Origin of the sequence: Parafilimonas terrae (genome assembly GCF_900115755.1) — a bacterium.
Taxonomy (GTDB): Bacteria; Bacteroidota; Bacteroidia; order Chitinophagales; family Chitinophagaceae; genus Parafilimonas; species Parafilimonas terrae.
Genome location: NZ_FOXQ01000010.1, coordinates 1 through 57,671, shown reverse-complemented (window position 1 = coordinate 57,671; position 57,671 = coordinate 1). Strand labels below are relative to the sequence as shown.

The 57,671-nt window shown below is 39.2% G+C and carries 56 protein-coding genes (1 of these 56 running past the window's edge); 24 read left to right on the top strand and 32 right to left on the bottom strand.

The genetic code is table 11. The annotated features are described in order from the left end of the window. Nucleotides 1-521: the 3' portion of a glycosyltransferase family 117 protein gene (locus tag BM015_RS21880; RefSeq protein WP_245751452.1), read on the top strand. 2,908 nt of this gene lie to the left of the window's left edge; only the last 521 of its 3,429 coding nucleotides appear in the window; its start codon lies off the left edge, out of view; it ends in the stop codon at nt 519-521. Between the two features lie 159 nt (nt 522-680). Next, complete coding sequence (locus tag BM015_RS21420) at nt 681-848, top strand: hypothetical protein (protein ID WP_218148511.1); 168 nt, start codon at nt 681-683, stop codon at nt 846-848. 537 nt (nt 849-1,385) lie between these two features. Here the strand turns inward: BM015_RS21420 and BM015_RS15455 are convergent. Continuing rightward, entirely contained in the window at nt 1,386-2,702 is a 1,317-nt protein-coding gene (locus tag BM015_RS15455) for a MutS-related protein (protein ID WP_090660461.1), read from the bottom strand. Nucleotides 2,703-2,775: 73 nt separating this feature from the next. Beyond that, nucleotides 2,776-4,173: a dihydroorotase gene (locus BM015_RS15450; RefSeq protein WP_090660459.1), complete on the bottom strand. Its 1,398-nt coding sequence runs from the start codon at nt 4,171-4,173 to the stop codon at nt 2,776-2,778. A 112-nt stretch (nt 4,174-4,285) separates the two neighbouring features. Here BM015_RS15450 and BM015_RS15445 point away from each other — a divergent pair, with 112 nt between their 5' ends. Next, on the top strand, nt 4,286-4,822 hold the full coding sequence (locus BM015_RS15445; protein WP_090660456.1) for an LOG family protein: 537 nt from the start codon (nt 4,286-4,288) through the stop codon (nt 4,820-4,822). On the opposite strand, the gene BM015_RS15440 is transcribed toward BM015_RS15445, so the two are convergent. Next, nucleotides 4,779-5,399, bottom strand: coding sequence for a hypothetical protein (locus tag BM015_RS15440; RefSeq protein ID WP_090660454.1), 621 nt, complete (start codon nt 5,397-5,399; stop codon nt 4,779-4,781). The genes BM015_RS15445 and BM015_RS15440 overlap by 44 nt on opposite strands. A 154-nt stretch (nt 5,400-5,553) precedes the next feature. On the opposite strand from BM015_RS15440, the gene BM015_RS15435 reads away from it, so the two are divergent. Further along, nucleotides 5,554-5,835, top strand: a complete 282-nt coding sequence (locus tag BM015_RS15435; protein ID WP_090660451.1) for an acylphosphatase — start codon at nt 5,554-5,556, stop codon at nt 5,833-5,835. Here the strand turns inward: BM015_RS15435 and mnmA are convergent. Beyond that, entirely contained in the window at nt 5,832-6,962 is a 1,131-nt protein-coding gene (gene mnmA / locus BM015_RS15430) for a tRNA 2-thiouridine(34) synthase MnmA (protein ID WP_090660447.1), read from the bottom strand. The genes BM015_RS15435 and mnmA overlap by 4 nt on opposite strands. Before the next feature lie 262 nt (nt 6,963-7,224). Between mnmA and BM015_RS15425 the strand changes: the two genes are divergently transcribed. From BM015_RS15425 to BM015_RS15390, 8 genes are all read left to right on the top strand, one after another. Beyond that, nucleotides 7,225-7,455, top strand: coding sequence for a hypothetical protein (locus BM015_RS15425; RefSeq protein ID WP_177191927.1), 231 nt, complete (start codon nt 7,225-7,227; stop codon nt 7,453-7,455). Next, nucleotides 7,445-7,687, top strand: coding sequence for a hypothetical protein (locus BM015_RS15420; protein WP_090660441.1), 243 nt, complete (start codon nt 7,445-7,447; stop codon nt 7,685-7,687). The genes BM015_RS15425 and BM015_RS15420 overlap by 11 nt, the downstream gene beginning before the upstream one ends. An 84-nt stretch (nt 7,688-7,771) precedes the next feature. After that, nucleotides 7,772-9,214: a TlpA family protein disulfide reductase gene (locus BM015_RS15415; protein WP_090660438.1), complete on the top strand. Its 1,443-nt coding sequence runs from the start codon at nt 7,772-7,774 to the stop codon at nt 9,212-9,214. A 5-nt stretch (nt 9,215-9,219) separates the two neighbouring features. Further along, entirely contained in the window at nt 9,220-11,142 is a 1,923-nt protein-coding gene (locus tag BM015_RS15410; RefSeq protein WP_090660435.1) for a peptidylprolyl isomerase, read from the top strand. Between the two features lie 150 nt (nt 11,143-11,292). Continuing rightward, entirely contained in the window at nt 11,293-12,438 is a 1,146-nt protein-coding gene (locus tag BM015_RS15405; RefSeq protein WP_090660431.1) for an MraY family glycosyltransferase, read from the top strand. A gap of 43 nt (nt 12,439-12,481) precedes the next feature. Next, nucleotides 12,482-13,048, top strand: coding sequence for a ribosome recycling factor (gene frr / locus BM015_RS15400; protein WP_090660428.1), 567 nt, complete (start codon nt 12,482-12,484; stop codon nt 13,046-13,048). Between the two features lie 343 nt (nt 13,049-13,391). Continuing rightward, the gene (gene gnd / locus BM015_RS15395) at nt 13,392-14,846 is read left to right on the top strand and encodes a decarboxylating NADP(+)-dependent phosphogluconate dehydrogenase (RefSeq protein ID WP_090660425.1); all 1,455 of its coding nucleotides are present in this window, start codon (nt 13,392-13,394) and stop codon (nt 14,844-14,846) included. 305 nt (nt 14,847-15,151) lie between these two features. Further along, nucleotides 15,152-15,598, top strand: a complete 447-nt coding sequence (locus BM015_RS15390; RefSeq protein WP_143075886.1) for a TPR end-of-group domain-containing protein — start codon at nt 15,152-15,154, stop codon at nt 15,596-15,598. Here the strand turns inward: BM015_RS15390 and BM015_RS15385 are convergent. Beyond that, on the bottom strand, nt 15,585-15,923 hold the full coding sequence (locus BM015_RS15385; protein WP_090660419.1) for a winged helix-turn-helix transcriptional regulator: 339 nt from the start codon (nt 15,921-15,923) through the stop codon (nt 15,585-15,587). The genes BM015_RS15390 and BM015_RS15385 overlap by 14 nt on opposite strands. An 81-nt stretch (nt 15,924-16,004) precedes the next feature. Here BM015_RS15385 and BM015_RS15380 point away from each other — a divergent pair, with 81 nt between their 5' ends. Together BM015_RS15380 and BM015_RS15375 are read left to right on the top strand one after the other, a co-directional pair. Then, nucleotides 16,005-16,742, top strand: a complete 738-nt coding sequence (locus BM015_RS15380; RefSeq protein ID WP_090660768.1) for an SDR family NAD(P)-dependent oxidoreductase — start codon at nt 16,005-16,007, stop codon at nt 16,740-16,742. 690 nt (nt 16,743-17,432) lie between these two features. Continuing rightward, nucleotides 17,433-17,855, top strand: a complete 423-nt coding sequence (locus BM015_RS15375) for a hypothetical protein (RefSeq protein ID WP_143075885.1) — start codon at nt 17,433-17,435, stop codon at nt 17,853-17,855. Nucleotides 17,856-18,149: 294 nt separating this feature from the next. On the opposite strand, the gene BM015_RS15370 is transcribed toward BM015_RS15375, so the two are convergent. The 4 genes from BM015_RS15370 to BM015_RS15355 form a co-directional block, all read right to left on the bottom strand. Next, nucleotides 18,150-19,079 carry a class I SAM-dependent methyltransferase gene (locus tag BM015_RS15370; protein ID WP_090660765.1) on the bottom strand — a complete coding sequence of 310 codons (930 nt, stop codon included), beginning with the start codon at nt 19,077-19,079 and terminating at the stop codon, nt 18,150-18,152. Between the two features lie 10 nt (nt 19,080-19,089). Continuing rightward, nucleotides 19,090-19,497 (bottom strand): hypothetical protein, encoded by a 408-nt coding sequence (locus tag BM015_RS15365; RefSeq protein ID WP_143075884.1) that lies wholly within the window; start codon nt 19,495-19,497, stop codon nt 19,090-19,092. 202 nt (nt 19,498-19,699) lie between these two features. Continuing rightward, nucleotides 19,700-20,890 carry a pyridoxal phosphate-dependent aminotransferase gene (locus tag BM015_RS15360; RefSeq protein WP_090660409.1) on the bottom strand — a complete coding sequence of 397 codons (1,191 nt, stop codon included), beginning with the start codon at nt 20,888-20,890 and terminating at the stop codon, nt 19,700-19,702. 134 nt (nt 20,891-21,024) lie between these two features. Continuing rightward, nucleotides 21,025-21,678: an ABC transporter ATP-binding protein gene (locus tag BM015_RS15355; protein ID WP_090660406.1), complete on the bottom strand. Its 654-nt coding sequence runs from the start codon at nt 21,676-21,678 to the stop codon at nt 21,025-21,027. 423 nt (nt 21,679-22,101) lie between these two features. Between BM015_RS15355 and BM015_RS15350 the strand changes: the two genes are divergently transcribed. Beyond that, nucleotides 22,102-22,323, top strand: coding sequence for a DUF2795 domain-containing protein (locus BM015_RS15350; protein ID WP_090660403.1), 222 nt, complete (start codon nt 22,102-22,104; stop codon nt 22,321-22,323). Nucleotides 22,324-22,403: 80 nt separating this feature from the next. Here BM015_RS15350 and BM015_RS15345 read toward each other — a convergent pair whose 3' ends face one another. The 7 genes from BM015_RS15345 to pheS form a co-directional block, all read right to left on the bottom strand. After that, nucleotides 22,404-26,057: a MopE-related protein gene (locus BM015_RS15345; protein WP_090660400.1), complete on the bottom strand. Its 3,654-nt coding sequence runs from the start codon at nt 26,055-26,057 to the stop codon at nt 22,404-22,406. 181 nt (nt 26,058-26,238) lie between these two features. After that, the gene (locus BM015_RS15340) at nt 26,239-26,862 is read right to left on the bottom strand and encodes a response regulator (RefSeq protein ID WP_090660397.1); all 624 of its coding nucleotides are present in this window, start codon (nt 26,860-26,862) and stop codon (nt 26,239-26,241) included. Nucleotides 26,863-26,891: 29 nt separating this feature from the next. Further along, nucleotides 26,892-28,277: a sensor histidine kinase gene (locus BM015_RS15335; RefSeq protein WP_090660394.1), complete on the bottom strand. Its 1,386-nt coding sequence runs from the start codon at nt 28,275-28,277 to the stop codon at nt 26,892-26,894. A 48-nt stretch (nt 28,278-28,325) separates the two neighbouring features. After that, the gene (locus BM015_RS15330) at nt 28,326-31,415 is read right to left on the bottom strand and encodes a ligand-binding sensor domain-containing protein (protein ID WP_090660391.1); all 3,090 of its coding nucleotides are present in this window, start codon (nt 31,413-31,415) and stop codon (nt 28,326-28,328) included. A 133-nt stretch (nt 31,416-31,548) separates the two neighbouring features. After that, on the bottom strand, nt 31,549-33,684 hold the full coding sequence (locus tag BM015_RS15325) for an elongation factor G (RefSeq protein ID WP_090660762.1): 2,136 nt from the start codon (nt 33,682-33,684) through the stop codon (nt 31,549-31,551). A 108-nt stretch (nt 33,685-33,792) separates the two neighbouring features. Further along, a complete protein-coding gene (locus tag BM015_RS15320; protein ID WP_090660387.1) occupies nt 33,793-34,170 on the bottom strand; it encodes a hypothetical protein in 378 nt (125 codons plus the stop codon). A gap of 244 nt (nt 34,171-34,414) precedes the next feature. After that, a complete protein-coding gene (pheS, locus tag BM015_RS15315) occupies nt 34,415-35,443 on the bottom strand; it encodes a phenylalanine--tRNA ligase subunit alpha (RefSeq protein ID WP_090660384.1) in 1,029 nt (342 codons plus the stop codon). Nucleotides 35,444-35,678: 235 nt separating this feature from the next. On the opposite strand from pheS, the gene BM015_RS15310 reads away from it, so the two are divergent. Then, complete coding sequence (locus BM015_RS15310) at nt 35,679-38,501, top strand: M16 family metallopeptidase (protein ID WP_090660382.1); 2,823 nt, start codon at nt 35,679-35,681, stop codon at nt 38,499-38,501. Nucleotides 38,502-38,693: 192 nt separating this feature from the next. Here the strand turns inward: BM015_RS15310 and BM015_RS15305 are convergent, their stop codons facing one another. From BM015_RS15305 to BM015_RS15260, 10 genes are all read right to left on the bottom strand, one after another. After that, nucleotides 38,694-38,957 (bottom strand): phosphopantetheine-binding protein, encoded by a 264-nt coding sequence (locus BM015_RS15305; RefSeq protein ID WP_090660379.1) that lies wholly within the window; start codon nt 38,955-38,957, stop codon nt 38,694-38,696. Next, a complete protein-coding gene (locus BM015_RS15300; RefSeq protein ID WP_090660376.1) occupies nt 38,958-40,235 on the bottom strand; it encodes an ABC transporter permease in 1,278 nt (425 codons plus the stop codon). It lies immediately after the preceding gene. Nucleotides 40,236-40,320: 85 nt separating this feature from the next. Next, the gene (locus tag BM015_RS15295) at nt 40,321-41,061 is read right to left on the bottom strand and encodes an ABC transporter ATP-binding protein (RefSeq protein ID WP_090660373.1); all 741 of its coding nucleotides are present in this window, start codon (nt 41,059-41,061) and stop codon (nt 40,321-40,323) included. Continuing rightward, nucleotides 41,058-42,077, bottom strand: a complete 1,020-nt coding sequence (locus BM015_RS15290; RefSeq protein WP_090660370.1) for a BtrH-related acyltransferase DarH — start codon at nt 42,075-42,077, stop codon at nt 41,058-41,060. Before BM015_RS15290 ends, BM015_RS15295 begins: the two co-directional genes overlap by 4 nt. Continuing rightward, the gene (locus tag BM015_RS15285; protein WP_090660367.1) at nt 42,067-42,474 is read right to left on the bottom strand and encodes a flexirubin biosynthesis protein DarG; all 408 of its coding nucleotides are present in this window, start codon (nt 42,472-42,474) and stop codon (nt 42,067-42,069) included. Before BM015_RS15285 ends, BM015_RS15290 begins: the two co-directional genes overlap by 11 nt. Nucleotides 42,475-42,506: 32 nt before the next feature. Beyond that, entirely contained in the window at nt 42,507-42,725 is a 219-nt protein-coding gene (locus BM015_RS15280; RefSeq protein WP_090660364.1) for a type II toxin-antitoxin system HicA family toxin, read from the bottom strand. Continuing rightward, nucleotides 42,722-42,967: a type II toxin-antitoxin system HicB family antitoxin gene (locus BM015_RS15275; protein WP_090660361.1), complete on the bottom strand. Its 246-nt coding sequence runs from the start codon at nt 42,965-42,967 to the stop codon at nt 42,722-42,724. Before BM015_RS15275 ends, BM015_RS15280 begins: the two co-directional genes overlap by 4 nt. Before the next feature lie 39 nt (nt 42,968-43,006). Then, on the bottom strand, nt 43,007-44,155 hold the full coding sequence (locus BM015_RS15270) for a dialkylresorcinol biosynthesis protein DarB (protein ID WP_177191926.1): 1,149 nt from the start codon (nt 44,153-44,155) through the stop codon (nt 43,007-43,009). A 5-nt stretch (nt 44,156-44,160) separates the two neighbouring features. After that, nucleotides 44,161-45,060, bottom strand: a complete 900-nt coding sequence (locus BM015_RS15265; RefSeq protein WP_090660358.1) for a hypothetical protein — start codon at nt 45,058-45,060, stop codon at nt 44,161-44,163. After that, the gene (locus BM015_RS15260) at nt 45,060-45,542 is read right to left on the bottom strand and encodes a hypothetical protein (RefSeq protein ID WP_090660355.1); all 483 of its coding nucleotides are present in this window, start codon (nt 45,540-45,542) and stop codon (nt 45,060-45,062) included. Before BM015_RS15260 ends, BM015_RS15265 begins: the two co-directional genes overlap by 1 nt. A 227-nt stretch (nt 45,543-45,769) precedes the next feature. On the opposite strand from BM015_RS15260, the gene BM015_RS15255 reads away from it, so the two are divergent. The 8 genes from BM015_RS15255 to BM015_RS15220 all read left to right on the top strand — a co-directional run bounded on the left by BM015_RS15255 (nt 45,770) and on the right by BM015_RS15220 (nt 52,456). Next, nucleotides 45,770-46,573 (top strand): SDR family oxidoreductase, encoded by an 804-nt coding sequence (locus tag BM015_RS15255; RefSeq protein WP_177191925.1) that lies wholly within the window; start codon nt 45,770-45,772, stop codon nt 46,571-46,573. 10 nt (nt 46,574-46,583) lie between these two features. Beyond that, entirely contained in the window at nt 46,584-47,039 is a 456-nt protein-coding gene (locus BM015_RS15250; protein ID WP_090660351.1) for a 3-hydroxyacyl-ACP dehydratase FabZ family protein, read from the top strand. Beyond that, nucleotides 47,036-48,307: a beta-ketoacyl-[acyl-carrier-protein] synthase family protein gene (locus BM015_RS15245; RefSeq protein WP_090660348.1), complete on the top strand. Its 1,272-nt coding sequence runs from the start codon at nt 47,036-47,038 to the stop codon at nt 48,305-48,307. The genes BM015_RS15250 and BM015_RS15245 overlap by 4 nt, the downstream gene beginning before the upstream one ends. Beyond that, nucleotides 48,307-48,564 (top strand): acyl carrier protein, encoded by a 258-nt coding sequence (locus BM015_RS15240; RefSeq protein ID WP_090660346.1) that lies wholly within the window; start codon nt 48,307-48,309, stop codon nt 48,562-48,564. Before BM015_RS15245 ends, BM015_RS15240 begins: the two co-directional genes overlap by 1 nt. Further along, nucleotides 48,551-49,225: a 4'-phosphopantetheinyl transferase family protein gene (locus BM015_RS15235; RefSeq protein WP_090660344.1), complete on the top strand. Its 675-nt coding sequence runs from the start codon at nt 48,551-48,553 to the stop codon at nt 49,223-49,225. Before BM015_RS15240 ends, BM015_RS15235 begins: the two co-directional genes overlap by 14 nt. A gap of 31 nt (nt 49,226-49,256) precedes the next feature. Then, on the top strand, nt 49,257-50,357 hold the full coding sequence (locus tag BM015_RS15230; RefSeq protein ID WP_090660342.1) for a sialidase family protein: 1,101 nt from the start codon (nt 49,257-49,259) through the stop codon (nt 50,355-50,357). 89 nt (nt 50,358-50,446) lie between these two features. Next, nucleotides 50,447-51,208: a ThuA domain-containing protein gene (locus BM015_RS15225; RefSeq protein WP_090660756.1), complete on the top strand. Its 762-nt coding sequence runs from the start codon at nt 50,447-50,449 to the stop codon at nt 51,206-51,208. Nucleotides 51,209-51,274: 66 nt separating this feature from the next. After that, the gene (locus BM015_RS15220; protein WP_090660339.1) at nt 51,275-52,456 is read left to right on the top strand and encodes an AGE family epimerase/isomerase; all 1,182 of its coding nucleotides are present in this window, start codon (nt 51,275-51,277) and stop codon (nt 52,454-52,456) included. Nucleotides 52,457-52,477: 21 nt separating this feature from the next. Here BM015_RS15220 and BM015_RS15215 read toward each other — a convergent pair whose 3' ends face one another. From BM015_RS15215 to BM015_RS21740, 6 genes are all read right to left on the bottom strand, one after another. After that, entirely contained in the window at nt 52,478-52,696 is a 219-nt protein-coding gene (locus tag BM015_RS15215) for a hypervirulence associated TUDOR domain-containing protein (protein WP_090660336.1), read from the bottom strand. 128 nt (nt 52,697-52,824) lie between these two features. Continuing rightward, nucleotides 52,825-53,631, bottom strand: coding sequence for a family 1 encapsulin nanocompartment shell protein (locus BM015_RS15210; protein ID WP_090660333.1), 807 nt, complete (start codon nt 53,629-53,631; stop codon nt 52,825-52,827). 6 nt (nt 53,632-53,637) lie between these two features. Continuing rightward, entirely contained in the window at nt 53,638-54,657 is a 1,020-nt protein-coding gene (locus BM015_RS15205) for a Dyp-type peroxidase (RefSeq protein WP_090660330.1), read from the bottom strand. Nucleotides 54,658-55,017: 360 nt separating this feature from the next. Next, the gene (locus tag BM015_RS15200; protein WP_090660327.1) at nt 55,018-55,467 is read right to left on the bottom strand and encodes an RES family NAD+ phosphorylase; all 450 of its coding nucleotides are present in this window, start codon (nt 55,465-55,467) and stop codon (nt 55,018-55,020) included. Beyond that, nucleotides 55,464-55,895 carry a type II RES/Xre toxin-antitoxin system antitoxin gene (parS, locus tag BM015_RS15195; protein ID WP_090660324.1) on the bottom strand — a complete coding sequence of 144 codons (432 nt, stop codon included), beginning with the start codon at nt 55,893-55,895 and terminating at the stop codon, nt 55,464-55,466. Before parS ends, BM015_RS15200 begins: the two co-directional genes overlap by 4 nt. Before the next feature lie 1,461 nt (nt 55,896-57,356). Beyond that, nucleotides 57,357-57,671, bottom strand: a 315-nt coding sequence (locus BM015_RS21740) for a hypothetical protein (RefSeq protein ID WP_218148510.1), incomplete at its 5' end; no start/stop codon positions are given.

Sequence of the window (57,671 nt, the reverse complement as noted above, 5' to 3'; positions counted from 1 at the left end):
ATGTAATCATGAATAAATTCGGGTTTGGCAGCGCCAATATTCCCGGTGTTTATTTTGATGAAGAAAACCGCAGGCATTTAAACACAATACGTAAAGCTGAAGTTGACCTTGCATTTGACTTGATTGAAAAAGGCAAAAAAGATTCGGCAAAAGCTGTGTTGCAAAAAGTGGATAAGAATATGCTGCAGGAAAACTTCCCTTATGGAATGGTTAGCCGCGGCAACGATCATAACCAGCTTTCACTGGCTGTAATGCAGGCAGCTTATATGGCAGATGATAAGGCGCTGGCTGAGAAAGTTGCCAACTCTGTAAAAAAGGATTTGCAACAGCAGATGAAATATTATAATTCGCTTTCAGGCTGGCAGGCAAATGGATTAACATATGAAAAACAGGGCGCCCAGGAATTACTGGACCGCCTGAGCCAGGTGCAGCAGGTATTAGGTGGCGGCAATCTTCCCAAAGCGCCTGAAGAAGGCGGGGAGTTAAAGCCGGCTGTAGATTCAACAGATACCGCTAAATAATAAGCATTAAAAAATAACTTTAGCCACAAAGGCACTAAGGCGCGAAAAGATTAACGCCTGGTGCCTTTTGTGTTTTGCGGTATAGCCCGTTGTAAAATTTGTTTTACAGGCCGGGTGAATTATTATTCAACATCTGCACTGGTATAATACTGAGTTTTTTTGTGGGCTCCTATCAAGCTTTTTAGGAATTGGTGGCGGCATTATCATGTGCCCGCATTAATAAGCCTGCTCGATTTTCCGGCGCATGTGGCCACGGCAACTTCTCATTTTGTACTGCCGATAATGGCGCTTGCGGGAACGTGGTTTGGTGCTTCCTGTTTTAGCTAAAGAAACAGGGTAGTATTTTTTGTTTATGGATTGTTACTGATCCTGTAAATAAACTTATTTTCAAAAGTATCAATCAGGTTTTGCATGTCTTTGCCATTGCTTTGGTAGCCGCCGAATTTATTGGTGTTGTCAAATGCTCCAACTAAACCTATTTTGGAATGTTCTTTACCTGATTGATGATAAACGAGGTTGAAAGTATATGAAGTGCCATTGCTCTTTAGATGAACGTCCGCATAATATCTAAATCCATTTTCTACAGTACCTGTTGTGTCGGTTATTTTAAAATTTAAGTTATCATCAGCTTCATCAATATTGTATATCTTATTTACAAGGTCATCCTGTTTAAAGAAAAATTATATTCTTTCATTGGGGGATTAATAGCACTTATCTGCAAAACAAGATAAGCAATTTTAATAACCCAAAATGCAACTATGCAGAGTGCACAAAAGAGTATAAGCCGCTTCCAGTTCATTGAGTTGTAAAGTTTAGGTGGCACCTTGCCACGACAAGAGCATTAATTTTATTGATAGCAGTTGTTTATAACTCTCTCAGCAAATCCACCACACCTTCTTTCTTCAATATTAAATAACCCAAACGGTCGTTGCTGATGCCTTCTTTTAAAGTATAGTTGAAGTAAAGTTGTTCATCTTTTACTTCAGTTTCAAAATAACGGAAAAGTATGTTGGGGAATTGTTTTAATCCATCACCAATTTCATATAAATGCGTGGAGAGAATAAATAAAGCACTGCGTATTTTAAGTAAGCCTTCAATCACGGTTGAACTGCATTTCATGGCGTCCTGCACATTGGTGCCTTTAAACAATTCATCAATCAGCACCAGCCAGTTTTTACCGTCGGTTATTTGCTCAATGGTTTTGCGGATGCGCTGCACTTCATTAAAGAAATAACTTTCGCCTTTTATAATGTTATCAATCACATGGATATTACTGATTAATCCGTCAAAGAAATTCAATTGCAAATGCCGGGCAGGTACGCCCATACCGATATGCGAAAGATAAACGCTGATGCCAACAGCTTTTATAAAAGTGCTTTTGCCGGCCATATTAGCGCCGGTGAGAAATAAAAAATTTTTTTGCGGGGTTAATGCAATATTGTATGCAACAGGAGTGGGCAGTAATGGATGATATAATTGTATGGCCTCAAAATGCGGAACGATATCCTGCGTAAACTGCGGAAAAGTAAATTGATATTTTATGCAGGCAGTGGCAAGACTGTATAAAGCATCGAGCCGGCTGTAAATTTCAATCAGTTCCTGCGCATCCTGCTTATAATGAAAACGTATAAAATGCCCGAACTTTAAAACAGCGGGCAATGATAATTTTTTTTCTTTTTTATACTGAATAATTTCCTGCACAATGGGTTTGGCCAACAGCATCCTGGTGCGTTCCATCAGCACATGCAGCGCCGCCGGGTTGTTTGGTTTGTACAGCAATTGATAAATGCCGTGCATGCCCTGTATAAAATCAATAAAATGGGAAACAGAATAACGAAGCAGTGAATAATCAGGCGCATATACAACTTTATAAATATTGCTGCTGATGATATCGGTGCTTTTGGGAATATTATCAATATGCGATTCGTAAAACTTTTCAATCATTAACACAGAGCCGTTGGTAATAATTTCAGGCCATTGATTATGTACAGCGATTATTTGCTGCAGCACCTGCTGGCGCTCTTCAATTTCAGCTATGGAAGAAAGAGTGGTTTTAAGATAATATTCCAGCCATATAACACCATTGCTCGTTTTGCAAAAATTGAGGTGGTGCATTAAAGACTGCTCTTCGTTATGATCGAATATGGAAAGATCGTAGAGTGTTGTTTTGTCTATGTGCATGTGTTTTTAGTTGATTTGTTGAGAAGTTGATTGATAAGGAATGTATGAACGAGGCAACCAGTCAACTAATCAACTAACGCATAAATCTTAATCTCATTCCCTTATTAGATTCATCAAACGCTCCATTTGCATAAATTAAGTTGCCGTTTATAAAAGTATGTGTAACCGATGAAGGAAATGTAAAGCCTTCCAGCGGGCTCCAGCCGCATTTATATAAAATGTTTTCCTTGTTTACAGTGAAGGGTTTATCTAAATCCACCAGCACTAAATCTGCAAAATAACCTTCGCGTATAAAGCCTCGGTCTTCAATGCTGAAACAGGTAGCCACGGCATGGCTCATTTTTTCAACAATCTTCTCCAGCGTTATCTTTCCTTCTTTATAATAATGCAGCATCAGCATTAATGAATGCTGCACCAATGGTAAGCCGGAATGCGCTTTTTCGTAAGAAGACCTCACCCCGGCCCTCTCCAAAGGAGAGGGAGCCAACAGCCCTTCGCCGTTCCTGTAAAAACCTTTTTCTTCCAAGGTGTGCGGTGCATGATCGGTGGCGATAACATCAAGCCTGTCATCAAGCAAAGCAGGCCATAAAGCCGCTTTATTATTTGATGATTTTATAGCAGGGTTGCATTTAATCTGGTTGCCGAGGCGTTCATAATCATCGCTGGTAAAATGCAAGTGGTGTACACAAACCTCACAAGTAATTTTCTTTTCTTTTAAAGGAATTAAATTGGTAAATAACTGCAATTCTTTTTCAGTGCTGATATGCAGGATATGCAGGCGGCTTCCGTATTTCTTGGCAAATTGTATAGCTCGAAATGATGATTCAAAACAGGCTTCTTCATTTCTTATAACAGGATGGTCGGAAGGCTGAAGCGTGCCTTTTTCTGCTTTTAATCTTGCAAAATTTTCTTTGATGATCTTTTCATCTTCACAATGCGTGGCAATCAATAATTCTGAATTGCCGAAAATTTTATCAAGCGCCAGCGGGCTGTCAACAAGTAAATTTCCGGTGGAAGAACCCATGAAAATCTTTACACCGCAAATGTCTTTACGCTTTTCGTTGCAACGCATTACTTCATCATAATTATCGTTGCTGGTGCCCATGAAAAAGGAATAGTTGGCGAGTGAAGTATGCTTGCCAATGCTGTATTTGTCTTCCAGCAATTGTTGTGTAAAAGCCGGCGGTTGCGTGTTGGGCATTTCCATAAAACTGGTAACGCCGCCTGCAACAGCCGCTTTGGATTCCGTATAAATAGTTGCCTTATGTGTTAAGCCCGGTTCACGAAAATGCACCTGGTCGTCAATAGCGCCGGGCAGCAAATGCAGGCCGGTTGCATCAATTTCTTTTATCACATATTTAAGGCTGATATTGGGCGCAATCTTTTCAATCCTTCCATCTTTAATTAATATATCGCTGTGAAAGGTTTTGTTTTCGTTTACAACCGTTGCGTTCTTTATAAGATAATTCATTGTTTAATGAAGGTTTGTTGCAAATTAAGCATACTGTGGTTTAAGCTGATAAAATTCATTAAAGATTAATAGCTGCTGAGCAAATCAATAATAACTTGCATTCAAAAATCAGATGTGGAATTCAATTGCCGTTTTCTGCGGCTCCAAGTTTGGGAATAATAAATTATTTGCACAACACGCCGAAGCTGTTGGTGTATTACTTGCGCAAAAAAATATTCATCTGGTATATGGCGGCGGAAGAAGAGGCCTGATGGGCGTTGTGGCCAATGCAGCTATAAAAAATAATGGAAAAGTAACGGGTGTTATTCCTTCTTTATTAAGCGAAAAAGAAGATATACATGATGAACTGGAAACCCTGCACGTTGTTGAAACCATGCATGAGCGTAAAAAGAAAATGTTTGAATTATGCGAAGCCGCTATCATTCTGCCCGGCGGCTTTGGCACAATGGATGAATTGTTTGAAATGATAACCTGGAACAACCTGAGCATTCATGATAAAACCATCATCCTGCTTAATTCGGATGGCTATTATAACAACCTGCTGGCGCATTTAGATCAGATGCAACGCGAAGGTTTTTTATATACGCCCTGGAATGAAAGTTTTTTTACAATATCGGACCCGAAGGAGTTGATTTCCTTGATGGTTTAAGATAAATATCAAAGCCGCCGCGGATGATGGGCGTTGGGTGGCCATATCCGTCAAGATATGGGGAGTACTTATCCTTAAGCAGATCCAAGCCAATCATAAAAAAATAGCTGCCCTGGTTTACGATGTGCTGCCCGTAACCCACGCCTCCGATTAAGCTTACGGCGCTAACTGTATTTTTATAACTGATATCAGAATTCAGATATTTCTCTTTGTAATTAATCCAGTTTAATTCAGGCTGCAATTGTGCAAATAAAAAGGGCCACGGCCATGCCCTTACAAAAACGCCACCTCCATAGTTAAAGCTGGAATATTTCACACTATTGTAATAATCTTTTTGTGAGTAGTAATTAAGATTGAGAATAACGCCTGCATCCATCCACCTGTTAAATGAATAGCCTATTTCGGGATTACCGCCAACAGCAAAACTGCCCGATCCAAAGCCAAGCGATAAGCTTCCACCTAAAAATATATTCTCTTTTTTAAATCCTGCCGGCTCATCATAATTATCATCGTTGTATTGCGCCTTAATAGCGGTTAAGCTTGTTAGTGCCAGTATAATTAAAATGAATTGTTTCATTGTATTGGTTTGATCTTAAACGTAAAGATGTAGCAGAAATTTTAAACATTAAAAAAATTGAGGTGCTTTAAGATTTTGTTGGGATGAAGAAAAATTTTTTGCAAACGCTGAGCAGAAAACCATCTTTATTATCTTCCGGTCTCAATTTTATAATATGGGGGTAACAGCAAAGCATATAATAATCAAAGGAAAAGTGCAAGGTGTATTTTTTAGAAAGTATGCCAAGCAAAAAGCCACAGAACTGGGTTTGAGCGGGTGGGTAAAAAATATAATATCCGGCGATGTTGAAATGTTCGCACAAGGAAATAAAGAAGCTGTTATTGAACTGCTGGAATGGTGCCGGCAGGGATCGCCAGCAGCAAATGTAGAAAAGGTGGAAAGCCGCGATGCGGCAGCAGACACAAATCTTTCAAACTTTTCAGTGCATTACGATTAAGAATTAAACACAGCGGCGTTAAAGGCCGGGACTGTGCCTCTTTGAATAATACCACCGCCAATTACATCATCGCCTTCATAAAACACAGCACTTTGACCAGGTGCAATGCTTTTTACATTATCATAAAACCTGACGCGGATATTACCGCCATCATTATACAAATTGCTTAACGCGCCTTTATCCTTATAACGGATTTTTGTGAATGCTTCTCTTCCGTCTTCAATGCCATTGTATTTAAGCCAGTTTAATTTGGTAACTGTCATTTCCGTTTGCTGCAAATCTTCTTCATCACCTAATACAACTGTATTGGTTGCAGGTTCAATAGCCGTTACATACACAGGGCGGCCCAGGGCAATATCCAAACCTTTCCGTTGCCCGATAGTATAAAAAGGATAGCCTTTATGCTGTCCTAATTTCAAACCGTTTTTATCAACAAACCAGCCGCCGTTAACTTCTTCTTCAAGGCCCTTAACACGATGCTTTAAGAAGCCGCGGTAATCATTATCAGGCACAAAACAAATTTCATAACTCTCGCTTTTTTTAGCCAGTTCAGGATACCCGTAATCGTGCGCCATCTGGCGTATTGCTGTTTTATGATATTTCCCTAACGGAAGAATAGTACGGCTTAATAAATCCTGCTGCAATCCCCATAAAACATAGCTCTGGTCTTTCAGTTCATCCAAACCTTTGCTTATATAAAACCTGCCGTTTTCATGTTGTTGAATATTGGCATAATGCCCGGTGGCAATAAAATCACAACCCAATGCATTGGCGCGCTTCAGTAAAGCCCGCCATTTAATATGCGTATTGCACATCACGCAGGGATTGGGCGTTCTGCCGGCAAGATATTCTTCCACAAAATTGTCAATAACAAAATCGCCAAACTCTTCGCGTATATCTAAAATAAAATGCGGGAAGCCATTCTGTACAGCCGCAGCGCGGGCATCGTTAAAACTATCGAGGTTGCAGCAGCCTGTTTCTTTACTGCTGGTGCCGCTGCTGGCATAATCCCATGTTTTCATGGTAATGCCCACCACTTCATATCCTTCATTATGAAGCATCAACGCCGTAACGGTACTGTCAATACCGCCGCTCATTGCCACTAAAACTTTTCCTTTCCTGCTCATAACTTATCCCCGTGGGATTTTTGCAATTTTAAAAACTGCAAATATACAATGGTTTAAAAAGATGCAGATGGTTTTGAAAGCTGCAGCGTAATGTTGGCATTTTTTAAGAAGATATTTAAACACTTAAACCGGTTTCATGATTGCCGGCCTTATACAGTAACTAACATTACTTTTGCTTTATGGGATAATTAATTCCATAATAAGAGGGATTATCATGAAAAAATTTTATCCATATAAAATAAAAAAAGGATCGACGGTTAAAATGTCTGAACTATTGCAGCACCCGGAACTGATTGATTACAGGATGGACGAACAAATATGCCGCATAACTGACAATTGTAAACCTGAAGATTTTATTAAGAAGGAATGCCTTGATTCATTAACCGGCGACCAGCTTTACCAGGTTAAGACTGCATATATTGATGACAGGACATTTATAGTACTTAAAAGCCTGCTGGAACCACTCACTGAAATTGTTACTGTTGAAGAGTAAGGAACTCAGGGATATAGTTGAAGATAAATGGTTGCACTCTGATAAAAGCAATTGCGGTTTTTTCTATTGCAAAATCATTAATGCTAAAACAAGTACTGCCAAATCTCCTGAATTTCATCTTAACCCTTTCCTTAGCACATTTGGTTCCCCGGATATTATTACTAATGGCATAAGTGATTTATTGGTTTTACTGCTTTTATATACAGGAGGAATGTTGTTTTATATGTTTTAAGTTGATTACTGATTAATTACCATTCACACCCGGTTAACAAAAGCAAAGGGATATTGAAATATCTTTACACCCAATTTTAAACCAATGAGAATATTTTTGGCTGCAGCAATTTTAATATTCTGCACTTCTCTTAAAGCCCAGTCGCAACCAGGATACGAGGTAAAAGCCACTACTGATTTCAAGAACGCGAAAATGTATCTTGGTACTTATTATGGTAAAAATAAACGGCTTTCAGATTCTGCCATAGCAGATGCTAACGGCCTGGCCATTTTTAAAGGAAACACAAAATTACCGCAGGGCATTTACTTTATAGTATCGCCGAAATATGTAATACTCTTTGAATTGCTGATGGATGAAAAGCAACATTTTTCACTTGCTTATGATTCTACCAAACCCGGTGAAATAAAATTTACCGGCTCGCCGGATAATGAATTGTTTTCAGATTATACCATTTTTCTTTCCAAAGTTTCACCCGAACTAAATGCGCTGCAACAACAAATGAAAGCAGCTAAAACAGCAGCCGATTCATCATCTGCAGCAAAACAGCTTGCAGCAAAAGCGGGAGAGTTAACAACATTCAGGAATAACATTGTTAAGAACCAGCCCAACAGCCTGCTGGCGAAATTGCTGGAAATAGCAAAGGTGCCCGAAAGGCCGCAAATGCCAAAGCGTGCAGATGGAACGCTGGATTCGCTGTATCCATTTTATTATGTAAAGGATCATTACTGGGATAGTGTTGATTTTAATAATGACATGATATTGCACACGCCTTTTTTTGATTCGAAGCTTGATGAATATTATAAATATTATGTGTCACCCAACCCTGATTCAATTATCAATGAAGTGAATTATATGATGCTCGCTTCAAGGGAAAATAATGATGTGCATACTTATCTTCTGGGAAAGTTTACTGATAAATACATCAATCCGGAATTCATGGGGCAGGATAAGGTTTTCCTGTTTTTGTTCCAGAACTATTATTCAAAAGGCGATACAACCTGGCTGAATGAAAAGCAGCGCAAATATATTTTTGACCGGGCCTACAGTTTAATGGCCAACCAGATAAATGAGCAGGCATCTCCGCTTGAGCTTTCAGATACATCCGGCAGGGCGCTATCGTTGTATAATATAAAAGCGCCATTAACGTTTGTTGCTTTTTGGGATCCGCATTGCGGGCATTGCAAAACGCAGATTCCCAGGCTTGATTCTTTTTACACAGCGAAATGGAAGAATGAAGGCATAAAAATTTTAGCGGTTTGCACTAATGATGCTGTTGTTGACGACTGGAAAAAATTTATTGTTGACAATAAATTGAATGGCTGGTATCATGGTTATGAAACACCACAGAAGAAAGCGGAGCTTGCTGCCAACAAACAGCCCGATTACCGGCAGCTATACGATATATTTCAAACGCCAAGTTTCTTTTTGTTAGATGAGAATAAAAAAATAATAGCCAAAGGGCTAAGCCTTGAACAATATGATGAGCTGATCGCTGCCAAACTAAAATCATTACCAGTTTCCCAATAACTGTTATGAAAAAGATTGTTTTCTTATTTGCCTGTTTTGCAACTGCGGCAAGTATTGCTAATGCGCAAACTCTGTTTACGTATGGAAAATATAAAGTTTCCAAACAGGAATTTTTGGAAGCCTATAACAAGAACCCTGATTCTTCGGGTAACAGACAGGAAAGAATGAAAGAATACCTTGACCTGTATATAAATTTCAAATTGAAACTGCAGGCCGCTTATGACGAAAAGATAAATACAAATGCAGAGCTGAAAGCTGAAACAGAAAATTTTAAAACGCAGCTCACAGATAATTTTATCAACAAGCAGGCAAATCTCGCAGGCCTCGTACATGAAGCATTTTTGCGCAGCAGGAAAGATATTTTAGTGCAGCAGGTCTTTGTTCAGTTTGACGGCGCTGATACCAGCGCGGCGTATAATCAAATATCAAAAGCGCTGAACGAATTAAAGGCCGGTAAAAATTTTGAAGAAATTTCTGTTCAATATTCCAACGTTCAGGCAGTAAAGGATGTCAAAGGAATTGTAGGCTACATAACTGTATTCACCTTGCCTTATTCAATCGAAAATATTATTTATAATCTCAAACCGGGCGGCTTTTCTGCAATATACAAATCAGGCGCCGGTTATCATATTTTTAAAAATGTGAGTGAAAGGCCTGCCATTGGGAGAAGAAAAATTCAGCAATTATTATTTGCTGTGCATGATTTTTATTCTGATGCGCAATTGAATGAAGTGAAGCAGCAGGCTGATTCTGTATATAATCTTTTGCAAAATGGAATTCCATTCACCGCATTGATGCCATTGTATGGCCATAATTATGATGGCAATGATCCGGATAACACTATTGAAGTAAAAGCAGGAGAATACACAGATGATTTTGAAAAAGAAGTTTTTGATTTGAAAGAAACAGGCGATGTTTCAAAACCGTTTAAAACTGCGTATGGCTATAATATAATCAGGCTTGTTGAAAAACTGCCGGTGCCTTCCAATGAAGATGATGCAGCATTTGAAAGCTATCTGCAAACACAAGTACAAAATACAGGCAGGCTTGATGCGGCTAAAAAAAATCTTGTTAATAGTTGGCTTGGCATAACAGGATTTAAAGAAGCAAGCTATAATAAAAATGATTTATGGATATATACTGACAGTTCATTAAGAAATAACGGCAAAATATTTGCGTCGTACAAAGCCGTAAAACCGGGAATGGTTTTATTTCAATTCGCAGGCAGAAAATTTACAGTTGAAGATTGGATGAGTTACCTGCAATCCAGGGATATATTTTCAAGGGAGGAACCTTCCAGCTATAGCAGGCAAATGAATGATTTTATTTGGCTAAGCTGCAATGAATATTACAGGTCGCATATTGAAGACTTTGATCCGTCAATCTCAGAACAGTTAAAAGAGTTTAATGAAGCCAATATGCTTTTTTATATTATGGATAAGCATGTGTGGAGCAAAGCTTCTAACGATACGGCAGGTTTAAAAAAGTATTATGAGCTGCATAAAGGCAATTATACATGGCAGAAAAGCGTTACTGCACTTGTAATATCGGCGCCCGGGCAAGCTATTGCAGATTCAATTGCATTGAAAATAAAAAGTAATCCTTCAAAATGGCGAAGCATTGCAGCAGCTTATAATGAAGTATATGCTGACAGCAGCCGGTTTAATGTGAACGAATTGCCGGTAAAAGCAAAGCTTGAATATGAAGCGAATTTTCAAACATTGCCGGAAAGCAATGAGGCAGGGAACGTTTATACTTTCGTTCACGTATTAAGTTCCAATGATAAGCCTGAACAAAAAAGTTTTGAAGAAGCCAGGGGTGCAGTTATAAACGATTATCAGGAAGAGATTGAAAAGAATTGGATAAAAGACCTCAAAGCACAATACCCGGTTTTCATAAATGAACCTGTTTTAAAAACGCTGCATTAAATAATTTAATTAACAAATACTTAGTAAAAGATAAATATTATGTATTTATTAAAAAATAATATACCTGTTTATAGGTTTCTATATTTTGTTAATGTTAATTTTGCACGCATTTTATATGGATATAAAACCCAAAACCACAAATAATTCTTCATGGTACAAGTAATTACTGGAACTCTGATAGGTTATGTACTAACTTTCTTCCTGCTGCCTTTAGTAATCAAATTTGCAAGTGATAATAATCTTTACGATGTTCCGGATGAGCGTAAAAGACATAATCACGGGGTTTCTTCATTAGGGGGCGTTGCTATATTCTCAGGCCTCATTATGAGTTTGCTTTTAGTATCTGATTTTAATGAAATGCACCTTGATTTCCAATATTTCATTGCTGCGTTTTTTATTATTTTCAGCGTTGGCGTGGTTGATGATATTTTTGTTTTAAAAGCCTGGAAAAAATTCCTGGGCCAATTTCTTGTTGCGGCCATGCTTACTTTAAAAGCAGGTGTGTTAATTACAAGCCTTCATGGTTTTCTGGGAATATATGAATTAAGTTTTGGTGCAAGTGTTTCCATAAGCTTCTTTACCATTTTATTACTTATTAATTCTTTTAATCTTATTGACGGGGTTGATGGGCTTGCGGGTTCCTTAGGTTTTATCTCCTGCCTTTTATTGGGTGTTTTCTTTTTAATGAATAATGTGTTCACGTATGCTATACTCGCATTTTCAATGTGCGGCGCCCTGCTTGGATTCTTAATGTATAATTTTCCGCCTGCAAAAATTTTTATGGGCGATTCCGGCTCTACTTTAATTGGGTTAATTACAGCTATACTTGCTATAAAATTTGTGGAAAGCGGCCCAATACAGTCAAGCCTTGCAAACCAGTCAACACCGGTAATTGCATTTGGCATCCTGCTTATACCATTGATGGATGTGCTGCGTGTATTTGCACTCAGGATATATAAAAGACAATCTCCCTTGATACCGGACAGGAACCATCTGCATCATCTTTTGCAGAATAAGGGGCTGTCGCATGCTGAAGTAACTATTACTTTATTACTTTCTCAATTTCTTTTTGCCGGGCTTACGTTTATTTTACAGGACATTAATATCAATATAATACTGGGCATACAGTTTGCCGCTTATTTCACATTGGTATATGTTGTAAATAAGTATATCCCTGTTCGCAAGAAAATGCATATTGTGCCTGCCGAAATTACAAGCGCCAGCCTGCAGGGCACAACTAAAGTTTACCAGATTTACCCGGCTGCCGAGAAAGTTTCTGTTGGGGAAGATTCTTAATTTTTTTTGAATCCTTAGATTTGCGCATCTAAAATATACTATTATGGATCCTGAAGAATTGGAACTGGTTATGGATGATGCCGAATCGTCTATGCAAAAAGCTATTAGTCACCTGGAAGTTGAGTTAACAAAAATCCGCGCAGGCAAAGCAAATCCTACGATGGTTGATGGAATCTTTGTTGAATATTATGGAAATCCTACTCCAATCGCACAGGTAGCTAATATTTCAATACTTGATGCAAGAACAATAAGCATTCAGCCCTGGGAGAAAAATATGTTGCAGGCAATAGAAAGGGCAATATTACAGGCGAATATTGGTATAACACCGCAAAACGATGGTAACCAGATACGGCTTTTTCTTCCGCCATTAACGGAGGAAAGGCGTAAAGAACTTTTTAAGAAAGCAGGCGGCGAAGGAGAGCAGTCCAAGATTGCCATAAGAAATATCAGGCGGGATGCTATTGAAGAGATAAAACGCCTGCAAAAAGATGGATTAAGCAAAGATGCAGCGGCTGATGCAGAAGAGTCCGTGCAGCAAACCACAAATAAATTTATAGCGCTTGTTGACAAACATCTTGCTGCAAAAGAAAAAGAGATGATGGCTATATAAGGGTTTATTTGAATAATATTTTAAGGGTTTCAATTACTGAAACCCTTTATTTTTTATTTATAGTTGCGGGTTGACACATAAAGTTTTCGCATGCATCAGCCATAATAAATAAAATGCATATTACATCAATTGTTATGTTTGCAATCCAAGAAGTATTTGTGAAACGAATGGCAGTACAATAAATAAATTATTCAAAATATTCTTGTACAAAATCTTTATCATAAAACAATAATATAGCTATGAAATGAAGCATAAAAATTTTCTGGCAAATTCATGCCTAATGCGATAAAAATTTTTATGCAGAATTCCATCTGACAATTGAAAAAACAAAAAAAATATACAGATGAAAAAATATGCTGATATAGGCCTTATAGGGCTTGCTGTAATGGGCGAAAACTTAGTGCTTAATATGGAAAGCAAAGGCTTTACGGTAGCTGTTTATAACAGAACGGTTGAAAAAGTTGACAAATTCATGAGCGGGAGAGGGGCCGGTAAAAACTTTATTGGCGCTCACTCTATTGAAGAGCTTGTAACTTCCCTTGAAAGGCCCCGTAAAGTAATGATGCTTGTAAAAGCCGGCCAGCCGGTTGATGATTTCATAGAGCAGATTATTCCTCATCTTGAACCCGGTGATATTATTATTGATGGCGGCAACTCACATTTCCCCGACACTATTCGCCGCACGAAATATGTAGAAAGCAAAGGTTTCCTTTATATCGGTACCGGTGTTTCCGGCGGAGAAATAGGGGCCCTTCGCGGCCCTTCAATTATGCCTGGCGGAAGTGCTGCGGCCTGGCCTGCCGTAAAAAATATTTTCCAGTCCATTTCGGCAAAAGTAGAAGATGGTTCACCTTGCTGCGATTGGGTGGGCAGCGATGGCGCCGGGCATTTTGTAAAGATGGTTCACAACGGCATTGAGTATGGCGACATGCAGATTATTTGCGAAGCTTATCAGATAATGAAAGATTTACTGGGCATGACAACAGACGAGATGCACGAAGTGTTTAAGAAATGGAATAGTGAAGAACTCGATTCTTATCTTATAGAAATTACAGCAGATATAATGGCTTATAAAGATAAAGATGGCGTGCCCATGCTTGATAAAATACTGGATGCCGCAGGGCAGAAAGGCACTGGTAAATGGACAGGCACTGTGGCGCTTGATATGGGCGTGCCATTAACGTTGATTGCTGAATCTGTTTTTGCACGCATGTTATCTTCACAAAAAGATATGCGTGTGGAAGCATCGAAAGTGTTAAGCGGGCCCAAGCCTGAATTTAGCGGCGATAAAGCGCAAATGCTCGATGATTTAAAGATGGCGCTATACGGCGCAAAACTTGTTTCCTATGCACAGGGTTATGATTTATTGATGGCTGCCGCAAAAGAATATAAATGGGATTTGCATTACGGCGATATAGCGCTTATGTGGCGCGGCGGTTGCATTATTCGCTCTGCATTTTTAGGTGATATTAAAAAAGCATTTGATAAAAATCGAAACTTGCCTCACCTATTGCTTGATTCATTCTTTGCACAAAAAACCGAAGCTGCGCAAAGCGGCTGGCGCAGGCTTTGTGCTGCCGCTTTAACCAATGGTATTCCTGTGCCTGCATTAGCTTCAGCGCTTTGTTATTTTGATGGCTTCCGCAGTGAACGTTTACCGGCGAATCTTTTACAGGCGCAGCGTGATTACTTTGGTGCACATACTTATGAGCGTGTTGATAAACCGCGTGGTGAATTCTTTCATACCAACTGGACGGGTGAAGGCGCAGATACTGTTTCAACAGCTTATAATGCATAAATCATTTTCGAATCATTAATTCAAAAAGGGCTTAAATAAAAATTGCATCAGCAAACGCTGATGCAATTTTTTTATTAGCTTAATGATGAAATTGCTGCATGATAGTGCAAGTATGCAGGGTTGGCTTCGTGTATTGCGTTTGCTTTCTGCCTTTGCTTGAATCAATAAATGGCCCCGGTTTCTAAAAAGTCATAAAGATAAATTTAAGGATAGACCAGCTAGTGATTCGCAAACTGCAAATTAATATTGCAATTGAATTATTATCGTGTTGTGTGTTGGAAACTCATCAATGAAAAATTAATGGTATGAAAACATTGCTCCTTATTTCGACTGTCACCTGTTTATTATTGAATCATTCATCTGCCCAAAGTGCAAACGCTGAACAGTTGATGGATGGTTTTAAAACAGGCAAATATGAAATATCAGATTATAATACAGCCTGCTATTTTGCTTTAGCTGGAAATAAGCCGGCGGCATTGGTTTATCTTAAAGCGGCCATTAATGCCGGGTTCTCAGACATGAAAACATTGATGCAGGATAGCGACCTGGCAAGCCTTCACACAGAAGCCTCATGGAACGGCCTCGTTCAGCAAACGAAAACAAATGAAGAACGCTTTGCCAAACTAAAAGTTGCTTTCTATAACCAGCAGGATTTCTGGGAACCGGCTACGCTAAAAACACCTTATGCTTTAAACATAACGGAAGATGAAAAGATTGCAGGCTTATCAAAGCTCAAAGTCATTTTTTTATAACGACCTGCCGGTGACCTCGTCCCCATTTAATCATTTCCATAATGATTTTTCCAAAAGAGCGGCAATGTTCTGTTGGTTCATATTCTATCAAAACAGGTGTATCGGCATACACATTTCGTTTTACCAGTTTGCTCAGCTCCATTTCTTTTAATTCCCTTGATAACATGCGGGTGGTAATGCCGGGAATGCTACGTTCTATTTCCCGGAACCGCCTGTTGCCGTTGCAGATAGAATTAATAACAGGCAGCCGCCATTTGCCGCCGACAAAATATAGTGTATCTTGTAATGCACGCAATTCTTCCGCCTGGTCTCTTGTTTTTGCCATTATTGTAAATTGATATACTCTGTGATACTGGTTACAAATGTATACCAGTTTGCCGAATATCTTTGTAAAAAATTTGAAACAATGAATTTGAAAAACAAAGTAGCTGTTATTACAGGTGGCAACAGCGGTATTGGTTTGGGCACAGCTAAAGAATTGAAAGCGCTCGGTGCAACTGTAATAATAACAGGCAGAAGAAAGGAAGCGCTTGAAAAAGCAGCGCAGGAAATTGGCGCTGTTTATTTTATGGCAGACCAATCCAAAATAGAGGATATTGATACATTGAGTAAGGTAATTCAGCAGCAATATGGCAAAGTAGACATCTTGTTTATCAATGCAGGCATTACCGGCAAACCGCTTTTAATAGAAAATGCAAATGAGGAAAATTTTGATGCTGTTATGAGTATTAATTTCAGGGGAGCTTATTTTACATTGAACAGGTTTATTCCTTTGCTGAATGAAGGTGCCTCTGTGGTTTTTCTTTCATCCAATACAGCATCCATGCACAAACCGCAAAGCTCTGTTTACCAGGCAAGCAAAGCGGCATTAAATTCTATTGCAAAAACGGCTGCCGCAGAACTGGCTTCAAAGAAAATAAGGGTAAACACAGTAAGCCCCGGTCCTACAAGAACCAATGTTTTAAATGGTTCTTATGGTGAAGAAGCAGCCGATGCTATCTGGAATAATCTTGCCGGGATTATTCCTTTGAAGAAAACAGGCACGCCGGCAGATGTAGCTAAAATGGTGGCATACCTGTGCAGCGAAAATGCATCCTATATAACAGGAGCTGATTTCCTGATAGATGGCGGCATGACTTTATAAAATTTCAGTAACTGTACCTGCTGCAGATTGATATAGGCTTCAGTTCGAGCAGACGAATATTTATCAGCTTTAGTACATAACTTCAACAAAATATTTTCAGATGGGCATTTGTACCGGGCTGGACAATTAATGAATTCCTTGCCTTTGTAAATACTTAATTGTTTACAAGCAATCGTAAAAAGAACTTAAATTTTTAGGGTTTCTATAAACAAATATGTCAGATATCATGATTTTTGGCTTAAAACGTGGATACATATATTGTATTGTAGCATCACTTACAATAGCATTACTTTCTGCTTTTAGGTATGCCAGGTATTTAACCAAATATCATGATGAGCAAGACACAAAACGTCTAATTGCATATTTTGCTTTTTCATTTTTTTCACTTCTTATTGTAAGTCTTCTATTAGCGAGATGGTATTATAAATCAAAAGCTAAAAGATCCGAAAAAAGTGGCAGCAGCTAACAAATGTACTTTACCCATTTGGCAAATATGCCACTTAGATTTTGAACGCAGCGTACTTATGCCTTGCAACTTAAAACCCTACGTCGCAGCAGGGTCTTCGTTAAAGGCATTGGTGCAAAGCCACGAGGCCCCGCGTTTACTCAACGCAGAATTTCATACGGCACACATAGTTATGCAATGAAGGACTGCTACGACAGAAGCACTAAAATTAAAGCAGAACAATAATGAACAACTCTAATTTACACTTAATGCGACTTTATTTATTTGGACTTTTGCTATTTGTTTTTACTTCATGTTTGTATATGCGTAAGCCGCCAGACTTAATTGCTTCGCCTTCCAAACATTTTATTTTAAAAGTGGAAATAAATTCAGATAAAAGTGATGAAACGAAATATGGTTGCGTAGTCTTAACCTTGTACGATACGAGTAATAAAGAAATTTCAACTTTTCAAACCGGAGCTTCAAATTGCATGAAATGGGCTGTTAACTGGTATCCTACTAAAGACACAATAATTTTATACAGTAGTGATATTGGCAATAGAGCTTATCATTTGACAGATAAAAATCAACTTGATACCATTTCAGTGACAAAGGAAATGGACTCAATCGCCAAAATTATTTTCGACAAGAAATATGCAAAGCAATAATGCCCTACCTCCCTCTCATCTGGCGCAGGCATGCCACTTAGCTTTTGAGCGCAGCGTACTTGTGCCTTGCAACTTAAAAACTTAAACCGCTTTCAAACATATAAACTGCTACGACAGAAATTCAGACTGGTTGAAAGCTAAGAGATTTATCTCTTTCATATTTATCTTTTAGGTCTCGATGATTGCTTCGCAATTCTCCTATCGTCGAAATGACGTTCGAAGATGTTTATATTTTGCAATAAGTTTTCAATTTTATAGCATAACGCCTCACACAATGCTTATCCCGAACTCAAGTTATTTTACCAGCTTAAAACAAAACCGTTTCAACTTGCCTTCAAAATCAAATGGCGTGGTGGCTTTGGTAATGTCTTTAATAACTGCGGTATGTATGCCGGCCGCATCCAACACAAACCTGGAATAATTGGTGCTGAAATAGAGTATGCCGTTTACGGATAAGGCCAGCAACGCATCATTTATAATTTCCGTGTGGTGTTTTTGTACATCAAAGAAATCTTTCATGCGCTTGCTGTTGCTGAATGTGGGCGGATCTAATATGATAAGATCGAAACTATTGGGTTGAAGCGTTTTTAAGTACTGCAATACATCCGCATGAATAAAATGATATTGATCTGTATTTTTAAAACCGTTGATTATAAAATTGTCTTTTGCCCAATCCAGGTAGGTTTTGGAAAGGTCAACGGATGTTACACTTGCTGCATTGCCACTTGCCGCATACACCGAAAATGAGCCTGTATAACAAAAAAGGTTCAGCACCCTTTTGCCATCTGCTTCTTTACGCACCATCTCTCTTGTGATACGATGATCGAGAAATAAACCTGTGTCAAGATAATCTGTAAGGTTCACTAAAAACTTTAAACCGTTTTCTTCCACCTTAAAAAATTCCTCTGCGCTGTTTTGCTTTTCATATTGTTGCTTTTCACGGTGGCTCTGGCGTTTGCGCTCACGGCTGTAAATGTTTTCAGCAGGCAGTTGCAAAACTTCGCTGATAATTTCAAAAGATTGCTGTAGCCAGGTTTCATGTTCTTCATCATCCATGCCATGCCTGCGCCGGTATTCGGCCACATAAATTTTATCGGCATATAATTCTATGGCAAAAGGAAATTCAGGAAGATCGTGATCGTAAATGCGGTAGCAACTTATGTTTAACCGCCTGGCCTGTTTGCTTTTATGTTTATACACTTTAAGCAAACGGTTTTGAAACATTATAAATTTATCATTTGGCAAGTGCATGGTTAAACTGCTGCATAAATAAAACAATGAATAAAGCTACGCCAACAGTTGTTACAAGCCAGCTAAGAAAATATTTATTGGTATAGGCGGATGGAACGCCGTTGTCTGTCATTCTTTTTCTTGTGAATAAATAAACAATAACGCGCTGTGCAATTAAGGCTACAAAGAATGTGGCTGCAATGGCTGTTAGCTTATCGGGATATTTACTAACGAGCAGGTAAAAGGCAACAATTAATACAATAGTAATAACCATGCTTACCTGCGAAAGCTGCATAATGTTTTTTGAAAGCACTTTGCCCTTGTCTTCATCCTTTAATGTTCTGAAAGCATTCAATTGTATAAAGCGTGAAGCGAAGATGGAGATGATGAGGATGAAGAAAGAGTAGTCCATTTTGTGAGTAGTGAGTGATGAATGGTGAATGATGCGTTGACTGTTGAGAAAGCATATTTAAATATACAATAATCAATGTTCAATAGTCAATGCTCAATTTGCAGAGGTTTTACAATTGAACATTGATTATTGTTTTATTGGATATTGAGTATTATATGTTGTGAGTTGCCAGCAGTACGCACTACTGACAACTCTCCGCTCCCTATTTCAATTTAGCCAATGCTTCTTTAATTCTTGCCCAGCCTTTTTCAATATTATTCATGCTGTTGGCAAATGAGAAACGAACACAGTTGGGTTCACCAAATGCATCACCCATAACGCTTGATACATGTGCTGTATTGAGTAAATACATACAAAGATCATTGGCATTGGTAATGGTGGTTTCACCATCGCTTTTGCCATAGTAGGAGCTAACATCAGGGAAAATATAAAATGCGCCCTGCGGTTCAAAACATTTAATGCCCGGGATGGCCTTTACTAATTCAAGCACTTTTTTGCGGCGCTCTGTAAATTGTTCCACCATATCCATGCTTGGCTTAAGATCGGCGGTAAGCGCGGTAATGGCCGCACGCTGCGTGATAGCATTGGTGCCGCTGGTAAATTGCCCCTGTATTTTTTCTGTAGCTTTTGCAATGTCGGGATGTGCGGCAATAAAGCCAAGGCGCCAGCCCGTCATGGCAAAACCTTTACTTAAACCGTTTACAATTATCACCTGGTCTTTAATATCATCAAACTGTGCAATGCTTTCATTTTTGCCAACGAAATTGATGTATTCATAAATTTCATCGGAGATAATAGCAATGTTTGGATGCTTTGCAAACACATCAGCCAAACCTCTCAATTCTTCTTTTGAATAAACAGCGCCGGAAGGATTGCAAGGTGAAGAGAACAAAAACATTTTTGTTTTTGGCGTGATGGCAGCTTCCAGTTCAGCGGGTGAAATTTTAAAACCGTTTTCCGGCTTGCTGCGTATTTCCACCACTTTACCACCGGCAATTTTTACCAGTTCAGAATAAGTAACCCAGTAAGGTGTTGGAATAATTACTTCTTCATCTTTATCCACCACAGCCAAAATTGTGTTGGCAAGGCTTTGCTTGGCGCCGGTGGAAACAACAATGTTTTCAGGTTTATAATCGAGGTTGTTATCGCGTTTAAATTTTGTGCACACAGCTTCACGCAGATCAAGATAACCGGCAACCGGTGTGTAATGGCTATAGTTATCTTCAATAGCTTTTATGGCAGCCTGCTTTATGTGTTCCGGCGTATCAAAATCCGGTTCGCCTAAACTTAGGTCGATCACATCAATTCCTTTAGCTCTTAATTCGCGGCCGAGCTTAGCCATTTTCAACGTTTCAGGCTCATTGAACCGTTGCAGTAAAGAAGATAGTTGCATTGCTTTTTTATTTTGGGATGCAAATATAATGTTTAGGAGAGTAGTTGATAAGTTGAATTGTTGACAGGTTGATAAGTAGTAAGAGATTTACAAATCAACTTATCAACTATTCAACCTGTCAACTTTTAATCAAACTACTCAACTATCTTCCCATCCTTCATGTGCAGAATGCGGTCGCTCATTTGCGCCATTTCTTCGTTGTGTGTTACTATAAGAAATGTTTGTTTGAACTGATTGCGCAGGTGCACAAATAATTCGTGCAGTTCTTTGGCATGAACGGAATCGAGGTTACCGGTTGGCTCATCGGCAAAAACAATATCGGGTTTATTGATGAGCGCCCTTGCCACGGCAACACGTTGCTGTTCACCGCCACTGAGTTGGTTGGGCTTGTTTTCTATCCTGTCTTTTAAACCCAATGTTTCCAGCAATTGAACGGCTTGCTGTTCTGTTTGTTTTTTACCGTTGCCTGCAATCCAGGAGGGAATGCAAACATTTTCGAGGGCTGTAAATTCGGGCAGTAAATGATGAAACTGGAATACAAAACCAATATGATGATTGCGGAAATCTGCCAGTTTTTTGCCTTTTAAACTGTGCACGGGAACATTATTCAGGAATATTTCACCGGCATCGGGTGCATCTAACGTGCCGAGTATATGCAGCAGCGTGCTTTTGCCTGCACCGGAAGAGCCTACAATGCTTACTATTTCACCATTATTTATGCTGATGTCAACACCTTTTAAAACTTCTACCTGGCCGTATTTTTTTTTGATATTTTTTGCTGTAAGCATAAGCCCTGTTCCTGAAGGGGATTTTTCAATATTTTATAATACAAACTTCAAAATTAAGGCTGAAGCTGCCATTTTATTTTAAAGCAGAGCGACTCCCGAAAACCGGGACAGGCCAACCGTGATAAGTTGGGTTTTCCCTGCTGATTACCAAAATCAAATTCAAAACAACAAGTTTTAGCCAAAGCCCGCCTTTATTGAATTAGCACTTTGGCTAAGGCCAAATCAATTAAAAGATATTATTTCTCCCAAGACTTAAGTCTTGGGTTATTTTATCCGAACTCAAGTTAAGAATGTTTCAAAGATGGCACATTTAAGGTCAATTACACAAATTATTAAGGTTTGGAAAACTATAACAGTTTGGAAAAAAAACTGCATTTGGTAATTTCATTACAACACTTACTTTTGCGCAAAATTTGAAAGGCAATGTTTTGGACTTTAGAATTAGCCAGCTATTTGGAAGATGCGCCCTGGCCCGCAACAAAAGACGAGCTGATAGATTATGCTATACGCTCCGGCGCGCCAATTGAAGTGGTTGAAAACCTGCAGGAACTGGAAGATGAAGGCGAAGTGTATGAAAGCATAGAAGACATTTGGCCAGACTATCCAAGCCAGGAAGACTTTTTGTTTAATGAAGACGAATATTGATTTTGTTTAATTATAAATTTTATAATAAACCCCCGCAAATGCGGGGGTTTATTGTTTTTAGCGAATAGGGATTAAACTTGCTATTGCTTTATGAACTTTAATGAGTTGTAGCTGCCATCTTCCGTTTCATATCTTACAATATAAGTGCCGGCTGCCAGGTTGGAAATATTGATTTTTTGCTGGCTTGCATTTGATATTTGTGTTATTAATGTACGGCCTTTTATATCTGATACCGTGATATGTTTTCCAATGCTAATCCCGCTTAGCGTGATGATATTGCTGGCAGGATTGGGGGACAGCGTTACTTTGCCGCCTGAAGCAGCCTTTGCAGCAAAAGGTTCTTCATTAACTGCAGATTGCTTCCGGTCATCATTCAATATATAGCCAACAGCGGTGCTCTTTGCTATGGTTGCATTAACAGCATCATATAATTCTACTTTAACGGTTTCGTTTGGTTCATAATCTTTATCTCCGTTTATGGCTATATTAATTGTACGGAGCCTGGTATTGGCAGGTATAGTAATTGTTTTATCAGCCGCAACATAATCAGCAGGTGCAGTGGCGCTGCCATCTGTTGTGCGATATTTAACCGTTATTGGCACATTGCTTTTCTTGTTTAAGGTAATAACAAAATTGAGATTGCGTTTACCGGAATTGCCTTCACGCATTGCCAGGCCATCAATCCTCAGTGATGTGGTTATGCCGCAACCTTCATCTGTTGTACCATCGCAATTATTGTCTTTGCCATCACACAATTCAGGTGCGCCGGGATAGATGGTGGCATCGTTATCGTTACAATCTGAGTTGTTATCAACGCCGCAAGCTACAAGCGAACCTGCACCAAAACCATCGCCATCATTATCTGCGTATAACAATTTGGTGTCATCACAATCTGTGTTATCAGCTACATAACCTTCCGGTTGTGAAACAGCTATTTGCGAAACATCAGGATTGCCAAAACCATCCCCATCTGCATCTTCATACCAGGTAGTTCCTGTGCCCTCATCTGTTTCGCCATCACAATCATTGTCCTTTCCATCAGGCAGTTCGGGAGCGCCGGGATAGATAGTGTTATCGTTATCGTTGCAATCGGTGTTATCAGTTACGTAATACATTGGCGGAACAGCTTCACAAACACTGATACTGTTATTGGGATCGCCAAAACCATCGCCGTCATAATCCGCATAATATGTCTGTTCAGTGTGAACATGCATATCATGGTCGTTACAATCCTGGCCAAGCGAAATGGGATTATATCCTAATGGTATTGCAGCGCCGTAACATACCTGGGCCTGACCAGCATCGAAATTATCACTGTCAAAGTCTATATATAACAAACCACTTTGCCATTTGGTATCATCATTGTCATCACAATCTGTATCATTGTCCACACCACATGCTACCGGTGAACCTGCACCAAAACCATCGCCATCATTATCTGCGTATAACAATTTGGTGTCATCGCAGTCTGTGTTATCGGCTACATAACCTTCCGGTTGTGAAACAGCTATTTGCGAAACATCAGGATTGCCAAAACCATCCCCGTCTGCATCTTCGTACCATGTAGTTCCTGCTCCTTCATCTGTTTCGCCATCACAGTCATTGTCCTTTCCATCAGGCAGTTCAGGAGCGCCGGGATAGATGGTGTTATCGTTATCATCACAATCGGTATTGTTGGTTACATAGCCTGAAGGAGGTGTGGATGAACAGGCACTTGTTGTATTGGCGGCATCGCCAAATCCATCACCATCATTGTCTGCATAGTAGGGTTGTGATGAATGAACATTGGCATCGTCATCATTGCAATCTTCACCATTGCTTGTTTCACTGTAACCATCAGGAACGGTTGCGCCGTAACAAACGGTTTCCTGGCCGGCATCATAACCGTCGCCGTCGGCGTCAATATACAGTGTGGCACTCTGCCATTTGGTAGCGTCTGTTGGTGCACAATCTTCTTCGTTTATTACACCGTCATCATCCATGTCGCTGGCGTAATTAAGCACTACATTATCTGAATTTACGGTTAACGTATATCCCAATGGCATATCCAGCTCAGAAAAGCTGCCGCTGATAGTGCCGGAAGACAGGCTGATGATCATATAACTTCCATCAGGCACATTCCCTGTGCTGATAACTTCTAATTTTCCTGCCAGTGTAAGGTCGCCGGACCTTGTGAGCTGATCATGACCAGTACCTGCACCACTTGCGTCTTTTACTTCTATTTCCAGCGTACTGTTTGCTGAAAGCGGTTGTGCTCCATTGAATTGTAAAATACCAGGAGAAGTGCCTGGGGTAATAGCTCCATTGTTGGAAAACCCGGCATCGAACTGGACATAACCATTGCCTTTAATTATACCTGCGGAAGTATTTTTAAAGAAGTCGTTTGTTTGTCCAGAGTTGGTATTAGATAATAAATTGCCACCTGTTCCAATCTCAACAACTCCCTCGTTTATAAAATCGCCATTTTCCGTTTCATAGTTGTGCAGGTAGAGGGTTTGGTTTGCTGTAAGTTTCAATAAACCTTTATTAATGAATTTACCAATGCCTTCCCAATTAAGCCCGCTTCCCCAGTTTTCTGGCATTGTAATAACGCCTTCATTGGTTAAGACCGCGCCACCTAAATATCCGCTTACCAGAATAGCAGTTCCTGTAGGCGATAGCCTGAGTTTTGCTATGTCTTCAGAATAATCCCGGTTTGATAATCTTCCTTCGAACCTGAGTTTTCCATTGATTGTGGTTTCTGCTGGTCCACCTAATTGAGTTTTTAATTCAAAAGTGATATTTACCGGAAGATTGCATGGAACATTTGATTTCCATATACCCGGATAACCAATTTGTCTAATAAGCGCATTACCCGTTCCATTAATATTACCTCCATTAAAGTTGAAAATACCCGCATTAGAAAGCATTGCATTGTTTGCAATATTTATGGTGCCGGTATTTTCGAAACTAATACCGGATGAAGTTTGGCCAGGACCGCCATAATAAAGCTCTGTACCTTCATTTAGGTTAAGCGTGCCTTCATTGATAAATTTTACATAGTTTTCACTGCCATTATTGCCATCACTGGCAATACCAAACCTTCCGTTATTTCCGGTTTTTATCATGTTCACCGTGCCATTCGGTTTGTTATGAATAGTGCCTGGGGAATTAGGCGTATTGCTTCTTACGTACATATTCTCCCAATCCGGGGTGAAGTTGATAGTGCCTTCGTTATTAATGGTAGTGCCGTTGATGTAGCATTGTACGTGGATAAAATTCATGGTTCCGCCCGGTTTGATGTTCCAGGTATTGCAACCTGTGCCATAGCTGCCGCAGTTAATATTGGCAATGCCGCCGCTGTATATTTCCCATGTGCCGCAATTGCCCGCCCAGCCTTTGTTCCATTGTAATGTGCCATATATTTTAAGGTCAACATCATCATCCGGCCCCGCGGTGAGGTTAAAGTTTTCAGTGTTGTCAATCGTTAAGGTGCCGCCTGCTTCAATTGTAAGCTGGTCAATATTATCAGTGACATTACAGGTAATATTGGTTGTTGCGATAATTGAAAGCTCTCCATCAGTTGCAGTCGGGTAATTGGTTGCAGCCACCCAGTTTGTTCCGTTAAATGTTTCCCAGTTGGCGGCATCATTCCAGTTGCCGGTTTGTTTGCTGCGGTAATCACCGGCAGATTGCGCATGTGTATGCATTACAATGAGCGCTGAAAGGCCAAAGAGAAGTAATCGTGTTTTCATAACGTAGTGTATTAATGGTATTATAAAAAGATTTACATGATATAAAGAAGGATAATAACATATATGGAGGCGCTTTTACCCTCATGGATTGGCTGTTAGATTAGTTATTTAACTGAAGATGAAAGTAGAACCCAACAGGAGTGGAAACAATAACATTTTAGTTGTAGAAGGGCTATTTTAATCAGTGCGGGGCCTTCCCAAAATACTTATTCAACGCCTCTGTACGGTTGTTTACATGCAGCTTGTCATAAATATTAAAACAATGGCGGCGCACGGTTTCAATGCTGATGCTTAACCGGAAAGCAATTTCTTTATACAATAACCCTTTTGATAAATGCTGCAATATTTCTTCTTCGCGGTTGGTAAGTGAAAACTTTTCCGTCGCAGGCTGGCGGAAAGCTTCAATTACTTTACGGGCAACCTGGCTGCTCATAGGGCTGCCGCCATTCACTACTTCAACTATGGCTTCCAGTATTTTTGAGGGGGAGGAGCTTTTTAAGATATAACCATGTGCGCCGGCCTGCAATGCCTGAAAAACATTATCGCTGTCTTCATACGATGTGCACATAAGGCAAAGCAGGGCAGGGTTTTTCTCTTTAAAAAAGCTTACCAGTTGTATCCCGCTTATACCAGGCAACTGGATATCAATAAGCGCCACATCGGCATTGTTGTATGTATTATCATTCATGCAGCTTTCGGCATTGCTGTAATCGGCCACACAGCAAAAGCCCGGTGTATTATCAAGTATAAGTTTTAATGCATTGCGATAATCCGTTTTATCTTCTACTAATAATACACTTATCATATAATAAAACTACGTAAGCTGCTGATAATTTAAATAACACTTTCGTGTGAGAGCGATGTTACCGGCGCTTCAAAATTTATAACCGTACCGTTATGGTTTGTTATGTGTATGCTTCCCCGTACTGCATTAGCATGTTTATGCATGTTGCGCAGACCATTACCGTTTGAATCGGCAATGTATTTTTCAGGTATGCCTTTGCCGTTATCTTTAATGGTTATTCTGAATTCCTGCGAAACGCTTATGTAAATTTCTACCCGTGTTGCCTCCGCATGTTTTAAAATATTATGCAAGGCTTCTTTTATCAATAACAGTATATGCCTTCTGTTGGCGCCGCTGATTTTTACAGGCGGTATTGTTTCTGCAATATGAAAATTGTACAGAATGTTTGCATTATTTAAAGTTTTTGCTGTATGCTGTCTGAAGTATGCTATAAGGTTTTCCAATGTATCGTTATTGGTATTCAATGTCCAGATTATTTCGCCCATATTTTGCAAAAGCTCTTTTGATTGCCTGGATATCTTTTCGAGGTACATGCCATGGACATGATCGATATTAGCCCTGGTAGTTTCTGCAAGAATGCGGATAGTGGAAAGGCCGCTGCCCAGGTCATCGTGCAGTTCTGTGGCAATGCGGGAACGTTCATCTTCCCTTGCTTTATAGGCGGCCTCTGCTTTTTCCAGATCTTTTGCCTGTATTATCTTTTGTTGTTCCAGTACTTTTCGCAGGGCTTTTATTTTTTCAATGGTTTCCTGTTTCAGTTTGTAGCCTATGGCTGCGGAGAAGAATATTGTTTCAAAAAAATAACCAAAAATCATCCATGAAAAAGCATTCAGTGTAAATAAACTTCCATTTAAACAAAGTTGCACATAAGTAGAAAACAGGCCGGATAATATGATGGATATTGTGCCACAAGCCAGATAAACATAATAAATATTATTCCTAAGTTTTAACGTGTAGATTGTAGTAGTAAATGTAAATACAGCCAAATATATCCTGATTATTATATAAAATATCATTTCTACAAAACCTACATTTATGTTAGATGTAATATTTTCCCAAATAATATAAATTAAGATAACAGGAGCAATAGATTTATAATAATACCAAATAAATCTTCCATCTTTTTTTTGTAACTGTAAAGATTGTTTCCAAAAAATTGCATAGGCTATATATGTAATCATTAGCAAAGTATGATCGCTGGCAATAGTTATGTTTAAAAAGTCAAAATGGTGGGTGTGATATTGCACTCCAATACCAAAAACTAAACGATAACATAAGAAAAGGAAAACGCTCCATAAATAAACGCCATACCGCAGCAATAAACTATCCCGCTTATTGAAATATAAAATGGTTTGATAAACTGCTGCCAGGCATAAGGCGCCGGCCCCGAAAATTGTAATATAATAAGATAACATAGGTTTTAAAGCAGGTGTAAAACAACTATTTTATCGTTTAAAAATAGTTTATACAACATCTTCCAGGCAAAGTTTTTTTAATTCAACCACCAGTTTTATTTTGGTTCCTTCTCCGTTTTCTATGTTCAACGTTCCGCCAACTGCTTCGGCGTGTTTTTGCATATTGCTTATACCATTTCCTTTTGATGTTTTTATACATTCAGATGGAATGCCTCTGCCATTATCCTGTATCATAATTTCAAGATGTTCTGTAACACCAATCCCAATCTTTACATAAGATGCGCCTGCATGTTTTGTAATATTATGTAATGCTTCTTTTACCAGTAAAAAAATATGCCTGCGTTTAATGCCGCCTATTGATAAACCTGGTAACTGCTCTGAAATATTGAACGAATAGAGAATATGCGCTTCTGTTAAAATAATTGCACTTTGCTCTCTTATATAACTTATTAAATTGCCCAGTGTATCGTTGCTAATATTTAATGCCCAAACAATTTCATTCATTTTTTGCAACAGTTCTTTTGAATGCATGGATATTTTACGATAGTTGTTGCCTGATAATTGCATGTTTGCTGCATTATTCAATTCGCTTAAAATCCTTATAGTGGAGAGGCCACTCCCCAGGTCATCATGCAGTTCAGTTGATATGCGGGACCGTTCCTGCTGAATGGCATATTGCTTTTCAAGCACAGACCGCTGCTTTTGTATTTTTTGCCTGATGTATAATTTTATAATGATAAAAATTACTGCACTTAGAAAAACAAAGACCAGGCATTTAAACCAGGCCGTTTGATACCAGTAAGGTAATATGGTGAAATTAAATGCAGCAATGGACTTACTCCAATTACCGCGGGGATTGGCTGCCCGTATCTTTAACGAGTAATTGCCCGCAGTGAGTGAAGCCAGGCGCAATTGGTGTGCATCTTCCAGCGGAAGCCAGTTTGTATCACTGTTTTTTAACTGATATGCATACATGGCAATACCGGCTTTAGTGATATTGCTTGCAGTGAAAAAAACAGTAAGGTTGTTTTCTGATGCTTTCAGTTTTAAATTTTTATTGAAATTGACCGGCTGATTATTTACCCGTACTTCTGTTATTACGGGGTTTAAAGTATCCGTTGAAAAACTTATATCAGCGGGATTAAAATAATCAATACCATCCATACCACCCATATAAATAGTTCCATCACTCGCAGTGAAAGCAGACCAGCGGTTGTATTCAGTATTAACCAACCCATCAGAAGTATAAAAATTATAAAACTTTTTTGTGGCAGTATCAAGGCAACTTAACCCTTTCCCGGTACCCAGCCATATCCTTCCATAATGATCATAGGTTAAAGAATAAATTGCATTATCTGCAAGCCCGTTGGCTTTTGTGTAATGGGTGAACCTGTTATTTTTTCTGTTGAAATAATTCAGGCCCGATGTGGTAGCAATCCACAGGTTGCCGGAGGGATCAAACAAAAATCCCATTATTGTATTGGATGATATGCTGTGTGGGTCATTGTTATGATGTGCATATCTTTTATAGGTTTGACTTTTATGGGAAAGCGCTATCAGCCCCGATAAGCTTGTACCTATCCAAAGTGTATCGCTTTGCCAGTGGCACATATTATAATCTGTGAGGCCATTCAAAAACACTGGATAAGCAGTTTTGCCGTGAGCAATTCCTGATACCCGGTTTATTAAAGTGTTGTCATAAACAGGAATATATTTAGCAACCCGCTTAATGTAATCTTCATTGCGGTTTTTATATAGCCAGTTGAAATACGCATTATTCTTGTCCCCGTATTTTAAAAGGTTGTCTTCAAATTTTTTGATTTGATTTATTTCAGGGATTTCATTCTCTTTTTTAATTTCAATAGTATATGTTTTGGTATCAAAAACCGAAATTTCAGAAATGGCAAAATCATGCTTTATCAATAGTTTATTTTTATAAGGATAAATACCGAGTATGATATTACTGAAAAGTCTCTGGGCATTCTTTTTATCATGCACTAAATGATTGAAAGGCTTTTGATTTAAATCATATTGTATAACACCTTTACCTCTTGTCGTTATCCATAAGACATTATTCCTGTCTATAAAAACATTTTCGCAGGTATAATTAAGGTCTTTATTTATATTTCCAAGCGCCTCAAAACAATCTGCATCTTTTTGCATATACAGCAAGCCTTTTGATGAAGCTGCCCATATATTTCCATCCTTATCTTCAATAATATTAATAAAGCTACACAATCCCGTTTTTCTGAAAATATTGGCCGGTTCGCCGGGCAGGTTCCAGTAAGAATAACCTGGTGGCTCATCCATGACAAACATCCATTTTCTGCCTTTGCTATCGTGTGCTAATCGTGGCTTGCTGTATAAATTTTCTGTAGCATAAAACTCATTGGTGCCGGCCAGCCAATTACATCTCGTTGAATTGATATCATAGTATTTATTGCTGTTAAAAAGAAGGGGTTTAAAAAGTATGTTTATATACGTTTTGTTTGTTAGAGAGCTGTCGTAATTGTATATTTTTATTTCCCTGGCTGTCATGTTTCTTTTATCAAGTATAAAACTATTCATACCGCATAATAAAAGGTAATCTTTTGATAGCGGCATAATATTGGTGAATTCATTTGATGGATGTGTGTCAAAATGTACTTTGTAAAATTTTTCAGAAAGCGGGTCAAACCTTCCCGCCGAGTTATTAATGATTAACCAGAGGTCTTCATTATCGTCCTCCACTATATCAGATATATTGCCTGTAGGGATTGAATACGGATCTCCGGGATTGTTTTTAAAAACCTTGAATTGAAAGCCATCAAATTTATTTAAGCCATCGAATGTTCCAAACCACATAAGCCCTTTCTTATCCTGGCAAATGCTGATAACAAAATTCTCGGAAAGCCCTTGCGCTGTGGTATATGTTTTAAAATCAGATGCATGAAATTTTGTTATTGCCTGTGCTGACCTTTTTATTGTGGAAGTATAAGCATTGATTTTTCCGTTCGGATAGGCTTCCTCTTTGTTCAATATATTAAAATTATCATCAGGTGCTGTTATGCCCTGCGTATAACACCTGCTTGTTATTAAGGTGCATATAAATAGTACAACAACCGGGTATGGTATCTGAAGCAGTTTCAATCGTAGCATGGCTAAGATCAGATGGGTGTTTAACGGTTGTGTAAATATACCATTTTTTGTTTATATGGCTGGTTTGAAATAGAAAGCCGCTTAATCTCTAAAGCGGCTTTTATTATATTCTGCAATATCTTCGGACATTAAATTACACCACTTCTTCCTTTTCTGTTTTGTTATATTCATCCATCAGTTTACGCTGCAGGTCATAAGGCACCGGTGCATATTCTGAAAAGGTGCTCCTGAACTTTGCACGGCCCTGTGTTAAGGAGCGAAGGGATGATGAATAACCATCCATTTCTGCCAGCGGTACTTTGGCTGTTATCTTTTGAAAATTTCTTTCTGCATCTATGCCTTCTACAATGGCGCGGCGTGTTTGCAGATCGCCCATAACAGCGCCGGTGAGGTCATCGGGGCAAAGTACTTCCACTTTATAAACAGGTTCAAGTATCTGCGGATCAGCATCTTTAAATGCCTGCCTGAAGGCCTGCAACCCTGCTATTTTGAAAGAAATATCATTACTGTCAACCGGGTGCATTTTTCCATCATACACACATACACGGATATCTCTTGCATACGAACCGGTAAGCGGCCCATTATGCATTTTTTCCATCACACCTTTTAAAATAGAGGGAAGGAAACGTGCATCGATAGCACCGCCAACAATGCAGTTGTAAAATATAAGCTTGCCGCCCCAATCCAAATCATACGTATCGCGGCCACGTACATTTAAGCCATGCGGTTCTGCTATACCTTCATACCAGGGTTCAATGCGCATAAACACTTCGCCAAATTGCCCGGCGCCACCGCTTTGTTTTTTATGGCGATATGTGGCATCAGCTTCCCTGCGAATGGTTTCGCGATAGGGGATACGCGGCTTCTCAAACTTTATTTCTATTTTAAAATTGTGCTCAATTTTCCATTTGGCAACAGCCAAATGCATATCGCCTTGTGCATGAATCAACATCTGTTTCAGCTCGGGAGAAAACTCAACAATCAATGTTGGATCTTCTTCTCTTAACTGGTGCAAGGCCTGCGATAACTTTTCTTCTTCACCTTTTTTTGTTGACTCAACGGCAACTGTAATATTGGGTGGCGGAAATTCTATCGGCTTTAATTCATAACTCCTGCCTTTTGCATGCAATGTATTATTTACATGCGTATTTTTTAGTTTAAGTGTTGCGCCAATATCACCGGCGCAAAGTTCATTCACATTTGTACGCTTGTTGCCTTCTACCAAGAACAACTGGTTTATTTTTTCACTAACGCCTGTGCTTTCATTCTCCAGTTCCATACCGCTTTTAATGCAGCCGGAATATACTTTAAAGAAAGACAGTTCGCCCACATGCGGTTCGCTTACAGTTTTATAAATAAACATGCAGGCGGGGCCTTTTTCATCACAGGGCAAATCTTCGTTTTTAATGGTTTTCTGTGGCGGCATTTCATTAGCGCTTGGGCAAACATTATCAATAAAACCCATCAGCCTACCGCTGCCCATATTGCGTTCTGCACTCAAGCAAAACAATGGAAATATATCATGATTAATCATTGCTTTTTTTAGCCCAACTTTCATTTCATCTTCATCAAGCTCACCTTTATCAAAATATTTTTCCATCAGGGTTTCATCGTTGCTGGCAATGGCTTCCACCAGCTCACGGTGCAGTTCATCGGCCTTTGCTTTTTCATCATCCGGAATAGGCAGTTTTTCAGGCTTGCCGCCGGTATCTTTAAACTTATACATCGTCATGCGCAGCACGTCAATTATTTCATGAAAGCCTGCGCCTTGCTGCCGGGGATATTGCACCACCTGCACCTTGCTGCCAAAATGATTTTTTGCTTCGGCAACTGTGCGGTCAAAATCTGCATCGTCATCGTCTAATTTGTTTATGGCGAAGATCATCGGGGTTTTAAACTGCTCGGTGTAATCCCAAATAATGTCGGTAGTAACTTCAACGCCGTTCACCGCATTTAACAGCATCACGCCTGTATCGGCCACACGCAATGCAGATATTACTTCGCCCACAAAATCATCATAGCCAGGCGTATCAATAATATTTATTTTGTAACCGCGCCATTTGGTGTGAAGCAATTTGCTAAAAATAGAATTGCCGCGTTCCTGTTCCAGTTCATGGTAATCGCTTACCGTATTTTTTTCTGCAACAGTGCCGCGGCGATTTATCAATCCGGCTTCGTATAACATACACTCCGTTAATGTAGTCTTACCGGAGCCGGCATGGCCGAGCAAGACAATTGATTTAACGTGTGCGGTATCAAATTCTGGCATAGCATAAAATTTATCATTAAGAGAAAACCATTTGAATGCTGCAATTATCAGCATGCGAAAGCCTTTGCCTCATTCAAATGGTTATTAAAGAAATTTATTTATCGGATTTTACTGAACCTGGTGTATGAAATTATCTATCTGTTCGCGTAGTTCGCTTATTGTGCTTTCAAGCGAATGATAATCTTCATTAAGGTTTTCGTGATAAACAGAAACATTATCAGGAAATGCGGGAGGTTCCGAGACGTCGGTGTGCAGTTTGCGGTCGTGCAATTTAACTGCGTGTTTAAGATCGTGAATGTTGATTAGCTGAATGTGTAACTGGTTTTGAAGGTGCTCCAGTTCTGTTTGTTCTTCTTTGGATAACGGATGATTAACTGCCTGTTGTAATGTGGTTTGCATCTGGTGCAATTCATCACGATGGGAACGCAATGTTTCTCTCCAATCGTTGCATTCCCTGGCAAACTGGGAGATTTCTGTTTCGACCATGGGATTTAAATTTTAGTGAAGAAATGCCCGCTGTTTTTTGCGCAGTTGGGGCGAATTGTTCGAATAAATGTAGTACTAATTCTTTTAAAATTCAAGCAAAAAAATAATGGTGAAACTTGTTTGAAAACAGCAGTTTGTTAAGGAAAAACAGGTATCTTACCAAATTGCCTTTATAAATTGAAAACGGCTTTAGTTTAATATTTTAAACCAAAACCGTTGGTAGTTACATATCTCTTAAGTTTATTTACACCACGCCGGCAAATTGTTTTAAAAACCGTACATCATCCTGTGAATACAAGCGTAAATCGTTTACACGGTATTTAAGCTGGCAAATTCTTTCAATGCCCATACCAAAAGCAAAGCCGGTGTAAATTTCAGGATCAATATCAAAATTTTTGAGTGTATTAGGATGCACCATGCCGCTGCCTAAAATTTCCACCCAGCCGGTATGCTTGCACACATTACAGCCTTTGCCATGACAGATCAAACAATCTATATCCATTTCTGCACTGGGCTCGGTAAACGGGAAATAGGAGGGGCGGAAACGTATCTTCACGTCTTTGCCAAACATTTCACGCACAAAAAAGTAAAGCGTTTGTTTTAGGTCGGCGAAGCTTACATTTTCTGCCACATATAAACCTTCTACCTGGTGAAAAAAACAATGCGCCCTTGCACTGATGGTTTCATTCCTGTACACACGGCCGGGGCAAATAATGCGGATAGGCGGCTTTTGTTTTTCCATTACCCTGGCCTGCACACTGCTGGTGTGTGTGCGCAAAAGCCAGTCTGGGTTTTTCTGCACATAAAAAGTATCCTGCATATCGCGGGCCGGATGATTTTCAGGCATATTCATCGACGTGAAATTATGCCAGTCGTCTTCAATTTCGGGTCCTTCAGCCAATATAAAACCAAGCCTGCTGAAAATGGAAATAATCTGGCTGCGCACAATGCTTAAAGGATGGCGCGTGCCAATAGTTATATCATCACCTGGTAAAGTATAATCAATGTTTTTGGCTGATGGCTGATGGCTGACAACTGATAGCTGTTTCAGCGTTTCATATTTTGCTTCGGCAAATTGTTTAAAGCTGTTTAATAGCTGGCCGGCTTCTTTCTTCTTATCGTTCGGCACATTTTTCATTTCCTGCATTATATTTTTTACAATGCCTTTTGTGCCGAGATATTTTATGCGGAAAGCTTCTGCAGCTTCACTGTTTTCACCTGTGAATGCTTCTATTTCTTTTTTATGCTGCTCAATTTGCGCTGATAGTTCCATGCCGCGAAGATAAGTATAGCTTGCTTTTCAGGAAATTGTTTGTATAACCAAAGGCAGTTTGAAATTCTGTTGCACAGAAAGCACTGCCTTAACTGCAGGATTGTATTATTTCTCTTTATGCTCCTTTGTCCTGCATGAAAAATCAACACTTTTTGATGGCATTTTTTAAATATTGAAAATATTGCATGTTTTATTTATCGCTAACGCACTACATTTATCGGCATAAAACTTACTTATGGTTAAAACAATTCAAACCTTTACTGCAAGACTTTTATGTTTAGCTGCTGCTTTATTTTTTTTCAGTACGCTTAATGCACAGTTTAACCTTAACGACAAAATTGCTGTTGACAGTAATGTTATAGTGGGTAAGCTTTCCAATGGCTTAACTTATTATATACGTCAAAACAAAAAGCCTGAAAATAAAGTGGAATTAAGGCTTGTAGTAAACGCTGGCTCTGTGCTGGAAGACTCATCGCAGCAAGGTCTTGCACATTTTATGGAGCACATGAATTTTAACGGTCTGAAACATTTTCCAAAGAATGAAATAGTGAATTATTTGCAATCAATCGGCGTAAAATTTGGCGCTGACCTGAATGCTTATACAGGTTTTGATGAAACTGTTTATATTCTTCCTATTCCTTCTGATGATGCCGCCAAGCTTGACAGCGGCTTTACCATCCTGGAAGACTGGGCCGGCAATGCTTTACTCGATACTGCTGAAATAAATAAAGAAAGAGGTGTTGTGCTGGAAGAAAGCCGCCTGGGCAAAGGCGCCGGTGAACGTATGCGCACCAAATATTTCCCTGAATTATTCAATGGCTCTTTATATGCAAAGCGTTTGCCCATTGGTATTGATGATACTTTAAAAAACTTTAAACCCGCAACGCTGGAACGTTTTTATAAAACATGGTACCGCCCCGATTTGCAGGCCGTTGTTGTTGTAGGTGATATTGACCCGGCTGTTGCCAAACAAAAAATTGAAGAGCATTTCAGCCATTTTACCAACCCTGCCAATGAAGTGCCAAGGCCATCTATTATTCCTATACCAATGCGCACGCAAAATAAGGCAATGGTATTAACGGATAAAGAACAAACCAACACTATACTGCAGGTATTTAATTATGTAGAAAAAGATACGCCCGTTGTTACATGGAACGATTACAGGCAGTCTATTACAGAAGGTTTATTCAATGCTATCATTGGCCAGCGTTTAAGGGAATTAACGCAGCAGGCCAACCCGCCATTCCTGTTTGCCGGAACAAGCTTCCAGGAGTTTATTCGCGGTTACAGGGCATTTACTTCTTTTATTTTCCTGGGCGATAAACCTGTACAGGCGGCTATTGATTCTGTTACCAAAATAACAGAAGGCGTGAAAAAATATGGCTTCCTGCAATCGGAATTAGACAGGGCTAAACTAAGCCTGCTTAATCAAACCGAGTCGGCTTATAAAGATGCTGATAAAACAGAATCATCACGCTTTGTTGATGGTTATGTAAATAGCTTTTTGGAAGGCACACCTATAACAGGCATTGCCAACCGCTATAAATTTTTGCAACAGGTATTACCCACAATAACATTGGCTGAAGTGAATGCTGTTGCTAAAAAAATGGAAAGCACACAAGGCAAATTTGCTTTATTGATGGCGCCAGATAATGCAAAAGATTTGCCTACGGATGAAGGCTTGTTAACTGCTTTGAATGATGCCTATAAACAGCCAATAACAGCTTATACGGAAAATGCTGTTGGCACATCGTTGCTGGATAAACAACCCGTTGCCGGTAAAATAACCAGCGAGAAAAAGAATGCTGAGTTAGGCACTACAGATATTACTTTAAGCAATGGTATTTCTGTAACCTTAAAACCAACCACATTTAAGAATAATGAAATACAATTTGACGGCTGGCGCTGGGGCGGTTATCAAAACTTTCCGCTGGCAGATAAATTCAGTGCTCAAAATGCCGCAAGCATTATACAATCGATGGGTGTAAGCAATATGTCGCCAACAGATATTGGTAAATTCATGGCGGGCAAAACAGCCGGTGTTCAGCCATATATCAATACATCAGAAGAGGGCATACAAGGCAGTTGCAATGTAAAAGATGTGGAAACAATGTTGCAGTTGCTGTATTTATATGCAACTGCACCGAGAAGGGATGATAATTTATTCAAAGCATTTATATCTTCTCAAAAAGCCTTTATTCAAAACATACAGGCCAATCCAAATTCTTATTTCAGCGATACGCTTACAAAAGTGATGTACAACAATAATCCATGGGCTTCAGGCATTCCAAAGCCTGCGGATTATGATGCCATTAACCTTGATGCAGTTATGGCTGTTTATAAAAAGATATACAGCAATATGTATGGCATGCATTTTACGTTTGTTGGCAATATTAATGTTGATTCCATCAAACCCTTGCTGGCCTTATATCTTGGAAGTTTACCAGGCAAACAAAAAGAAAATAAATTCACTGATGTTGGTTTAAGGCCGGTTAAAGGTGTAAAAGATTTTACGGTACAGAAAGGCAATGAACCGCGCAGCACAGTAAACATCATTTTTACAGGCGATGCTAAATTTAGTTATGAAGATGCATTAAAGCTGGATATGCTTACAGAAGTAATGAATATTAAAATTATTGAACAATTGCGTGAAGCCATGAGCGGCATTTATGGCGGCGGTATGGGTGGATTGATAACGGCAAGGCCATATAACCATTATAGTGTTACTGTGCGGTTTCCATGTGCGCCTGAAAATGTTGACACCTTAACAAAGGCATTATTTGTTATTATAAAAGATGTGCAGCAAAATGGCGTTGCAGCAACTTATCTTGAAAAAGTAAAAGCAAATATCAGGGAGCAATATGCAACAGATATAAAGAACAATGATTACTGGCTTTCCAACCTTAGCAGTGCATTTATAGATAAGCAAAATCCTGACTGGATATTGAAATATAATGAAGCAGCGCAGGCTGTAACGCCAAAAGATATACAGGAAGCAGCCGTTAAATATTTAAACATGAACAATTATATAAAAGCGGTATTGATGCCGGAGAAGTAACGACGTTTTAATTATAGTATTAAAAGTAAAGGGTACGTTGCTAAAATGTATCCTTTACTTTTATAAAGAATTGTTGTGGAATAATGATTTGAGCCGTTATAAAAATATCAGCGATTGTTTTATGAAAGAAGATGCAGCCGCCGCGATGCAACAGTGCAGGAACCATTGGCTGCAAAACAACTCAAGTATAATTTATTTTGTTCTGTGCTGCTGAATGTAGTCGGCCATCGTGTTTACATCAATCAGCACTTTGCGGCCTTCTTTTGGGTCTTTAATTGTAATGCCGTATTCACGGTTAAGCAGCACAATAAGTTCGAGGGAATCGATTGAGTCGAGGCCGAGACCTTCGCCAAATAATTCGGCGTCGTCTTTAATATCTTCGGGCGTAAGATCAGTTAAGTTTAAAAACTCTATAATTTGCTTTTTAAGCTGAAGTTTCAGTTCTGAGGTTTCCATTTAAATAAATCTTTTTCTTTTTAATTGCAGCAAAACAATTAATTGTAAAACAACTGCAATAATAATGATAAATAAAATATACATGGCAACATTACCAAGTTTGCCATTCTGTAAAAATAAACCGTAATAAGCCTGCAGGCACCAGTGTAAAGGTGAAAGGCTGCTTAAACTTTTAAAGCCTTGCGGCATAATAAAATCCGGTACCATTAAACCGCCAATCAGCGACAATATAATTATGGATACAGCGCCAAATGCACTTGCCTGCTCCTGTGTTTTGGCAAACACGCCCACACATAAAGCGTAGCTTACAGCACACCAGCCACATGCCAGCGTAACAAGTATCAAACCGCCAATATCGCCGGGTAATTGTAACGCCGGTAAACCAATAAGCGGGAATACTAAAGCGCCAATGGTAAAAATTAAAACGGCTTGTATAAAAGTAACAGTGAGATAAGTAATTTGTTTTGACAGCAGTGAAATATAATAGTTGGTTGGCAATGTTCTTAAACGTATGAAAGCGCCGCTGAGCTTTTCTCTTACAATGCTGGCCCCGAGTGACATTACAATAAAGAACATGGCGAAAATAGTCCATGAGGGAACATTATGTTGTGTTGCATTTAAATTGGTTGCCTGCCCGTTTGATGTAAGCGGAATTGCTTCAAGGCCAATATCGCTTTTTAATAACTGCTTTTTTAAAGAGTCGGGTAGCGGCGCTTCATTAATGGCAAAGTATAATTGTTTTAATACTTCCTGGCTTTGTATTATCTGCAAAGCGCTTAATACAGAACCTTCTACTGAGGCTTTAAGCGATTGTTGTAATGCAGGGTTATAATAAAATTTTAAATGATTTTTATTGGTTGAAAAAGCAGTGCCCGTTGTATCGCTTTCCAGCCCGAAAGATTGCAAGGCCCTGCCTGCCGTTTGTTTTGATGTTGCCAGTATTTGCTGTGAAAAGCCATTATTAATGATGATGCTGCCCGCCATATTTTTCTTCAAAATATCATTGCGCAGTTTTTCTTCATTTATATTTCTGTAAAAAGAAAGATGGAATAAGCCGGTTGAATCAAGCGCATCAACAAATTCACGGCTTATGCTCCCGGTATCTTTATTCCAGACAATAATTGATAAAGTGCTTTTATGGGTTACATCAAAGCTATTGTTTTGAATGCCTGTAACCACAAGCACTAATAAAACCGGCATTGCAAACATCAGCAGCAGGCCTGTTTTATCGCGGAATAAAATGCGTATATCTTTTTGTATGGTTGCCCAAAGTTTCATTCGTGCATATCTGTTTTTTCAATGGTCTCATGTAACCTCGCTATGTATATACCTCTTTGCAGGAAAAAAAATATCATGCGCGGTTTCATTCGTAAGCCTTGCCGGTTAGGTGAACAAATAAATCTTCGAGGTCTTGTTTTCCATGTTCCTGCAATAAATTATTAAGCGTGTCAAAAGCAATGATTTTTCCATTACTTATGAGCGCTATTTTATTGCATAATTCTTCGGCCTCGCTTAACTGGTGCGAAGTATAAATAAGCGTGGTGCCGCTTTCGTTCAGCCTTTTTAAATAAGCAATAATTTCCTGCCGTGTTTCAATATCAACGCCAACAGTGGGCTCATCCAAAAACAATAAACGTGGATTATGTATTACGCCGATGGCAAGATTTACCTTGCGTTTCATGCCGCCTGAAAATTTTTTAACGGCTTTATTCTTTACAGGTTCAAGCGCTAAGATGTTAAACAGTTCATTGCTGCGTTGCTCAATTTCACGTTTACCGAGGCCGCTCCATGCGCCAAAAAATTCAAGATTTTCTTTGGGTGTAAGTTCTTCATAAAAAGAAAAATCCTGCGGTACAAAACCAAAAAGTTTTTTTGCATTTTTATCATTTCTTTCAACGGAGTTTCCAAGCAAATGAATGCTGCCTTCGTGAAAGGGCAGAAGGCCTGTCATTAAACTCATTAAACTGGTTTTGCCTGCGCCGTTAGGGCCAAATAAACCAAAGCGGTCGCCAGCTTCAACCGTTAAATTTAAACCTGTAAACAGGTTTTGCTGATCGCTGTAATTAAAACAGAGATTGGTTATTTGAATAGCCGGCGGTATCATTTTAATTGTTTATTTACAGCGGCCAGTTTTGTAAAAGCCAGTTTTTCAATTACAGATATTTCGGCAAGATAATCACCCATAATATTATAATCCTGCTGCGAGCCAAGCCTGCCTTTATAAATGCCTGAAGCCTGCACGGCTGCTGTGCGCCAAAGATCGCCTGCTTTGGTAAATTCTTCTGACAATTTCATCAGCTCATCATGCTGAAAATAATTATAAGCTTCTTGCAAAAAAGCGCCGTACATATAACGAAAGCCGCCGCCGCCGGTACCTATTTCTTCCTGCATGCGCACCACCTGGGCAAGGTATAAACCTGCTTTTTCGGTGCCGAGTTTATCACGCCAGTTTTTTATTCTTTTACCAAGAAAAGCAATGCCTTTTACACCGGCAAAAGCGCCCGGTATTTTTAGCATGTGAAATACATTCAGCTTTATGCCTTTAATGATGGCGCGTTTTATTCTTTCTTCCGTTACAGGCTCTGTTGCCAAGGTATAATAGATTTGTCCGCGTGGCGCTAAAGCGCCCTTGGCAAAACGCACACGCTCCAACTCATAATCTGTCATGGTTGTTGGATATTCCATAATAGGGTCGCTTATCAAATATTTGCCGTCTTCTTTTCCAAACACAACAATGTTATGTGCATTAAAATGAAAACGGTATTCTTTGGGAAAGTAAGGCAGATAATATACGCCCACCTGGCAACCAATCGCCATGCCTTCGCTCAGTTTTTTATCTAATTCTTCCTTTGCTTTTTCTTTTGAAGAAAATTTTTTGCGGATGATTTTAATGCCTAAAGAATGACAGGTTCTTTTAAAAATAATGCCGGGAACAGAGCGGAATGCCAATGCGGGGCCGCCACTTATTTTTAATAAAGGAATATATATAAAAAACAAGCCTGCGCCCATGCCAAACACCAGCGGTTCTGTAATTTGTTTAACGCCTATATTTTGAAGAAGGTTCCTGGTAACGCCGCTTTCGCAATGTGCAGATTGTGCGTGATGGAAATTACTGGCCATACGCCTCCATTGATTTTAATTCGTCCACAGTTACATTAAACACTTCGGCGTATTTATTTATTTTTTTTGGTGAGAGTTTATTAAATACAGCCGGTTTTAAATGGCGTTTTATCTGCCATTTAAAAAAACCGGTATAACTTGAAAGGATATTAATATCCATTATATTTTTTTCCATGAAAAACAAGATAGGGCTTGCTTCATTGTTCAACACTTTTGCTTTTGCCGCTTCCACTTTATGCTGAATATTTTCCCAGGTTACATCAAGCGCATTCGTTTTTACTTCCCAGCCATTGCTTAAAGCCGTAGTGTATTTACCCTGCTCATCGGTGGCGTAACAAACTTCTTTGGTGAGTTTGCCAAGTGCGCCCAAATCCTGCGGAACTTCATCTTTTTTCATATTTGTTCAGCTTTATATGGCAAAATAAATCATCATTTTAGTAATTCATTTTTATAAATATCTGCTTGTTTTAAAATTGCATGCAATGTTCCTGCAGGTAAATCTTTATTATGCATTGGAACAACAACCCTTAATTTTTTCTCTTTATGAAAATAAATTTGATGCGAACCTTTTGCACGATCAAAAACAAACCCTTTTTGCTCTAATAATTTAATAAGTTCTTTAGGTGTTAATGCGGGTGTTTTGCTCATGCTAATTGAGGAACATCAGGTGTAACATGAAGAGAGTATTCCAGTGTGTTGTTTTCCGTTGGAATTTTTTCACCATGCTGAACAAGGCTTTCAATGTATAATTCAACCGCTTCTTTTGCCATTTCAATTGCATGATCCACATCATCACCATACGTTACGCAACCTGGCAGGGCCGGAACAGTTACTGTATAACCACCTTCAGGTTCTTTTTGTAATCTTATCTTATACGTAAACTCAGCCATACAATAAAATTAAACAACTTTGTTCATTAAACTTTCCTGTTAACATACCGTAAGCAACGCATACATATACGAAAACCTTGAACTTTCCGGCACGAGCACAAGTAATTTTTCTCCTTTCTTCAGCTTGCCGCTTTTGAATAATTCATGCACCATAAAATAAGCAGATGCCGCGCCCACATTGCCTAAAGTAGTAAGGTTTACAAACCACCTTTCGTAAGGAATATAATCTTCAAAAACCGACATGATCTCATAAATCTTCGGCCTGAAAAATTCGCTTGACATGTGCGGCAGAAAATAATCTATGTCATTAATGGTTAAACCTTCGCGCTCAAATATTTTCTTCAGCTTTCTGCCGCCAAGCGGAACAATATTATCGCTGAGCAAACCGATATCCTGTTTAATGCTCAGGATAGATTTTGTCATGATCTCTTCCGGCGTAAATTCAAGATAACTTTTTATGGTACCGTCTGCCTGTTTTTCGCAGGCCATGTACATGCAGGTTTCCATTTCGTTGGCGTATGAAACACCTTCAATCCAGTCGATGCGTAAGCTCAAACCTTCATCGTTCGGTTTATTGGTGAGATGAAAAGCTGATGCGCCATCGGAAAGCATCCATCTTAAAAATTCTTTATCGAAACTGATGTATGGATTTTTATTAAGCTCTTCCAGCTTATGCGCTTCTTCATCAAAATTATTGGCCCTTAAAGATGCAGAAAACCTTTCAGAGCCTGCTGCAACAGCATTAACGGCATCGCCTGATTTAACAGCGAGGTAAGCATATTTAAAAGCATGCATGCCCGCGCAGCATACACCCGATGGAGAAACCACTTCTATAGCTTCTGCCTCCGGCAGCCAGCCATGCACCATTACGCCATGTGAAGGCATCATTTGGTCGGGCGAAGAAGTGCCGCAGGAAAGCAAATCGATTGCTTTTAATTTTTCAGGATTATCTTTAAACAATTCCCGTACAGCTTCAGCCGTCATTTGCGCATTGGTATGCGTGGTTTTACCACCTTTTTCCAATGCATAATATCTTGTTTTTATACCGTTATTGCGAAGTACAATTTTTTTTGATTTGGAAGGCTTGCCATTAATATACCCAAGATACAATTCCATATCATCATTAGGCACAGGTTCATTGGGCAGAAATAAAGAGGTGTTTGTAATATAAACTTCGTTCAGCGACATAGTAATTAATTCAGTTTTAAAAGCATTTCCTTTTTTCTGCGGATATGTTTTGATAAAAACGGCTTAAAAATGAGCATGTTAATTACCCAAACAATTGGCGCAGCTATAAACAACGCAATTAAAAGATAATATTTGAATGCAGCAAGCCAGAAGCTTTTATTCTGTTTTTTACTGATGACGTTTGCCCATATTTTAAACATGATGCCAGCCTTGCCTTCAATGAACATTAAATGATATTTAGGGTCAACTGCCTTTACGTTGATGAACTCCTGCTTAAGGCCACCCCATTCATTTTTTTCAAGGTAAGGCAAAGCCAGTTTTCCAAAGTTTTCGGTACCGGCAATATCTTCAGCAGAAACACCGGGTAATGGAAAGAAACCGAGATAACGGTCTTTTTTTCCGCCAACCAGCCAGTGAAATATGGTAAAGATGCTAACAAGGTTCAGGTTCCTGTCGAACAAGGCTATTGTACCCACATGATTGGCTTTTGCATTGATGAGCATCGGTTTTATTTTCTCGAAAGCATTCGTCCACATATTTCTTACGCCGGTAAGCGTTATAACCGGCGTATCGGCTAACACTTTCAAAAAATTTTCATCATGCATTAAAGAATTAAAAGGAATGCTGGGTGATAAAAACCAGGGCTGATAACCTAAAACAATCAAATCATATTTTTCATATTTTAAACTGAAAGGCTTTAAAGGCTTAATGTTTCCCAAAACACAATCGGGCATTACACTAAAAAAACTTTTTGTTGTCCAGGGAAAAGGAAACTCCTGCTGCATGTGATACTGCACAAAGTCAACCTCATGGCCCGCAGCTATAAAGGGTTTGCAAAAGTTTGAAATAATTTCTCCCAACTGGCCGGTTTGCGAATAATAAATCGCCAGGATCTTTTTACTCATTATTGTAGATTGGTTGTTTTTAGTGTTGTAGATTGTTTGCTGTAGTCAATAATTATATGTTGTAATTCGGGCGATAAATTTCTAAAATTTTTTTCAATAAAGGCGGCATCTGCGGTAAGTTCATCTCTGTACTTTACAATCTTAGGCGCATGCTCCTGAATTATCAGCCGCATAAAACGGTATTCCGTATTTGAATTATCGTTTTTTATGGCGGCTTCCAGTTTTATGCGGCCATCTTTAAACAGGTTGAGTTTATTTTTAGCGCCGGTTACAAGCCCGGCTTTTTTCATCAAGAGCGTTCCTTCAAAAGCATCTTTATCTTTCAGGCCTGAAGATTGAACGGCTGTAATTTGTTCATCTATAGTTTTCACGGATTCTGATCTTACGGCATTGTAAAAAGCCTGCTTGTCAAAATCTTTCCTGTTCCTATCTTTTTGAGAAAATACCGTAATGAATAATAGTGAAAATAAAACTGCTTTCATGGTTTATCTATTTGGTTAAAAAGCGTTTAATTATATCTATATACAATAAAATTTAATCAGCTTAGAGCACTATTCAAATACTGCCAGAACCGGGCAAATTTAATTTATGAACCTTGCTTTTACTTGTTGTTTATTCTATTAATGTTAAAAACCTGCGGTAATTCTGTAGGGGCAAATAAAGTTTTTTTCAGTTATTTGCGCCCCAATAATATTTAAATAATAATCTGTTGCAGGGCAATAAACAATTTGAAGGCTTTTGGGCGGTAATTCTGGGTGGTTCCAGCGGTTTTGGTCTTGCTGCCGCAGAAAAACTGGCTGCACATGGTATGAACATCGCTGTTCTTTACCGGGAAACGGCCGCTGCAGAAAAACCTGTAAAACTGCATTTTGAGCAAATTGCCGAGGCAAACGAGGTAACTATTCTTCCTTTTAATATTAACGCACTGGAAGTAAATGGCCGTCAAAAATTCATGGAGACATTTACCGAAAAAGTAAATGCAGGCAATTGTGTGAAGTTATTGCTGCATTCTGTGGCGCGGGGCAATCTAAAACCTGTTGTTGCGGCAGATAAAAAAGAAACAATAACTACCGAAGATATTGCTTACACAAGCTATGCAATGGGCAACAGCCTGCTCGATTGGGCGCGCCTGCTTTTTGAAGCAAACCTGTTTTGTGAAGATGCCCGTATTATTGGTTTAACCAGCGCAGGCGCCCATAAATATTGGGAGAGTTATGCAGCAGTTTCCATAGCCAAAGCTTCACTGCAAAGCCTTGCCACCTATATGGCGGTTGAGTTTGGAAAACAGGGTATTAAAACGAACCTGATTCAAGCGGGGATAACCGAAACGCCTTCGTTAAAAAAAATTGCAGGTAATGATAAACTGATGCAGCATGCAAAGCAATCAAACCCGCTGGGGCGAATGACCACCACTAAAGATGTTGCAAACGTTATTTATCTTTTATGTATGCCGGAAGCTTCGTGGATTAACGGTGCTGTAATTCATGTGGACGGAGGGGAACACTGCCTGTAAAACAGAAAATATGTACGAAGAAGTTTTAAACCAGCTCCCTTATAAATCATCTTTCCGTTTTGTTGATACTATTATTTCATTGGATGAAAATGGTGTTGTTGGGGAATATACCTTGCGGCCGGATGCCTTTTTTTATGAAGATCATTTCCCTGGCAATCCCGTTACGCCCGGCGTAATTCTTACAGAAATTATGGCACAAATTGGCCTGGTAGTGTTAGGCATCTATTTATTAATGCAGGCAGGTTTATCTCCCGAAAAAAAAATAATTCCTTTATTTACTTCAAGCCAGGTTGACTTTCATAAGCTTGTGTTGCCTGGCGAAAAACTAAAGGTTGTATCTAAAAAACAATATTTTCGTTTTAATAAGTTAAAATGCACGGTAGAAATGATGAATGAAAAAAACGAAACGGTTGCAAGGGGCATATTTTCAGGCATGATGATACAAAGCAATAATAACCCGCTATGAGTAAAAGAGTTGTTGTTACAGGTTTGGGGGTTGTGGCGCCAAACGGCGTTGGCGTTCCTGCTTTTTTAAATGCTATTGAAAATGGTGTTTCCGGCCTTAAGTTCATGCCGCATTTCAGGGAATTGAATTTTAACTGCCAGGTTTGTGGTATTCCCGATTTTCAGTTTGACGACCTCAAAAACTATTTATCTGAAGTTGCCTTTCACGGTTTGCGGGGCAGCACAATAGGTTATGCTATTAAAGCCGCCGCCGATGCCTGGATGGATGCCGGCAATGCCATCAATACCGGCGAAATACACTGGGAAACCGGCTGTGTTTTCGGCAACAGCCTCGCTGATATGGAGATAATGAAACGGGTGATTACACATGTTGATATGAAGCAATCCCGCAAGCTTGGCTCAAAAGTGGTGGAGCAATTAATGAACAGCGGCGCCACAGCCAATATAACCGGCTTGCTGGGTATAGGAAACAGGGTAATCACTAATTCGGCAGCCTGCGCTACCGGCTCGCAGGCTATTTTAATGGGTTATGAATACATTAAAAGTGGTACTGCCAAACGCATGTTGGTAGGCAGTAATGAATATATTGACAGCTACGTGTTCAGCGCTTTTGATGCCATGCGCATTCTCGGAAGAAAGTTTAATGATGAGCCGGAAAAAGCATCAAGGCCTATGAGTGCAACGGCCTGTGGCTTTGTGCCTGGTTCCGGCGCCGCAGCGCTGGTATTGGAAGACCTTGATTTTGCACTGGCGCGTAATGCTACCATTTATGCAGAAATATTGGGCGGCGCTACCAATTCCGGCGGACAGAAAAAAGGCGGTTCTATGACCGCGCCAAACAGCGAAGGTGTTATTCGTTGTATAGATGCTGCTTTAGCGAATGCCGCAATTGATCCTGCTGATATTGATTTGATAAGCGGGCATTTAACAGCAACAATGGCCGATAAAATGGAGATTGAAAACTGGAGCAAAGCCCTGAACAGGAGAGGAGAAGATTTTCCGCTGATCAATTCCCTTAAATCAATGATAGGGCATTGTTTAAGCGCAGCGGGGTCAATAGAAAGTGTAGCTGTAATTTTGCAGCTCATGCATCAATTTGTACATCCCAATATCAATCTTGAGGATCCAAATCCTGAAATAACAGATATTGTAAGTGTGAACGCATTACCAACAAAAAAAGTAAATAAAGAAATTAATATTGCAGCTAAAGCTAACTTTGGGTTTGGCGATGTAAATGCCTGTTTAATTTTTTCAAAATTTAAAAAATAATGACGCGAGAAGACATTTTAGAGGAATTAAAAAAAGTTTTGGCACATTATACACCAGATAAGGAAACGCTTAATTCTATTGGCCCGGAAACCGATTTTGTAAACGACCTTAAAATAAATTCAGCCAATATGGTTGATATTATTATTGAAGCTGAAGAACGGTACGATATTGAAATAGATATGGATTCTGCTGAAAAAATACATAACATCGGCAGTTGTGTTGATGTTATTTTGGAAAAAATAAATGAGAAAAAATAGTATTGGTAACGATATTGTTGCTTTAACCAATACGGGCATTGAACGTGCCTGCAGTTCCAGGTTTTATTCAAAATTTCTTACAGACAGGGAAGCAGCCCTTTTTAATACAAATAATCTGGCAATTTCATTTGTGCAGTTTGTATGGCTTTGCTGGAGCATAAAAGAATCTGTATATAAATTCCAGAAGAGGCAGCAGCCGCAACTTTTAAAAGGCGGCTGGAAAATACAGGTGCACACAATAAACCCACCGGCAATTTCATCTTTTGCCATGCATCATAATTTATTAGAAAGTGAATTTATGCCGGTTGAATTTTGTTATGAAAGCGTAGCTATTATCAACACAGAGAAATATTATTCCTGGTCAATTATTACAGAAGAATTCATTTATACCATTACCACTGCTGAAAATGAGTATAAAAATATTTGCTGGGGCATAAAGAAAATTGATGACGCCAATCACTTTAACCAGTCATCCGAAGTACGAAAATTTTTATTGGCAAAATTCCCGGGAAATAACTTTGAAATTTTAAAAACACCTGCAGGCATTCCATATATTAAAGAGCATCCGGATGTGCTGCTTTCCTTAACACATGATGGCTTTTTTGTAGCCTATGCATTATTGCTGAATAATGAAACGCTGCAAAAAAATAATGCGGCCTGATTAACAGTTGAACCTGACTAAATTGACCATAATGAAGTATCTTTTATCGGTAATATGTTTATGTTTTATGATTGCTGCTTCAGCACAAAATATTAACTGGAGACAAGGTATTATAACAGATGAATTTATTTATGACACCGCGCCTTATCCTTCCTGCCATGCTTCAACAATTGCAGAAACGCCTGCAGGATTGGTAGCTGCCTGGTTTGGCGGCACAGAAGAACGCAATCCTGATGTTTGCATTTATCTGAGCAGGATGGTGAATAATAAATGGCAAACACCTGTGCAGGTGGCTGATGACATTGTGAATGATACATTGCGTTACCCGTGCTGGAACCCGGTGCTGTATCAAATGCCCGGCGGCGAACTGTTATTATTTTATAAGATTGGGCCAAGCCCTTCCACATGGAAAGGCTGGCTGAAAAGATCAACAGATAACGGTCTTACATGGAGCGCCGCAGAGGCTTTACCTGATGGTTTCCTTGGCCCAATAAAAGATAAACCTGTGATGGTTGGCAACAAATTAATTTGTCCGTCAAGCACGGAAAATAACGGCTGGCATGTGCACCTTGAAGTAACGGCTGATGCAGGCAAAACATGGTCAATGATAAAACTGGATTCTTCTATGGAAGCAATACAGCCTTCTTTACTTACCTATCAAAATGGCCATTTACAAATTGTATGCAGAACAAAAAGCCGCTGTATTGCATCAGCCTGGAGTAACGATAACGGCAAAACATGGAGCGCTTTAACCTGCACTGAATTGCCTAATAATAACTCAGGTATTGATGCTGTAACATTGAATAACGGTTTGCAGTTGCTTGTGTATAATCATGTATTGCCGCCTGCTGGTGCGGGAAATGGCAGCGGCGCAAGAACGCCGTTGAATGTTGCTTTATCAAAAGATGGCAAACAATGGTATGCGTCGGTTGTGTTGGAAGATTCTCCCATCAGTGAATATTCTTACCCTGCAGTAATACAATCAAAAGACGGCATGATACATATTGTTTATACCTGGCGCCGCGAAAAAATAAAATATGTAAAGATCGATCCATCGAAGCTGCAAATGATTGACATGAATAAATCGGGATGGAATACCATGAAGATTAATACTGACAAAAAAGGGCATTGATTTTATGTAACGGTGGTTAATACTGAAGTGGCAGAACAATTCAGTTTCAGATGTTGCATATAATCCGGCGTATTGCTGTAAACAAAATAATGAAGCAGGTTTTAATAATTATAGTTGTTTTGATGGCGTCATTAAATACCAGGGCGCAAAACGTATCTCCCCGGTTTAAAGTACTGGCATTTTATGAAAATGGCGGGCATCATATAGCCTATTCAAAAAGGGCTATTGTATGGCTGAATCAACTGGCCGCCGACAGCAACTTTACTATCGATTACAGGCAAAATACCAATGATTTTTCCGATAGCTTTTTATTGCAATATCAACTGCTAATCCAGCTTGACTTTGTTCCTTACGGATGGAATGACCAGGCAAAGAATGCTTTTAAAAAATATATAGAAGAAGGCAAAGGCGGATGGATTGGCTTTCATCATGCTTCATTGTTAGGAGATTTTGACGGGTATAAAATGTGGCCCTGGTTCTGCAGTTTTATGGGTGGCATTCAATTCAAAAATTATATTGCTGATTTTGCTTCAGGCACAGTGCATATAGAAGATACAACGTTTCCCGTGTTTAAAAATATGCCACGCTGGTTCACCATTAATAAAGAAGAATGGTACACGTATGATAAAAACCCGCGGCCAAATGTGCATGTGCTGGCCAGTGTAGATGAATCTTCTTATCAGCCTGGTAATGTAAATATAAAAATGGGCGATCATCCTGTTATCTGGACCAATGATAAAGTAAAGGCCAAAAACATTTATATATTCATGGGGCACGGGCCTGATCTCTGGGATAATCCTGTTTACGTAACGCTCGTTAAAAATGCAATTTTCTGGGCAGCAAAAAAATAATCATTTACTTATTATTGTGCACGAATAATCATTAAGGAAGTAACTAATGATAAAACCATTGCCAGCATGCAACCGGAACAATTGAAACAGCAGCTTTATAATGAATTGCTTTCTATTTTGGATTACTGGATGAAGCACACGGTTGATGAGATCAACGGCGGCTTTTTTGGCAAGATTGATAACGCCAATGATGTTTATGCAACCGCGCCAAAGGGCGCTGTGCTGAATGCAAGGATATTATGGACCTTTTCTGCTGCATACAACGCCATTAATAACGAAAAATATCTTTCCATCGCAACGAGGGCATTTGAATATTTACGTGAACATTTTATTGATAAAGAATACGGCGGCGTATGCTGGACAGTGGATTTTGAAGGCAAGGCGCTTGATTCAAAAAAACAGGTTTATGCCCTGGCATTTTGCATTTATGGTTTGAGTGAATATCACCTGGTAACAAAAAATAATGAAGCTTTAAATCTTGCATTGGATTTATATAAAACGATTGAAGAACACAGTTACGATAAACAATACAAAGGTTATTTTGAAGCCTTTGCGAAAGACTGGCTGGAAATGGATGATTTGCGTTTAAGTGCGAAAGATGCCAATGAAAAGAAAACCATGAATACGCATTTGCATATTATTGAAGCCTATGCTAACCTGTACAAAGTTTATCCGTTTGAAGATTTAAAAAATAAAATAGCTGAATTGCTTGAACTGTTTGATACTTATTTCATCGATCATAAAACCTGGCATTTAAGATTGTTTTTTGATGAGCAATGGAATGAAAAACCTAATGTAATTTCTTATGGTCATGATATAGAAGCTGCGTGGCTTTTACTGCAATGCGCTGAAATAATTAATGATAAAAAATGGATAAAGATTTATAAGCAGTATGCGGTAAAAATTACTGATGCAACAGCAGAAGGCCTGGATAAAGATGGTGGTTTATGGTATGAATATGAGCCTTTGCAAAAAGCTTTAATAAAAGAAAAGCATTGGTGGCCGCAGGCAGAAGCGCTTGTTGGTTTTTATAATGCTTATGAATTAACGGGTGATGATAAGTATTTGCAGCAAGCTGTTAATACCTGGCAATTTATTCAGCAACATATTCTTGACAGCAGCCACGGCGAATGGTTCTGGGGCGTAAAAGAAGATAATTCCGTTATGCAAAAAGAAGATAAGGCCGGCTTATGGAAATGCCCGTATCATAATTCAAGGGCTTGCCTCGAAATAATAAAAAGGGTGTAAGAAGTTCTTCCTCCGGCTGCATTATACACTATTCAACTTCGTTAACGCCGATTCTTTATGCGCTGCAATATGATCGGATTTATCGCTTTTAATTTCATATTGCGGATCGTTTTTCGTGGCGTGGTGCGTGTAACCTTTATAGTCAAAATCTTTTGTGTGTGCTTTTATTATAGTGCCTGAAACCCTTCCCGCTTCTGAATTCCAGCTCACTTTATCACCCACTTTAAACTTTGCTGCCATAAAATTTAAAATATTTTTTATAAGCGTTAACCCTTACAGGTTTGTTCCTGATGAATGGAAATTCTAAACAATCAAACCTGTGAGGCTATGCCTGGCACAATAAAAATTTCAAAGCTTTCCTGAACAATTTATTTTACTGAAGAATTAAGCGCCACGCATGCTTCCGTGGTAAGCACCCGGAAAGTAAAACTTTCCTGCAGGTACAGTTTTACCGCTGTTTCGGTGTGGCTGAGATAACCGATAGAAATGTCCTGCCCGAGGTCCAGTTCAAAATCGCCGCCGCGGGTAGAAAGCACAAAGCCGCCTTTAATTGCCGGCGCCCAGATAATTTCTCCTTCCACCAGCCGGTAAATATGTTGCAGCACCGGGTAACCTTCATCGCTGCCGCCCGTGGCTATTGTGTAAGCATCTGCACCCAGCACAAGCCTGTAAGGGCCATTAACGCCTGCAAGCCGCAATTCACTTATGGCCTGTGCCACTATATCAGGATAGTTACGCACGTTGGAAGATAATGTTAATGCTGCATTACTGCTTTCCTGCCGCATGCCCTGTATATTAGCTGCCGCATAACCTTCAAATATGGCGCGGTCTTCTGCAAAAGCTATTTTTTTCGCAGCATCTTTCAGCGGGTCCCAGTCAGAATCATCGGAGCCGCGTTCCACATCGTCAATCGCCTGCCGAGAAAGCTCAAACGGCACACGCAGTTCTGCCAATGCTTTCACTTCACGCTGCACAGCCTGTATGCCATCGCCCGGCGCTTCAATTTGTTTTGTGTGACCGGTGCCTGCCGCCGAAAAATCAAAACCTTTAGGGCCAACCACATCTACCACATGCCTTGCACCCAGGTGGCGTTTAAGGGTGCGGCTGGCTTCTTCTTCAATCTGGGCCCAGGCTTCATCAGAAATGGGAGCAAGTTCCCGGTAAAGATTATTCATATCTTTTTATTTTTTTAGTGATCCAATATTTAACGAGCCATCGCCCGGCAGCTTCCCCGTTTTGTCTTCTGCATTTGCGCCCCCGGTTTCCAGTGCGGGCAACCCCGATGCTACATTATCCAAAAATGTTGCCGACGGCACAAAGAACAATGTTCCTGTTTTGGCTGTGCTGAAATCCAGCAGCCTGTCGTAATTGCCCGGCGGCAGTCCAATGAACATATTATCGAGCATTTTCTTCACCGTGGTAAAGGTGCTGGCATAAGCAATAAAATAAGTGCCCATTTCATTGGTTGACATATTGCCAAAAGGCATATTATCCCGGATGATTTTAAGGTCATCGCCCACATTGCTTAAAGCAATATGCGAATTGGCGGGCTTTATATCATCCGGCATTTCCACATCATCCCATTTATACCTGCCAAACACTTTTTCCTGCTCTTCTACGGTTAATGCTTTAAAGGCAGCCAGGTTATGAATATATTTCTGAACAAAAAGATAACTGCCGCCGCGATAAGCGGGATCGTTATCACCAATCAAACCAAAATAGGCGCGGTCTTTTCCCTGCGGGTTTTCGGTGCCGTCCACAAAACCGAGGATAGAGCGCCCATCCCAATACCTGAAACCATGAACTTCTTCCACGCTTGTTGCAACGGGCGATAGCACCTCTGCAATAGCCGACGCCATATCATAACACAAGCTTTTACCTGTTCCTCTTATATGAAAATGCAAATCGCCTTTTGTGGAAACCGCCGTATGTTTTTCGCCAATTACCGGGGCAAAATTTTCCAGTTCCTCAGGCAGGGGCGTTGGAAGCTCAAGCCGCAGCCATGCATCATGCCCTATGCCCATTACGCAACTGGCGCCGGAATCGGGGAAACGGTTACCGGCTGAATTATTAAGGTTTATTACCAATGCACAAACGCGCTGAAAGCTATCTTTTACTGCGATGCCAGGCTTAAAGTTCCACACCATAAAAATGGCGTTGTCACCATGATAATCCAATACTTTTTGCGGCTCCGGACCCATATTCGGCAATGAAATAAAACGTTTCTGTAATAAAATAAGATTCTAACAAAACTACATTTTCGTTTTTAAAATGTATAGGTGATGTAAAATATCCTTCCGTACATTATTAAAATCTCATTACATTTGGTTTATCAACTAACTATTCGCCAAAAGAATGTGGTAATCCGTTCCGGCATTTGATTCATGAGCATCTGATAAGACTCTTTTCTTTGTTTTTGCCATTACTTGAAAATCAATTTTACTGAAATAATTTTCCAACTTTAATTTAAAGTCATCCCAAACAGTATCTTATAGAGAAGTTGCACAATTCTTTGAGGAGTCCATAAAAACATGTAGGCCAAGAATCAAACTGCATTGGCATTATTTCAACAATCGTTCATCAAACGTAAAGCGCTCGATGGAATGCACTTTTATTCGCGTAAAATCGGGATGTTGAGGGTTGATCAAATAATTGTGTTCTTCCGTAATGATTGCAGATGGAACTTGCAATACAGCAGTTTCATTTCCTTTTAACCAAGCATCTCCTATAGATTGGCAGGATGTATAATTGATATATTCCTGCCAGTTGGCCGGAAGCGTTCTTTTATCTATCTTTTTTATTTTCAGGTTGTCCGGTATTTCTATCAGCGTAACCCGGAAAAGATCATCTGTTCCGATGCTGCGCCGGTGAACCATGTTTTCCAAGCAGGCCAGCGCTCTTGTACTAGCCGAATAGAGCATAAAGTAACCATTGCTGTTCCAGCGGGCGGCACGCCCCGATGCCGTAAGATGGCCTACCCATTTTGCCAGGGTGATGCGATAAACGATCATGCCAGCGCCCCGTATTCAATCCTTAGTAATTCTTCTATAACCAGGTTGATTCCTCCTTGCGTATAGAGCAGGTCAAAGGGAATAATTCCTCCCAGCCCCGAAGCGGGTTGTTTCAACCATTGATTAAGGGCTTCTGAATCACCAAAAATTTCCTGCCCTTTTTTATAGAGCGCCATTAGCTGCAAAAGCTGTTCGCTTTCTATGCGGCCCAGCTTATGTTGCCGCATCCGGTAATTGTCAATCGTTTTGGGCGTAGCATCAATGAATGCAGCCAACTGATTTTTATTCAGGGCAGAAATCCGGATAATCTCGTCAAAAACAGATACTGCTAACCCTTCTGCAGCTTTCATTACCATCGCTATGGGGTTAGACAACTCTTTTTCATACTGGTTAAAAAGGGAAATCTTGGTATTTGTCGCTGCGCTCATAATAGAATTATTTCCTAACAAATATATGGAATAATTACGTTTAGTAAAACGTAAAATTTCTTTTCATGGAAGGTTTGTTGTTTGGCTTATCAAATTTATTTACAGGCTGTTTTATTACTTCAACTTTCTAACTCTCTACCAACTGTATATTATTATCAATTTCAACCCATGATCAAACAAAAAGGCTGTCAAAGACAACCTTTTCAAAACGCAGTTACTTACGCTCACCTTTTTTCAAGTAATTCTTTTAATGTTTTTTATAAGATGGAAGCATGTGCCTGAGTTTACTCACCTGAATATTGCCTTTTCTGAAATAACTTAACATGATAGAAAATAAAAAATCCTTGTAAATCAAATGATCTTACAAGGATTGATGCGGTTGAACCCTAAAAAGTCGGGAGGACAGGATTAACAGCACCTGTATAATAATTTGAAAACAAACTATTTATATTCCACCATTTTTTAGTCTCATAAGTTATCTCAATGAGAAAAAATGATTAAGAACTATTCTGCAAAGTAATAGTATAAAGATGTAAAATATAGACTCCATTATGCATTTATCTTAGCCCCTGCAAGCAGCTTTAAACCACCTTCAATAATTCGGGCATTATTTTCTTTAACCCATTTTATTGCATTGTCAGAAAAATAATAACCCATATATTCACTTTTTCTAACAAGAAACTCTTTTTGAAATAGTTTGAAGACTCCATTCATCCATTTTATAAATTCGACATCTTTATCTATAATAGCTCCTTCCTTATAAAAGGATGTGACACAGTAAAATCTACCGCGATGTAACTCCTTGTTGCTATATGGATAAAATCCACCAACGTCAAATTCTATGACGAGGCTTCTTACAACATCAAGATAGTAGTAATCTCTATTTTCAACTTGCTTGAAAAAAATCCCTTTTATAAATTCCTCTTTTGATAAAAAAAATTGAAAAATGTTCTCCTTCTCAAAAGAAATATCAGAATCAATTTTTGGAGCCTTAACATTAGTTCTAATAGTAAGGCATTGTTAGCTTTAAGAAAAGAATCTATCTTGTGCTTGTCGCCCGGGGTAATAAAAAAATTTATTTGCTTGGATTTCATAACTAACGAGACTTCTTACAACATCAATAATAGTAATCTCTATTTTCAGCTTGCTTGTTCCCCTTTTCTTGTCAGCAACCTAATTTTTTTAAACCACGTACTTGGACCTATTAGGATCTGGATTGCTGCAATAGCACATCTTAATTTATACTCTTTTATTTTTTTGCCTTCGCTTTGCCTTCCCAATAATTAAAAACTATAATTAAAATCAAACAGATAAAACTCCTAATACCAAATATCAAATTTGTTCTTAAAGGTATGTTATGCCCACTACCTTGAGCAATAATCCAAATTGAAACATTTAGAATGAACAGGATTATAAATATAATTTTTAGAATTAGCAACAACTGTCTCACATTCTTCGATATTATTGATTATGGACGGTGCCTTTGAAGCCTTGCTTTAATAGCGCCTGCAAAAATTGTGTTAGTTGTGCACTTGACATTCCTCTTAAGTCTAATGTATCGCCATCTTTTAAATTGCTTTTATTCCCTTTTAAAACATCAACAACAATTAGCACGGATCTGGTTAGATTCGCAGCTTCATATGTTGACCGGTACATGTCATTCATTAATTTTTTCATGGATGTGGAGGCGTCGGCAAAATTGACCACTCTTCGCCGGTTTAAGCTGACCAGGTATCGCCAAAGTATATTGACCACCTTTGGCCAGCCTAAATTGAC

Bases quoted from the DNA above. Each gene is read 5' to 3' on its own strand.
- BM015_RS15200 (WP_090660327.1), bottom strand. From the start codon at position 55,467: ATGATCGTTTATCGCATCACCCTGGCAAAATGGGTAGGCCATCTTACG.
- BM015_RS15325 (WP_090660762.1), bottom strand. From the start codon at position 33,684: ATGCCAGAATTTGATACCGCACACGTTAAATCAATTGTCTTGCTCGGC.
- BM015_RS15205 (WP_090660330.1), bottom strand. From the start codon at position 54,657: ATGGGTCCGGAGCCGCAAAAAGTATTGGATTATCATGGTGACAACGCC.
- BM015_RS15270 (WP_177191926.1), bottom strand. From the start codon at position 44,155: ATGTCGCTGAACGAAGTTTATATTACAAACACCTCTTTATTTCTGCCC.
- BM015_RS15380 (WP_090660768.1), top strand. From the start codon at position 16,005: ATGAATTTGAAAAACAAAGTAGCTGTTATTACAGGTGGCAACAGCGGT.
- BM015_RS15405 (WP_090660431.1), top strand. From the start codon at position 11,293: ATGGTACAAGTAATTACTGGAACTCTGATAGGTTATGTACTAACTTTC.
- BM015_RS15435 (WP_090660451.1), top strand. From the start codon at position 5,554: ATGGGGGTAACAGCAAAGCATATAATAATCAAAGGAAAAGTGCAAGGT.
- BM015_RS15455 (WP_090660461.1), bottom strand. From the start codon at position 2,702: ATGCACATAGACAAAACAACACTCTACGATCTTTCCATATTCGATCAT.
- BM015_RS15445 (WP_090660456.1), top strand. From the start codon at position 4,286: ATGTGGAATTCAATTGCCGTTTTCTGCGGCTCCAAGTTTGGGAATAAT.
- BM015_RS15285 (WP_090660367.1), bottom strand. From the start codon at position 42,474: ATGAAAAAAGATGAAGTTCCGCAGGATTTGGGCGCACTTGGCAAACTC.
- BM015_RS15260 (WP_090660355.1), bottom strand. From the start codon at position 45,542: ATGAAAGCAGTTTTATTTTCACTATTATTCATTACGGTATTTTCTCAA.
- BM015_RS15410 (WP_090660435.1), top strand. From the start codon at position 9,220: ATGAAAAAGATTGTTTTCTTATTTGCCTGTTTTGCAACTGCGGCAAGT.
- BM015_RS15370 (WP_090660765.1), bottom strand. From the start codon at position 19,079: ATGTTTCAAAACCGTTTGCTTAAAGTGTATAAACATAAAAGCAAACAG.
- BM015_RS15310 (WP_090660382.1), top strand. From the start codon at position 35,679: ATGGTTAAAACAATTCAAACCTTTACTGCAAGACTTTTATGTTTAGCT.
- BM015_RS15265 (WP_090660358.1), bottom strand. From the start codon at position 45,060: ATGAGTAAAAAGATCCTGGCGATTTATTATTCGCAAACCGGCCAGTTG.
- BM015_RS15320 (WP_090660387.1), bottom strand. From the start codon at position 34,170: ATGGTCGAAACAGAAATCTCCCAGTTTGCCAGGGAATGCAACGATTGG.
- BM015_RS15350 (WP_090660403.1), top strand. From the start codon at position 22,102: ATGTTTTGGACTTTAGAATTAGCCAGCTATTTGGAAGATGCGCCCTGG.
- BM015_RS15300 (WP_090660376.1), bottom strand. From the start codon at position 40,235: ATGAAACTTTGGGCAACCATACAAAAAGATATACGCATTTTATTCCGC.
- BM015_RS15375 (WP_143075885.1), top strand. From the start codon at position 17,433: ATGAACAACTCTAATTTACACTTAATGCGACTTTATTTATTTGGACTT.
- BM015_RS15450 (WP_090660459.1), bottom strand. From the start codon at position 4,173: ATGAATTATCTTATAAAGAACGCAACGGTTGTAAACGAAAACAAAACC.
- gnd (WP_090660425.1), top strand. From the start codon at position 13,392: ATGAAAAAATATGCTGATATAGGCCTTATAGGGCTTGCTGTAATGGGC.
- BM015_RS15425 (WP_177191927.1), top strand. From the start codon at position 7,225: ATGTCTGAACTATTGCAGCACCCGGAACTGATTGATTACAGGATGGAC.
- BM015_RS15360 (WP_090660409.1), bottom strand. From the start codon at position 20,890: ATGCAACTATCTTCTTTACTGCAACGGTTCAATGAGCCTGAAACGTTG.
- BM015_RS15295 (WP_090660373.1), bottom strand. From the start codon at position 41,061: ATGATACCGCCGGCTATTCAAATAACCAATCTCTGTTTTAATTACAGC.
- BM015_RS15245 (WP_090660348.1), top strand. From the start codon at position 47,036: ATGAGTAAAAGAGTTGTTGTTACAGGTTTGGGGGTTGTGGCGCCAAAC.
- parS (WP_090660324.1), bottom strand. From the start codon at position 55,895: ATGAGCGCAGCGACAAATACCAAGATTTCCCTTTTTAACCAGTATGAA.
- mnmA (WP_090660447.1), bottom strand. From the start codon at position 6,962: ATGAGCAGGAAAGGAAAAGTTTTAGTGGCAATGAGCGGCGGTATTGAC.
- BM015_RS15220 (WP_090660339.1), top strand. From the start codon at position 51,275: ATGCAACCGGAACAATTGAAACAGCAGCTTTATAATGAATTGCTTTCT.
- BM015_RS15235 (WP_090660344.1), top strand. From the start codon at position 48,551: ATGAGAAAAAATAGTATTGGTAACGATATTGTTGCTTTAACCAATACG.
- BM015_RS15340 (WP_090660397.1), bottom strand. From the start codon at position 26,862: ATGATAAGTGTATTATTAGTAGAAGATAAAACGGATTATCGCAATGCA.
- BM015_RS15250 (WP_090660351.1), top strand. From the start codon at position 46,584: ATGTACGAAGAAGTTTTAAACCAGCTCCCTTATAAATCATCTTTCCGT.
- BM015_RS15215 (WP_090660336.1), bottom strand. From the start codon at position 52,696: ATGGCAGCAAAGTTTAAAGTGGGTGATAAAGTGAGCTGGAATTCAGAA.
- BM015_RS15355 (WP_090660406.1), bottom strand. From the start codon at position 21,678: ATGCTTACAGCAAAAAATATCAAAAAAAAATACGGCCAGGTAGAAGTT.
- BM015_RS15275 (WP_090660361.1), bottom strand. From the start codon at position 42,967: ATGGCTGAGTTTACGTATAAGATAAGATTACAAAAAGAACCTGAAGGT.
- BM015_RS15365 (WP_143075884.1), bottom strand. From the start codon at position 19,497: ATGGACTACTCTTTCTTCATCCTCATCATCTCCATCTTCGCTTCACGC.
- BM015_RS15240 (WP_090660346.1), top strand. From the start codon at position 48,307: ATGACGCGAGAAGACATTTTAGAGGAATTAAAAAAAGTTTTGGCACAT.
- BM015_RS15280 (WP_090660364.1), bottom strand. From the start codon at position 42,725: ATGAGCAAAACACCCGCATTAACACCTAAAGAACTTATTAAATTATTA.
- BM015_RS15290 (WP_090660370.1), bottom strand. From the start codon at position 42,077: ATGGCCAGTAATTTCCATCACGCACAATCTGCACATTGCGAAAGCGGC.
- BM015_RS15335 (WP_090660394.1), bottom strand. From the start codon at position 28,277: ATGTTATCTTATTATATTACAATTTTCGGGGCCGGCGCCTTATGCCTG.
- BM015_RS15210 (WP_090660333.1), bottom strand. From the start codon at position 53,631: ATGAATAATCTTTACCGGGAACTTGCTCCCATTTCTGATGAAGCCTGG.
- BM015_RS15225 (WP_090660756.1), top strand. From the start codon at position 50,447: ATGAAGCAGGTTTTAATAATTATAGTTGTTTTGATGGCGTCATTAAAT.
- BM015_RS15230 (WP_090660342.1), top strand. From the start codon at position 49,257: ATGAAGTATCTTTTATCGGTAATATGTTTATGTTTTATGATTGCTGCT.
- BM015_RS15390 (WP_143075886.1), top strand. From the start codon at position 15,152: ATGAAAACATTGCTCCTTATTTCGACTGTCACCTGTTTATTATTGAAT.
- BM015_RS15330 (WP_090660391.1), bottom strand. From the start codon at position 31,415: ATGCTACGATTGAAACTGCTTCAGATACCATACCCGGTTGTTGTACTA.
- pheS (WP_090660384.1), bottom strand. From the start codon at position 35,443: ATGGAACTATCAGCGCAAATTGAGCAGCATAAAAAAGAAATAGAAGCA.
- BM015_RS15415 (WP_090660438.1), top strand. From the start codon at position 7,772: ATGAGAATATTTTTGGCTGCAGCAATTTTAATATTCTGCACTTCTCTT.
- BM015_RS15345 (WP_090660400.1), bottom strand. From the start codon at position 26,057: ATGAAAACACGATTACTTCTCTTTGGCCTTTCAGCGCTCATTGTAATG.
- BM015_RS15305 (WP_090660379.1), bottom strand. From the start codon at position 38,957: ATGGAAACCTCAGAACTGAAACTTCAGCTTAAAAAGCAAATTATAGAG.
- BM015_RS15440 (WP_090660454.1), bottom strand. From the start codon at position 5,399: ATGAAACAATTCATTTTAATTATACTGGCACTAACAAGCTTAACCGCT.
- BM015_RS15385 (WP_090660419.1), bottom strand. From the start codon at position 15,923: ATGGCAAAAACAAGAGACCAGGCGGAAGAATTGCGTGCATTACAAGAT.
- frr (WP_090660428.1), top strand. From the start codon at position 12,482: ATGGATCCTGAAGAATTGGAACTGGTTATGGATGATGCCGAATCGTCT.